At 57.6% G+C, this 57671-nt stretch carries 48 protein-coding genes and 5 pseudogenes (2 of these 53 cut by a window edge); 34 read left to right on the forward strand and 19 right to left on the reverse strand.

Annotation, left to right across the window (positions count from 1 at the left end):
- Both N1037_20950 and N1037_20955 read right to left on the reverse strand, forming a co-directional pair.
- Positions 1 to 296: the 5' portion of a TniB family NTP-binding protein gene (locus N1037_20950; protein UWS81723.1), read on the reverse strand. The gene continues 562 nt to the left of window position 1, outside the view; 296 of the gene's 858 nt are visible here — the first part of the coding sequence; the start codon lies at positions 294 to 296; the stop codon falls past the left edge of the window.
- On the reverse strand, positions 274 to 1902 hold the full coding sequence (locus N1037_20955; protein ID UWS81724.1) for a Mu transposase C-terminal domain-containing protein: 1629 nt from the start codon (positions 1900 to 1902) through the stop codon (positions 274 to 276). The genes N1037_20950 and N1037_20955 overlap by 23 nt, the downstream gene beginning before the upstream one ends.
- Before the next feature lie 302 nt (positions 1903 to 2204).
- On the opposite strand from N1037_20955, the gene N1037_20960 reads away from it, so the two are divergent.
- The 3 genes from N1037_20960 to N1037_20970 are packed head-to-tail and all read left to right on the forward strand — an operon-like array spanning position 2205 to position 7339.
- Positions 2205 to 3743: a Fic family protein gene (locus tag N1037_20960; GenBank protein UWS81725.1), complete on the forward strand. Its 1539-nt coding sequence runs from the start codon at positions 2205 to 2207 to the stop codon at positions 3741 to 3743.
- A 16-nt stretch (positions 3744 to 3759) separates the two neighbouring features.
- Positions 3760 to 5565 carry an AAA family ATPase gene (locus tag N1037_20965; GenBank protein ID UWS81726.1) on the forward strand — a complete coding sequence of 602 codons (1806 nt, stop codon included), beginning with the start codon at positions 3760 to 3762 and terminating at the stop codon, positions 5563 to 5565.
- On the forward strand, positions 5558 to 7339 hold the full coding sequence (locus N1037_20970; protein ID UWS81727.1) for an ATP-dependent helicase: 1782 nt from the start codon (positions 5558 to 5560) through the stop codon (positions 7337 to 7339). Before N1037_20965 ends, N1037_20970 begins: the two co-directional genes overlap by 8 nt.
- 83 nt (positions 7340 to 7422) lie before the next feature.
- Here N1037_20970 and N1037_20975 read toward each other — a convergent pair whose 3' ends face one another.
- Complete coding sequence (locus tag N1037_20975) at positions 7423 to 8034, reverse strand: SMC-Scp complex subunit ScpB (GenBank protein ID UWS81728.1); 612 nt, start codon at positions 8032 to 8034, stop codon at positions 7423 to 7425.
- Between the two features lie 2 nt (positions 8035 to 8036).
- Positions 8037 to 8921 carry a DUF1403 family protein gene (locus N1037_20980; protein UWS81729.1) on the reverse strand — a complete coding sequence of 295 codons (885 nt, stop codon included), beginning with the start codon at positions 8919 to 8921 and terminating at the stop codon, positions 8037 to 8039.
- A gap of 113 nt (positions 8922 to 9034) precedes the next feature.
- Here N1037_20980 and N1037_20985 point away from each other — a divergent pair, with 113 nt between their 5' ends.
- Complete coding sequence (locus tag N1037_20985; GenBank protein UWS81739.1) at positions 9035 to 10162, forward strand: tyrosine-type recombinase/integrase; 1128 nt, start codon at positions 9035 to 9037, stop codon at positions 10160 to 10162.
- A gap of 114 nt (positions 10163 to 10276) precedes the next feature.
- Here the strand turns inward: N1037_20985 and repC (N1037_20990) are convergent, their stop codons facing one another.
- The 6 genes and pseudogenes from repC (N1037_20990) to N1037_21015 all read right to left on the reverse strand — a co-directional run bounded on the left by repC (N1037_20990) (position 10277) and on the right by N1037_21015 (position 14538).
- Positions 10277 to 10630: a replication initiation protein RepC gene (gene repC / locus N1037_20990; GenBank protein UWS81730.1), complete on the reverse strand. Its 354-nt coding sequence runs from the start codon at positions 10628 to 10630 to the stop codon at positions 10277 to 10279.
- Positions 10631 to 10642: 12 nt separating this feature from the next.
- Positions 10643 to 11404 (reverse strand): plasmid replication protein RepC, encoded by a 762-nt coding sequence (repC, locus tag N1037_20995; protein ID UWS81731.1) that lies wholly within the window; start codon positions 11402 to 11404, stop codon positions 10643 to 10645.
- Positions 11405 to 11446: 42 nt separating this feature from the next.
- Positions 11447 to 12334: pseudogene (locus N1037_21000) on the reverse strand (IS3 family transposase).
- A 2-nt stretch (positions 12335 to 12336) separates the two neighbouring features.
- Entirely contained in the window at positions 12337 to 13704 is a 1368-nt protein-coding gene (locus tag N1037_21005; GenBank protein ID UWS81732.1) for an IS110 family transposase, read from the reverse strand.
- Between the two features lie 244 nt (positions 13705 to 13948).
- Positions 13949 to 14188 (reverse strand): annotated as a pseudogene (locus N1037_21010) (transposase).
- Between the two features lie 62 nt (positions 14189 to 14250).
- A pseudogene (locus tag N1037_21015) lies at positions 14251 to 14538 on the reverse strand (hypothetical protein).
- A gap of 346 nt (positions 14539 to 14884) precedes the next feature.
- Here N1037_21015 and N1037_21020 point away from each other — a divergent pair.
- Positions 14885 to 15642, forward strand: a pseudogene (locus tag N1037_21020) (IS5 family transposase).
- Between the two features lie 260 nt (positions 15643 to 15902).
- Here N1037_21020 and repC (N1037_21025) read toward each other — a convergent pair.
- The 3 genes from repC (N1037_21025) to repA all read right to left on the reverse strand — a co-directional run bounded on the left by repC (N1037_21025) (position 15903) and on the right by repA (position 19404).
- Entirely contained in the window at positions 15903 to 16997 is a 1095-nt protein-coding gene (gene repC, locus N1037_21025; GenBank protein ID UWS81733.1) for a plasmid replication protein RepC, read from the reverse strand.
- A 227-nt stretch (positions 16998 to 17224) separates the two neighbouring features.
- Complete coding sequence (gene repB / locus N1037_21030; GenBank protein UWS81734.1) at positions 17225 to 18202, reverse strand: plasmid partitioning protein RepB; 978 nt, start codon at positions 18200 to 18202, stop codon at positions 17225 to 17227.
- Entirely contained in the window at positions 18202 to 19404 is a 1203-nt protein-coding gene (repA, locus tag N1037_21035; protein ID UWS81735.1) for a plasmid partitioning protein RepA, read from the reverse strand. The genes repB and repA overlap by 1 nt, the downstream gene beginning before the upstream one ends.
- Before the next feature lie 713 nt (positions 19405 to 20117).
- Here repA and N1037_21040 point away from each other — a divergent pair.
- From N1037_21040 to N1037_21065, 6 genes and pseudogenes are all read left to right on the forward strand, one after another.
- A protein-coding gene (locus N1037_21040) for an IS5 family transposase (protein ID UWS81736.1) occupies positions 20118 to 20875 on the forward strand; the annotation gives its coding sequence in 2 pieces (ribosomal slippage) (positions 20118 to 20439 and positions 20439 to 20875; 759 coding nt in all).
- Between the two features lie 102 nt (positions 20876 to 20977).
- On the forward strand, positions 20978 to 22006 hold the full coding sequence (locus N1037_21045) for an IS110 family transposase (GenBank protein ID UWS81591.1): 1029 nt from the start codon (positions 20978 to 20980) through the stop codon (positions 22004 to 22006).
- Between the two features lie 683 nt (positions 22007 to 22689).
- A pseudogene (locus N1037_21050) lies at positions 22690 to 23037 on the forward strand (SDR family NAD(P)-dependent oxidoreductase).
- On the forward strand, positions 22970 to 23482 hold the full coding sequence (locus N1037_21055; protein ID UWS81740.1) for an SDR family oxidoreductase: 513 nt from the start codon (positions 22970 to 22972) through the stop codon (positions 23480 to 23482). The pseudogene N1037_21050 and the gene N1037_21055 overlap by 68 nt, the downstream one beginning before the upstream one ends.
- The gene (locus tag N1037_21060; protein ID UWS81592.1) at positions 23479 to 23973 is read left to right on the forward strand and encodes a riboflavin kinase; all 495 of its coding nucleotides are present in this window, start codon (positions 23479 to 23481) and stop codon (positions 23971 to 23973) included. The genes N1037_21055 and N1037_21060 overlap by 4 nt, the downstream gene beginning before the upstream one ends.
- Complete coding sequence (locus N1037_21065; protein UWS81593.1) at positions 23946 to 24416, forward strand: 6,7-dimethyl-8-ribityllumazine synthase; 471 nt, start codon at positions 23946 to 23948, stop codon at positions 24414 to 24416. Before N1037_21060 ends, N1037_21065 begins: the two co-directional genes overlap by 28 nt.
- A 209-nt stretch (positions 24417 to 24625) precedes the next feature.
- On the opposite strand, the gene N1037_21070 is transcribed toward N1037_21065, so the two are convergent.
- Positions 24626 to 25432: an IclR family transcriptional regulator gene (locus tag N1037_21070; GenBank protein ID UWS81594.1), complete on the reverse strand. Its 807-nt coding sequence runs from the start codon at positions 25430 to 25432 to the stop codon at positions 24626 to 24628.
- Positions 25425 to 25832, reverse strand: a complete 408-nt coding sequence (locus N1037_21075) for an acyl-CoA thioesterase (GenBank protein ID UWS81595.1) — start codon at positions 25830 to 25832, stop codon at positions 25425 to 25427. The genes N1037_21070 and N1037_21075 overlap by 8 nt, the downstream gene beginning before the upstream one ends.
- An 88-nt stretch (positions 25833 to 25920) precedes the next feature.
- Between N1037_21075 and N1037_21080 the strand changes: the two genes are divergently transcribed.
- From N1037_21080 to N1037_21150, 15 genes are all read left to right on the forward strand, one after another.
- Positions 25921 to 27063 (forward strand): FAD-dependent monooxygenase, encoded by a 1143-nt coding sequence (locus N1037_21080; protein ID UWS81596.1) that lies wholly within the window; start codon positions 25921 to 25923, stop codon positions 27061 to 27063.
- Positions 27064 to 27153: 90 nt separating this feature from the next.
- On the forward strand, positions 27154 to 28770 hold the full coding sequence (locus N1037_21085) for a benzoate-CoA ligase family protein (protein ID UWS81597.1): 1617 nt from the start codon (positions 27154 to 27156) through the stop codon (positions 28768 to 28770).
- A 28-nt stretch (positions 28771 to 28798) separates the two neighbouring features.
- Positions 28799 to 29767 carry a TAXI family TRAP transporter solute-binding subunit gene (locus N1037_21090; GenBank protein ID UWS81598.1) on the forward strand — a complete coding sequence of 323 codons (969 nt, stop codon included), beginning with the start codon at positions 28799 to 28801 and terminating at the stop codon, positions 29765 to 29767.
- 60 nt (positions 29768 to 29827) lie between these two features.
- A complete protein-coding gene (locus N1037_21095) occupies positions 29828 to 31780 on the forward strand; it encodes a TRAP transporter fused permease subunit (protein UWS81599.1) in 1953 nt (650 codons plus the stop codon).
- A gap of 34 nt (positions 31781 to 31814) precedes the next feature.
- Positions 31815 to 32510, forward strand: coding sequence for a fumarylacetoacetate hydrolase family protein (locus N1037_21100; protein UWS81600.1), 696 nt, complete (start codon positions 31815 to 31817; stop codon positions 32508 to 32510).
- Positions 32464 to 33351, forward strand: a complete 888-nt coding sequence (locus N1037_21105) for a universal stress protein (GenBank protein UWS81601.1) — start codon at positions 32464 to 32466, stop codon at positions 33349 to 33351. Before N1037_21100 ends, N1037_21105 begins: the two co-directional genes overlap by 47 nt.
- A gap of 10 nt (positions 33352 to 33361) precedes the next feature.
- The gene (maiA, locus tag N1037_21110; protein ID UWS81602.1) at positions 33362 to 34009 is read left to right on the forward strand and encodes a maleylacetoacetate isomerase; all 648 of its coding nucleotides are present in this window, start codon (positions 33362 to 33364) and stop codon (positions 34007 to 34009) included.
- A gap of 23 nt (positions 34010 to 34032) precedes the next feature.
- The gene (locus N1037_21115; GenBank protein UWS81603.1) at positions 34033 to 35106 is read left to right on the forward strand and encodes a cupin domain-containing protein; all 1074 of its coding nucleotides are present in this window, start codon (positions 34033 to 34035) and stop codon (positions 35104 to 35106) included.
- Entirely contained in the window at positions 35103 to 35663 is a 561-nt protein-coding gene (locus N1037_21120; protein UWS81604.1) for a maleylpyruvate isomerase N-terminal domain-containing protein, read from the forward strand. Before N1037_21115 ends, N1037_21120 begins: the two co-directional genes overlap by 4 nt.
- Positions 35664 to 35802: 139 nt before the next feature.
- Complete coding sequence (locus N1037_21125; GenBank protein UWS81605.1) at positions 35803 to 37254, forward strand: aldehyde dehydrogenase; 1452 nt, start codon at positions 35803 to 35805, stop codon at positions 37252 to 37254.
- 65 nt (positions 37255 to 37319) lie between these two features.
- Entirely contained in the window at positions 37320 to 39041 is a 1722-nt protein-coding gene (locus tag N1037_21130; protein ID UWS81606.1) for a GMC family oxidoreductase N-terminal domain-containing protein, read from the forward strand.
- A 770-nt stretch (positions 39042 to 39811) separates the two neighbouring features.
- On the forward strand, positions 39812 to 40885 hold the full coding sequence (locus tag N1037_21135; GenBank protein UWS81607.1) for a sugar ABC transporter substrate-binding protein: 1074 nt from the start codon (positions 39812 to 39814) through the stop codon (positions 40883 to 40885).
- 11 nt (positions 40886 to 40896) lie between these two features.
- Positions 40897 to 41952: an ABC transporter permease gene (locus N1037_21140; protein ID UWS81608.1), complete on the forward strand. Its 1056-nt coding sequence runs from the start codon at positions 40897 to 40899 to the stop codon at positions 41950 to 41952.
- Complete coding sequence (locus N1037_21145; GenBank protein UWS81609.1) at positions 41949 to 43466, forward strand: sugar ABC transporter ATP-binding protein; 1518 nt, start codon at positions 41949 to 41951, stop codon at positions 43464 to 43466. The genes N1037_21140 and N1037_21145 overlap by 4 nt, the downstream gene beginning before the upstream one ends.
- 9 nt (positions 43467 to 43475) lie before the next feature.
- Entirely contained in the window at positions 43476 to 44441 is a 966-nt protein-coding gene (locus tag N1037_21150; protein UWS81610.1) for an ABC transporter permease, read from the forward strand.
- Between the two features lie 144 nt (positions 44442 to 44585).
- On the opposite strand, the gene N1037_21155 is transcribed toward N1037_21150, so the two are convergent.
- Positions 44586 to 45746, reverse strand: a complete 1161-nt coding sequence (locus tag N1037_21155) for an acyl-CoA dehydrogenase family protein (protein UWS81611.1) — start codon at positions 45744 to 45746, stop codon at positions 44586 to 44588.
- A gap of 304 nt (positions 45747 to 46050) precedes the next feature.
- Between N1037_21155 and N1037_21160 the strand changes: the two genes are divergently transcribed.
- Positions 46051 to 47118 (forward strand): 2,3-butanediol dehydrogenase, encoded by a 1068-nt coding sequence (locus tag N1037_21160; protein UWS81612.1) that lies wholly within the window; start codon positions 46051 to 46053, stop codon positions 47116 to 47118.
- Positions 47119 to 47249: 131 nt separating this feature from the next.
- Here the strand turns inward: N1037_21160 and pcaF are convergent, their stop codons facing one another.
- Genes pcaF through N1037_21175 form a run of 3 tightly spaced genes read right to left on the reverse strand, consistent with a single transcriptional unit; the run spans position 47250 to position 51981 of the window.
- Positions 47250 to 48455: a 3-oxoadipyl-CoA thiolase gene (gene pcaF / locus N1037_21165; protein UWS81613.1), complete on the reverse strand. Its 1206-nt coding sequence runs from the start codon at positions 48453 to 48455 to the stop codon at positions 47250 to 47252.
- A 10-nt stretch (positions 48456 to 48465) separates the two neighbouring features.
- Positions 48466 to 50523, reverse strand: a complete 2058-nt coding sequence (locus N1037_21170) for an FAD-dependent oxidoreductase (GenBank protein ID UWS81614.1) — start codon at positions 50521 to 50523, stop codon at positions 48466 to 48468.
- Between the two features lie 3 nt (positions 50524 to 50526).
- A complete protein-coding gene (locus N1037_21175; GenBank protein ID UWS81615.1) occupies positions 50527 to 51981 on the reverse strand; it encodes an NAD-dependent succinate-semialdehyde dehydrogenase in 1455 nt (484 codons plus the stop codon).
- Between the two features lie 275 nt (positions 51982 to 52256).
- Here N1037_21175 and N1037_21180 point away from each other — a divergent pair, with 275 nt between their 5' ends.
- The 7 genes from N1037_21180 to N1037_21210 form a co-directional block, all read left to right on the forward strand.
- Positions 52257 to 52784, forward strand: coding sequence for a flavin reductase family protein (locus N1037_21180; protein ID UWS81616.1), 528 nt, complete (start codon positions 52257 to 52259; stop codon positions 52782 to 52784).
- Positions 52785 to 52850: 66 nt separating this feature from the next.
- Positions 52851 to 53939: an LLM class flavin-dependent oxidoreductase gene (locus tag N1037_21185; protein UWS81617.1), complete on the forward strand. Its 1089-nt coding sequence runs from the start codon at positions 52851 to 52853 to the stop codon at positions 53937 to 53939.
- 5 nt (positions 53940 to 53944) lie between these two features.
- Positions 53945 to 54637, forward strand: a complete 693-nt coding sequence (gene ribB / locus N1037_21190; protein ID UWS81618.1) for a 3,4-dihydroxy-2-butanone-4-phosphate synthase — start codon at positions 53945 to 53947, stop codon at positions 54635 to 54637.
- A 54-nt stretch (positions 54638 to 54691) separates the two neighbouring features.
- A complete protein-coding gene (locus N1037_21195) occupies positions 54692 to 55876 on the forward strand; it encodes a CoA transferase (GenBank protein ID UWS81619.1) in 1185 nt (394 codons plus the stop codon).
- A gap of 21 nt (positions 55877 to 55897) precedes the next feature.
- Positions 55898 to 56578: an enoyl-CoA hydratase/isomerase family protein gene (locus tag N1037_21200; protein ID UWS81620.1), complete on the forward strand. Its 681-nt coding sequence runs from the start codon at positions 55898 to 55900 to the stop codon at positions 56576 to 56578.
- A gap of 196 nt (positions 56579 to 56774) precedes the next feature.
- Positions 56775 to 57320: a flavin reductase family protein gene (locus tag N1037_21205; GenBank protein UWS81621.1), complete on the forward strand. Its 546-nt coding sequence runs from the start codon at positions 56775 to 56777 to the stop codon at positions 57318 to 57320.
- 46 nt (positions 57321 to 57366) lie between these two features.
- On the forward strand, positions 57367 to 57671 hold the start of the coding sequence (locus N1037_21210) for a sigma 54-interacting transcriptional regulator (GenBank protein ID UWS81622.1). Its footprint extends 1570 nt past the window's final position; the window shows 305 of its 1875 coding nt (coding positions 1-305); it begins with the start codon at positions 57367 to 57369; its stop codon lies beyond the right edge, outside the window.

Raw genomic sequence — 57671 nt, forward strand, 5'->3', positions numbered from 1 at the left:
GACAGGATGTGTTGATAGAACCGGCGCTCATCCGGCGCGGGCGGCGCCTGAACCAGCAGGATGGGTGTCTTCGTGACGCCCAGTTCGGCATTGTACTGCGTCGGATACTTGCTGGCCATGCGTTTGGCGATCATCGTCTTACCGATGCCGGAGCTACCATAGACCATCAGGCCAGGCATCCGGCTCTGTTGCGGCATTTCCATAAGGGAGGTCAATCGGTTGAGAACAATCGTGGCACGGTCGAACGCGATCCAATGATCGCCGCGGATACGGTCAATTCTTTCTTCTGGGGTCATTAAACTCATCAATCTCATAGGTTGGCAGATCAGGGTTGCCTGTATCAATCGCGAACATTTCGCGCGATGGATCGCGGCGCGGTTGGTGCCGGGGAAGCCGAGCACCTCTTTCGTCTTCCAACCGGGCAGTCCGCGTCTTTTGGCGCGCTGCCTCAGCCAGCCGCCGCTGCGCGTCAATCAATTGGAATAGGACCCGCTCGTTGATCCGGCCACCATGTTTATCATGCCATTCTTTCCGCGCCCGCCGACTTTCCCAAAGCGATATACGCGGGTGGCTGAGATCCCGGTACCGGGCCGAGATCACGCGGCCATCATCGGTGATGACCCAGATCTGCGACAAGTCTCGCGGATCGTATTTCACCTGTACCTTACCCTGCCCGCGTCCGACCAACGACGCGAAGGCATCACTCCAGTAATTGACCCCGAAAAGCGTGATCCCAGTGCGTCCGAGCTGGCGCCACTCGAATGGCAGGAAGCTTGTCCGAAAGGCTTCTATGTCGACGACCTGCCGTCCCGCAGTATCCCCGCCCATGTCCGCCCATGCCGCAAGCGGCGTTCGTCCGAGAGCTTCGTGAACCGTATTGTGGTATCGGCAGATTTCCAGATGAAGCCAATCCTCAAACTCGATCAGTGTCAGGGCCGCATGCTTCTCACTGTCATAGTCGCCCTTCTCGACGATTGAGGAATGCGTAGTCCCGGGCAGCACATGAACGGCACCCATGGTCGTTCCGATCAGCCGTTCGACATGACCGCCATAGTGTTTGCCGCCAAGCGGACGATACTCGACAGTAATGCCCCAATCTTCGCAGGCCATTCTAAAGGCGTCACTGTGGAACTCCTGCGCATTGTCGACGTGGATCGCCTTAGGAATGCCGGCCGTCGGCCAAATCACCTCTTCCAGTGTTCCAGGGACGTGCACCGATTTCCGGCGCACACAGTGATCGAGACACAAGGCGATCGACAAGACAGATGGCTCATCGAAAGTGACATGGACCCCGAGAACGATCCGGCTCGCGACGTCGATGGCCACCGTCAGATAGGGGCGCGCAAGCGGCCGTCGATTGACGTGATCGACCAACGTGATGTCCGAAGTTGTATGATCGATCTGAACGACTTCCAGCGGGGCTGAAACTTCAAGTCGGCCAGGACGCGCGGCAAAGACCTTGTCAGCCGCCTCTGCTCCGCGCCGTTTCCGGAAGACCTCTCGCTTATCCATAGCGTCTAGACGTGCCTTGACCGTTCTCCGGGTCGGGGGCTGAAACCCCTTCGCCTCGCATTCGGCACGGATCTCGCGCCAGATGCGAAGAAAGCTCGAGCGCTCGCGGACCAGATAGTATCTTCGCAGGCTCTCATCGATGATGATTTCGACGTCTTCAGCAATCCGTTTCGATCCCGGTTTCGGCCCGCGACGGTCCAACTCCAACGCCGTGGCACGTGCATCGTTCTCTCTCAGACGTCGGTAGAGCGACCATGTGTGGCTTTTCGCCAAGCCCAGTTCCCAAGCGGCATCTCCGATAGCCGCGCTGATCGGCTCACCTCTCTTCTCAAGCTCCAGGATCGGCCGAAGAACCGCCGCACGGTGTTTCGCAAGACGCTCGTTTACCACGCAAATCCCCCTCCCCAATAGGTCGACACTTATCCACAACTCAGACCGTACGGCAATTAAGGGCACAGTATGCTAATTAACGGTACAATATGAAAATTAAAGGTACAAACCGCCATTGATTTCACGGGGCAATTTCAGGCCGGATTCTGATTAATTAGGGTACAGTGACACCCGGACTGTGTCGTAAGTTTGAACTGTTTTTCATGAATAATGCCTATTCAAGAACATTTTTCATGTGCTAGGAACGGATTTCATGGACGCTATGCTCTGCAGCAAAAATTCACGCCAAGGGAACGGAATTCATGCCATCGGACCAACAGGTACTTTTTTCGGGCCCGAGAACCGTTTTTCAGGAGCGTCGCCTTCCTGAGACCGCCACCTTGGCAGGCTACAGCGCACTGATTGACGCCTACAGATTGTCTGTGCCACTGCCCCGCAAACTTTCGGCAACTGGGAACCATCACCGGGTCGTTGAGGATGAGGTTTGGCGCATCCTGACGCCGCGCCACGCCCCGAGTGCAGACTTAGATGGCCACCTCACCTTCGCTCTCAAATACGAAGGGCTTGATCTTGCTGTCCTCGCGAAGCTGTTTGCGGCCACCGGGCCTGATGGCATTGTTGACATCGTGCGCAAAAAGCCGACCGGCAGCTACGCAAGGCGCATCTGGTTTTTGTTTGAATGGCTAACGGGAAGCCGACTGAATCTGCCAGATGCAGAGGGCGGTCGCTACGTGCCTGTCGTTGATCCCGACCAACAGTTCGCGACGGAAGGGGAAAACGCTCCCCGATATCGCGTTAAAAATAATCTGCCGGGAACCAGAGACTTCTGCCCGCTGGTCTTTCGCACGCAAAAGCTAGACGAGTTCATCGCGATGGACCTGGCCAGTCGAGCCCGCGCGGTCATCGCCGACGTCCCCCGGGACTTGCTCGCTCGGACGGCTGCCTTCCTTCTACTCAAAGACTCACGTTCCAGCTACGAGATCGAAGGCGAGCGTCCGCCACAAGACCGAATTCAGCGTTGGGGCCGTGCGATCGGCGAGGCCGGTCGCCAGCCGCTCGACCGCGATGAGCTGCTACGACTGCAACGGATCGTCATAGGTGATGCCCGGTTCATCAAGCTGGGTTTCCGCGACGAGGGCGGTTTTGTTGGCGAGCATGACCGCGAAACAAGGATGCCGTTGCCTGATCATATAAGTGCCCGGCATGAAGATCTTCCGTCCCTGACTGACGGGATGATCGCTTTTAATCACGGTGCGTCTCGGCACTCTGACCCGATCGTGTCCGCTGCAATCCTCGCATTCGGTTTTGTCTACATACACCCGTTTGAAGACGGTAACGGCCGGCTGCACCGCTACCTGATCCACCATGTTCTGGCGGAACGCGGCTTCAACCCACCAGGGGTGGTCTTTCCGGTGTCCGCCGCGATCCTAGAACGCATAGGTGAGTATAGAACGGTTCTTGAGAGCTATTCAGCACGACTGCTGCCGCTAATCGAGTGGGAGCCGACGGAGAAATTCAACGTTCGGGTCTTGAACGACACAGGCGATTTCTACCGCTTCTTCGACGCGACGCCACACGCAGAATTCCTCTATTCATGCGTCCAAAAGACAATCGAAGAAGACCTGCCGTACGAGACAGCATTCCTTCGAAGTTACGATGCATTCCGCAGCCAGGTCGAAGCCATTGTTGATATGCCTGACCGCACCATCGATCTGTTGTTTCGCTTCCTTCAACAGAACGGAGGCACCCTGTCGCGTCGCGCCCGAACCAATGAGTTCAAGGCATTGACCGACGACGAAACGGCACGAATCGAGCACGTCTTTGCAGAAATTATGGTTTAGATCGAGGTGGCCTTGCATGCACTTATCACGGATTGTGATTGAGAACTTTCGGAATTTTTCAAAACTGGACGTAGCCCTCGATGGAAACGTTGTTGTGGTTGGCGAAAACAAGGTCGGCAAAAGCAACCTGATGCATGCCCTCCGGTTGCTGTTTGATCCCTCTCTGCCCGACAGCGCCCGTGAACTTGGCCTCGCCGATTTCTGGGACGGCCTTGGGGGCCTGAAAGAAGACGACAAGATAGTCATTGGTGTCGAAATCGAAGAATTTGACACTGACCTCGATATCCTTGCTCTACTCACGGACTTCCGCCTCGACGATGACCCCGACACGGTCCGCCTGACCTACGAATGTCGCGCACGACCGGGATTGGGCCGTGCGCCAACATCGGATGACGACCTGGAGTTCATTTGTTTCGGCGGCGAAAGCGAGACGAAACGTTTCGGCCATGACCTCCGCCGCCGCCTGACCATGGACCTGTTGCCAGCTCTTCGTGACGCCGAAGGTGATCTCGCGGCGTGGCGCCGATCGCCTCTACGCCCGCTCATCGAGGAAGCTTTCGCCGACATCGACCAGGCAGATCTTGATGAGATCGGTGAAGCAATCGAGGAAGCTACCGAAAAATTGACGGCGTTCCCGAGTGTCGGGGATCTTGAGAAAGACCTCGGACAACTCTTTGCAGCCATGAGCGGCCCCAAGCAGGATGTCAAACCACGGCTTGGCTTTGGCGCCACCGATGTCACACGCCTTTTTCGCAACATAAGGCTGCTGATCGATGACGGCAGGCGGTCCATCAATGACGCAAGTCTGGGCTCGGCCAACATCATGTTCCTGAGCCTCAAGATGCTGGAACTGAGCAGGCTGATTGCGGAGAACCATCGCGATCATACGCTATTGGCCATCGAAGAACCTGAAGCCCACCTTCACCCGCATTTGCAACGATCAGTTTATCGCCACCTTTTTAAGTCAGTTGATAATCCTGATCAGCAGAAGCAAATGTCAGTGCTACTGACTTCGCACTCGCCGCATATTGCCAGCGTTGCCCCGTTGCGTTCCATTCTCTTGCTCAAAGAGAAAGCTGACGAGGGCACGACCGGCTGCTCTACAGCGTCGATAAGACTGACAGATGATGAGGTCGACGATCTCACGCGGTATCTGGATGTGACGCGTGCTGAGATGCTTTTCGCCCGCGGTATCATTTTGGTCGAAGGCGACGCAGAAAAATTCCTTGTCCCACTCTTCGCTGAGGCTCTTGGCTGTTCGCTCGATATGCTCGGAATTACCGTGTGCTCAGTCGCCGGGACAAATTTCACGCCCTATGCGAAATTTTTGACCTCCCTGGACATTCCCTTCTCGATCATTACAGATTGGGATCCAATGCCGAAGAGCAAATCCTTGGCCGTAAATCGAGGAATCAAACTTGCGGTCGCGATCGAGCGCGCCAGAACAAAAAAAATCCCAAGAGCGCTCGCAAAGGAATTGGAAGACATCGCCGAAAACAAGGATGAAGACGATCTCGCAGATCGCTTCGAAGATTTCGGCATTTATACGAACATCCGCACTCTTGAGACAGATCTGTACGAAGACGGGTTCGCAGCTGACATTCTCGACACGCTCAACGAAGGAAAATGGAGCAAGGCGAGACAAGCGCAGGTCGATGCCTGGATTGCTGATCACGACAGTATCGACCACGACCAGATGCTCAAGCTGATCGATGTGGTTGGGAAAGGGCGCTTTGCACAACGCCTTGCCTCTAAAATCGAAGGACGAAAGCCCCCGCGCTATATCGAAGATGCTATCCGACATGTGGTGAAACGTGTCTGACGCGTCCATCTACCTGAAAGCTGCCGAAGATCTACGGGCCAACCCTGCACAATGGGCAGCCTACGAATCCAAGGGACACTGTGTTGTCCTTGCTGGGCCAGGTAGCGGGAAGACAAAGACCTTGACCGTCAAGTTGGCACGTCTTCTGGCCGAAGATATTCAGGAGCCACGGGGCCTCGCCTGCATCACCTACAACAATGAATGCGCCCGGGAGCTCGAAACCAGACTATCAGCGCTCGGCATTGAGGCCGGAAGAAGAGCGTTTATTGGGACTGTCCACTCCTTCTCCCTTACACAGATCGTCCTACCGTATGCCAAGGCAGCCGACATGGGGCTCCCCGACGAGTTTTGCGTCGCAACCCGCGCGGAGCGGCGTCAAGCATTGGAAACCGCTTATAGGAAGGTGATTGGCGGGCGTGACAACCCACAACAGCTCGATTTCACGATGGGCACCTACCGTCGATCCATTCTGAACAGAAGCAGCGCGGAATGGCGTGAAACTGATCCCGAGATGGCCGCATTGGTTGAGGCCTTTGAGGCCGAACTCAGGGCAATGGGGCGAATTGATTTTGACGATATGCCTCTTCTGGCCGTCAGGGCGCTGCGCGAACATGAATGGCTGCAGCGCGCCATTCTCGCCAAGTACCCCGTTCTTGTTGTCGATGAATATCAAGACCTCGGAAGAGCGCTCCATCGTATGGTCATGGGCTTGTGTTTCAGCACCGGGATGAAGCTTTTCGCAGTCGGAGACGCCGACCAATCCATCTATGAATTCAACGGGGCGAACCCACAGCTTCTTCGCGAACTGGCGGCCCGTGATGACGTCGAATGTGTGCGGTTGCGACTGAACTACCGATCTGGATCGAAGATTGTAGAAGCATCCAATTTTGCGCTTGGCGAAGCGCGAGACTACAAGGCGCTTGACGATGCAGAGGAAGGCACTGTCTATTTTCACCCTCAGCAGGGTAGCTACGAACACCAGGCCGCAGAGGCGTTCAGGACAGTCATTGCTGACATCGCCAAACGACATCCGGATTTGGAGCCCGGAGACATCGCTATCCTCTACCCAGCTGCCTGGCTAGGTGACAAGGTCGCCGAAGTAGCCCAGCAGGTCGGCTTGTCAGTTATCAGAACTGATACGAACGCAATTTATCCTCGCGCGAGCCGCTTGATGCGCTGGCTGGAAAGCTGTGCGAAATGGTGTTCGGGCGGATGGCAAACAGGATCACCGCGTTTCAACCATCTGGTCAACGAAGGCGCACGCCTGTTCGCTGAAGAGATCAACACACCCGAGATGCGCCTCGCCTTCCAACGAGCGCTAATGCAATGCCTCTGGTCGCGGCGCGATGGCACCTTGGTACTGAGAAAATGGCTGTCAGATGTTCGCGCGGCAATCATCAAAGACCTGATGGTTAAGTGCCGCTCAATGAAAGATGAGGGCGAAACACTGGACACCTTCATCGCGCGCACCCAACCAGGCAAAGATTGTGAAGATATGACTGTCAGTCAGTTCGCCGGCCAAAGCGAAGGGAACGACAGCCTGCACCTTTCAACACTTCACAGTGCCAAAGGTCGAGAATTTCCGATCGTCATCATGTTTGGCATGGATCAGGGGAGCATTCCGAGAAACAATTCCACTGCGTCACAGAAGTTGGAAGCTCGACGCCTTTTCTACGTGGGATTTACGAGGGCAAAATCGGAAGTACATATCATGCATTCTATCTCGCGCCCCTCGCCTTTCGTGACCGAACTTGCTGCACGCCTCGATCAATAGCAAAACTGCCTAACGGCGAGAGCGGAAAGAGCTTTTGCTAGAAAGCCGATACCCATGGGCTATACAGTCGACGCGCGGCCATTTTACAGGGTACCCGGCTCAGCTGCACCTACCACGCCTGCGTCCACCAGCTGCTCCCGATCGGGAAGATCGCGCAGGCTTTCCAACCCAAAGGCGACAAGGAACTGCTCGGTGGTGACGAAGGTATAGGGGGCCCCTCGCCGGGGTGACCTTGGCCCGGTCCCGATCAGGTTGCGTGCGTGCAGCCGCCCGATCAGATCGCGACTGATTTCCTTGCCGAAGATGTCCTTGAGTCCGTCGCGGGTTATCGGCTGGTGGTAGGCGATAGCGGCCAGGACCGCGACGTCGAATTCACTCAAGTCCAGCAGTTGGTCGCCGACATCTGCCGCAGCGCGGATCGCGGGCGCGTAGACGGGTCGCGTCCGGAACATCCAGCCGCCGGCGACCTGGGCGATCTCGAAGGCCCGCCCCTCCAGATCGGCGGCGAGGTCCTCGACGAGCAGGTCAACCGAGGCCCCCTGCCCCACGACCCGCGTCAGGTCTTCGCGCGGCACCGGCGATGCAGAGGCAAAGAGCACCGCCTCTATCCGGCGCATCCATTCCCGCCAGCGCAGCTCCGGTGGCAAGTCAGTCAAATCGCGGTCAAGCTCGGCTTCAGGGCCATCCTTTGCCATCGCTACACCCCATAAAGCCGAAAGGTGTCGCGCCCGGTCAGCTCGCGCACCGCGCCGAGGTCGACCAGCCGGTCACAGAGCCGCCGTGCCGCCCGATCCGGCAAAGGCAAGGCCGACGGCGCCACGGCATCGCGGGTCAGGAACATCTCGACCGCGTCGACCGCGCCCTTGGCCCGCAGCTTGGGAGCGACCGCCTTCAGATGCGTCGCCCGACGCGCGAGGTCGGTGGCGAGGCGCACGGCCTCGACCGCCGATGAAATGAGCGCCCGATGACAAGCGATGCGCAAGTCGCCGCCTTGCTTGCGCAGGTCGGCACGTTTCAGGCCCGCGGCCAGCAGCGGCATGAGTTGATCCCAACCGAGGGCTTGGGCGAAGGCCGCATCCGCGAGGATCAACGCTGGCACTTCGGCATGGGGTGCCTCCGTCAGCACTGCCTCCTGCACCATCGCGGCACGGGTCACCGGCATCCCATTCCCTGCATCAAGACGCGCAGCAATCTGGCCGGGGTCGAGGCTCGGCAAAGCCCGACCCAGAGCCTTGATCGATACCGGTCGCTCCACCGCGTGCCGCCAGGCAAGGTAGGTTTCCCCCGCCGGTCCGGGCAGGTCGTCGGGCCTCAGCAGGTGCACGGCGTCGCGCAACTCCCCTAGCCGCTCCGACCGCCCCGAAAACCCCACGCAAGACTCGGCCGCGCGCAGCGCGAGGCGGTCCCGCAACAAGGCTTGGGGCACCGCCTCGTGTCCCAACACAAGATGCAGGTGGTTCAGCGCAGCGCCCGACAAAAACGCAACATCTTCAAGGGTTTCAGCACGCGTGGAGGTGACCCAGGCAGGCATCCGGGGTAAATTTTCGAGGCCGCTGATGTGATCCGGTAGGGCAAATGTCATGCTCAGACCCTACACTTGCGCGGCGCTTTTCGCCAGAAAATAGCGATCTAACCGCCCCTCGTTGCCGTTGCATTCAATGTCCAATAAGTTTGTATTATCGGACATCAATGAATATGCTCGGCGGCATGTCAGAAAACACCGAGAAATCGAGCTCAGAACCACCGATCGGGTCTTCGGCCAACGAGGACAACGAGAGAGATCGTCCTGACGGCGAGGGCTTGAGCCTGCCGTCCTTTGTGGCTGGCTCAGGCGCGCTCGATCGCCTGGTCGACACCGCCCGCAACTATGCGCGCGCGGCGGCGTCGGACAACACGCTGAAGGCTTATGCGAAGGACTGGACGCATTTCGCGCGATGGTGCCGGATGAAGGGCGTCGAGCCGCTGCCTCCGTCACCTGAAATGATCGGGCTTTATCTCGCCGACCTGGCGTCCGGATCAGGCTCCTCCCCTTCGCAGTCGGCGTCCCGACCCCTGTCGGTCAGTACGATAGACCGCCGCCTGTCCGGTCTCGCCTGGAACTACGCGCAGCGCGGCTTCAACCTTGATCGCAAGAACCGCCATATCGCCACCGTGCTCGCAGGGATCAAGCGCAAGCATGCGCGTCCGCCGGTGCAGAAGGAAGCGATCCTGGCCGAAGACATTCTCGCGATGGTGGCCACCCTGCCCTACGACCTGCGCGGGTTGAGGGACCGGGCGATCCTGCTCTTGGGCTATGCCGGCGGCCTCCGGCGCTCGGAAATTGTGAGCCTCGACGTTCACAAGGACGACACGCCGGACTCTGGCGGCTGGATCGAGATCTTCGACAAGGGTGCTCTACTCACCCTCAATGCCAAAACCGGTTGGCGCGAGGTCGAGATCGGCCGCGGCTCCAAGGACCATACCTGCCCCGTGCATGCACTCGAAGAATGGCTGCGCTTCGCCAAGATCGACTTCGGTCCGATCTTTGTCGGCACCTCGCGCGATGGCAAAAGGGCCTCCGAAGCGAGATTGAACGACAAGCATGTCGCTCGGCTGATCAAACGCACGGTTCTGGACGCCGGAATTCGGTCCGAGCTGCCCGAAAAGGACCGGCTCGCGCTGTTTTCCGGTCACTCCTTGCGCGCAGGGCTCGCCAGTTCGGCCGAAGTAGACGAGCGCTACGTGCAAAAGCAACTGGGACACGCCTCAGCCGAAATGACCCGCCGCTATCAACGCCGCCGCGACCGGTTCCGAGTGAACCTGACGCAGGCAGCCGGGTTGTGACCCCCTGCCAAAGAGCATTTCCAGTTACGAACGCATCGGTTTTCGCTGCCTCTGGCCTTTGGCTCGAACGCGAAGAACCGATCCTTATTGGCAATGAAAACTGGGAATGCTGTATCACGCTGCCTGCCCTCTGAGCCTGCCATAGAAGCTGCGCTCGAGATGCAACTCCCCTGCCCCGGCCTTCTCGACCATGCCGCGCAGATAGCCGCCCGGCGACGAAACCTCGCCCGTGCAATGCTTCTCGAAGACAAGCGCCAGCGCCGCTGTCGCCACCTGTTTGCCCAGCCGGTCCTGCGCCACGTTCCAAGCATGCTCGGACACTCCGATCATCGGCCTGAGTTGACCGGCAACACGATGCAGATCGCCCCAATCATTCAGGAACCCGCCCATATTGCGCGCCCAGGACGCGAATTCAGGACAGGCCTGCATCACAGTGGGCAGATCCAGCGCTGCGCGCTTCTTGCGCACCTCTGCCACCCACTATTCCAGCTCCCTATCAACCCGATCTTCGGGTTGCGCATTGGGCACCACGGCCGCGATTTCCTCATTTTCTGAGGAATTACTAGTTCCAGGATTAAGTTGGTTTGTAATTAGTATATGAGGGTCAGAAATGACCTCCCTGGGGTTCATTTCTTGAGTCTTCTCGGAAACTTGCTCCTTGGTTTCAGGCGTATTTTCCACAGGCTGGGTAGCCTCTGTTGCCTTGAGATAGGCCGCCTCGACACGCTTCTGGAGATCCTTGAACCAGCCCAGCAACCGTGCAAGCTGCTCAGAAGCTTCGTGGCGGCGCGGAAGCCGGTCCAATAACTCTTCGAAGAGCCCCGTGAACTGCGCCCAGGGCCCGCGCAGCGCGCTGCTGACGGCCGCCTCGATCCGAGCGCGGATCATACGGCGGGCAACCGTGATCTGGCGCTTCAGGCGCTGACAGAGTTCGCGCTCGGCCTGCAAATCGGCATGGAGCTCCTCGAACTCCTCGACACGCGCCGACAGCGGCGACAAATCAAAGCCATAGGCCTCGACGATGCGCCCCTCGGCGTCCCTGCGGTCCCACCACTTGCCGTTCGGGCTGTCCTGGAAGGAGATCACGCCAATCTCGGCCAGGCGTCGGGCATGGCGCTTGAGCGCGGAGAGCGAGAACCCCGTCTGCTCCATCAGATAGGCGTTCGACGCCCAGACGATAGGGCGTTGCCCCTCCTCCCAGTCTTGGGCCTGCGTAAAGGCCCCGAGCGTGTCGAGGAGCATCCTGTGGACCTGTCACGTTTTCGTGCCGCCCCAGGTGCTCGGTTAAGCCACTTTCCGTTCGAAGGCGACCGGGCTTTTCCAGCCCAATGCTGAGTGCCGTCGACGTGGATTGTAGAAGCCATTGATGTATTCGAAGATTGCCATCTCGGCTTGCCGCCTGGTTGCCCATGACCGCCGCCAGATCAGCTCGGCCTTGATGGTTTTAAAGAACGTCTCGACGGCTGCATTGTCATAACAATTACCTTTGCCGCTCATGGAGACTTTGAAGCCATGCTGGCGCAGGATCTTCTGGTAGTCATGGGAACAGTATTGGCTGCCGCGATCGCTGTGGAAGATGCAGCCTTTGGGTGGCGCTCGGAAAGCGATGGCCATTTTCAAGGCCCGGATTGCAAGGTCACGCTTCATGCGATTGCTGACAGCCCAACCAATGACACGCCGGGAATGCAGATCGAGGATGACGGCCAGATACAGCCAGCCCTCGCGGGTCCAGATATAGCTGATGTCGCCCGCCCATTTCTGGTTCGGCTGATCTGCTTTGAAGTCGCGATCCAGCAGGTTCGGGGCGATGTTGAAGGTATGATCGCGGTCCGTGGTCGCCTTGAACTTGCGCGTTCTTTCAACGGTGATCCCGTTCTCGCGCATCAGGCGGCCCACCCGGCGGTGCCCCACATCGATGCCAACTTCCTTCAGCTCTTCGGTCATTCGGGGCCTGCCGTAGCTGCCCAAGCTCAGACGAGACTGTTCCTTGATGTGGGCCAGGACGACCATATCAGTGCGCTGCCTGCGGCTGGCCGGACGGCTGCGGAAAGCCCGCAAACCGCGCGGGCTGACGTTCATAACTTGACAGAGCCGGTCAATCGGGAAGGCCCCACGCTGTTCTTCAACGAACCGAAACCTCATGGCTTTTGGCTCGCGAAGAACTGGGTGGCTTCCTAAGAAACAGCCATGTCAGCCTCCTGCGGCAATTCTTGCAAATCAAAGCCGAATGACTTTGCTCTGCGCTTGAGATTGCCGAGCACGCGATTGCGGTATCGTTCCTCGTAATGGGACGCGCCGGGGTCCTGATAGGTCATGCCGTGACGAAGGGTGTTGTAGAACAGAACTGCAATTTTGCGCGCCGTCGCAGTGACTGCCTTGGCCTTACCCGCGCGCGCTGCCAGTCGGCGATAAAAAGCGCCCAAGGCGGTGTCACTTCGCCCAATAGTGACGGCTGCCAATCGCAAGAGAGCAGCGGCGCGGCTGGATGATCGCCGTGTTCGGGATGATAACACCTTGCCGCCGGATATCTTGTTGCCCGGTGCCAGACAGAGCCATGACGTGAAGTGTTTAGCGCTTGGCCATGCGCGCAGATCAGTGCCGCATTCGCCAACCAACTTGAGCGACAGGGACGGTCCCATCCCATGGATTTGTGTCAGATCAACGCCGAGGACACCAAACAGCGCGGCCCGCACGTCAAACGAAGGCGTACTGACCTGCTTGGTCTTGGTACGCGCGCGCGGCAACTTGCTGGGATCGTGATCGGTGTCTGCACCTAATCCCGCCAGCGTTGCCTCAAGATGGCGATCACATTCCAGCATCTTGGCCTGATAGAAGTCATAGAGTTCTAGCGACTGGGTCAGCGCAAAGATGTGTTCGGCGCGATCATTCCCATTGAGCGCAGCTTTGATTGTCTCAGTTGAAGCCTTGCAACGCACGTCACGATAGGAGGCCAACACGCCCAAATCCCGTTCGCCGGCGACGATGGCCCGGATGATCTTCATCCCCGTAATACCGGTGATGTCAGACACAACATGATGCAGTTGGAGGTTCATCTCCATCAGTGCTTTCTGCATGTGTTGAATGTGGGCAGCTGCATATTCCACCAACCGTTCACGCTGTCGCAGATATGCACGCAACGTTGCAATCTCGGCCGTTGGTCGAAAGCTGCCACGCAGAAGCCCATATGAATGCAGCTGCCGTAACCAACTGGCGTCACTTACGTCCGTCTTCCGGCCAGGCACGTTCTTGGCGTACCGGGCGTTGACCAGAATGACCTCGAAGCCGTGCTGCTCTAATATCTCGTAAGCTGGGATCCAGTAAACGCCCGTGGATTCCATCGCGACGCTGGTCACACCGTGCGATTTGAACCAGTCAGCGAGATCATGCAGATCATGAGTGAAGGTCCCAAACGCGCGCACCGGTGCGTCTGTCACATCGGGATTAACTGCCGCCATATGTTCACGCGATCCGATATCAACTGCGGCAGCGCCAGTCTTTACGGTCTCAATCGTAGGGCTCTTGTGAGTCTTTTGCTTTGCCATTGTCTATCCTCCTGTTGGCAACAGAAGGGCGTGGGCTATGCAAATCCGTCATCTTCCTAACCGGGATCACTGCCAAAACAGCGTCACCACTCTCAGGTTCGCATCAACCCATGGACCACGTTTTTTAACGGGGTTCACGACAGCGTCGAGACCACCAATAAGCGAACGGCCGCTGCCCTTCATGGCGCGACCGTAGCACAGGCTGTTTCTACCGCGCACAGGCGGACCCCAACCCAGAACGGTTTTTTAATATATCCCTCTCCTCCTTGAGGATTCGGTTCTCGCGACGAAGCCGTTCGTTCTCCCGCGCAAGCTCGCGATCCTCAGGCGAAACCACATCCGTTTCCCGATGCGCCGTCACCCATTTGTTCGAGGTCGAAAGACCAACACCAAGATCGTCAGCAACCTGACGCCGTGTCAGCCCGCTGATCACTGCAATTCGCACCGCATCTTTGCGAAATTCATCCGTTCTTCCTGTGCCCATAGATCGTCTCCTTCGCTGCACATTATGCTATCAAAGGAGCGGCACCAAACGGCGACAGGTCCAATCAGAGGCGTTCCAAGCCGGACAGCCAAGTTGGCGAGCGGGAAGCGTTCAACGGCGGCATAGAGCGACACTGTTGTCAGCCCGAGGTGAAGAATGGTCCCTCCCCTACCGCAGCTGACATAGGCGTTGGGGTTGTTGATCGCCGCCCGCAGATACCCAATATCGCGACTGATTGTTTGGCGTTCCAGCCGACAAGCCTCATCAAGGTCACCAGTTCTTCTAAGCTCTCGATGTCGCCATCACGACTGAGCTTCTGCGCGCAGCACGCGCAATACTTCTGTTTGTATGAGAGGTTCCTTGTCCGGACAAACAGGCCGGAAACCGACCCGGACTCGTCAGGAACAACCCACAAGGGTTCCTTCAGACAGTCCCAAAACAAGAAGGAAACTTTTACTTTAGGATAACACTAGGCTGCATCTGTAATGGCGGACTGCAAAACAACTCAAAACACGAACGAACTGGTTTTCAGGGAACTATTGTGAGAAATAGTACGCATTTTTCAACTAACACATTGATAATTATGTATTTTAATTGAAAACCACGTTTTGGCTACCATCCTAGGGTCAGAACCCATTAACTGATTGAGCTTGTGGCGCTGTCATGATTCACGGCCCCCAGTTTTAGGGGGATATGATGAGCAATCTTTATTGGCTGAACGAAGAACAAATGTAGCAGCTTCGTCCGTAGTTTCCAAAGAGCCGAGGTCGCGCTCGAGTAGATGATCGCCGTGTTTTGAGCGGCATTATTTTCATCAATCGCAATGGTTTACGCTGGTGCGATGCGCCCGCCGCGTATGGTCCGCCCAAGACGTTGTACAACCGCTGGAAGCGCTGGAGTGATATGGGCGTATTCGCGCGGATCATGATGGGGCTGGCCGAGCAGGCCCCCGACAACAAGACCATCTCAATCGACGCCACCTACCTCAAGGCACATCGTACGGCCTCCAGCCTGCGGTTAAAAAAGGGGGGCGAGGACGCCTGATCGGGCAGACCAAGGGCGGTATGAATACCAAACTGCACGCAATCACAGACACCAACGGACGACCAATCCGCTTCTTCATCACAGCAGGACAAGTTAGTGATTATACTGGTGCAGCCGCCTTGATGAATGGTTTGCCTGAGGCCGAATAGCTCCTCGCTGACAGAGGGTACGATGCTGATTGGTTCCGTGAAGCCCTTGTGGACAAGGGCACAAAGCCCTGCATTCCTGGCCGCAAGTCGCGCAAGAAATCCGTCAAATATGACAAGCGCCGCTACAAACGTCGTAATCGCACCGAGAGAATGTTCGGCAAGCTCAAGGATGGGCGGCGCATCGCAACCCGCTACGACAGATCACCAACCGTATTCCTCTCCGCAATCGCCCTCGCAGCAACCGTCATATTCTGGTTATGAGTCCTGACCCAAGAGTGTTGAATTTGGCTCAATGGCGACTGAGTTAGGCAATGGGCCTAAATGGTGCGCGTAATGTGTCGGCAAAGCTTCGTGGTAGATTGTATATAGACCAGTGGGTCCTGCCCCATCTCTTCTGAGCGCAATAAAATCTGTGCAGCTATCGGCCGTAAGACTTAGCACCTCATGGTATCTTTGTGTGGGCGGCCGTTCATTAAAGCCGACGATGCGGCTTTGAAAATTGTCCGCGGACAATTCTGAAATCAAACTGCATATTTTTGCGCCGAAGCCAAACGCCGGATGAGCCTCTCTGGGCTAAAATCTGCGCTCTTTGATCCGGTGGTTATTGATCTAAAATACGCACCAACTACTTTGATTTTGTCATGGAACTGCATGATGGCCCAAACAGTTGCCGCTGCTCTTAACGCACCCAGTCGCTTATGAGCAGCCTCGTAGCTTTGAGGGCTGATCCCTATCATCGGCGCCAGTGTTCGTGCGTGAGCGACGACATCATGAACAGTTTCTATTCTTCTCAGCGAAAACTCGGCTGCTTCCGGACAGGCCGATAGCAATTCTGGTATTGTGATTGGAGCATCTGAAGGCATAGGAGTGGTTTGTTTTTTTTGTGAGATGTTCTCTTTATCAATATGTTCTTTATTTGACTTATGATGGTGCCGGACATTTTGACCGTCACTGGCGGTCAATGTAGTCGTTAAATTAGAAGTTTGATCATCTGGTGACTCTGCTTCAACTTCTTTGATTGGCAGGGTTGAGAGAATTTTCTCACAGTCTTCAAGGGACAATTTCCGACGGAGGACACGAAAGACGTTCAGAGCCATCGCATCGTTTGGGTTATCGATCAGGCTTGCATTGGCTGCCGCGCGGATTTTGGCACGCAGATAGTCAATTTGCTCTCGTTCCCTCATGACCTCAGCCGCCATTGAAGCAATCTCAGGCAGACGATCGAAAAGCGGTGAGAGGTCAAAGCCAAAGCGAAGGGCTTGGCCGGCGTGACTGTTGTGTTTTGTGAACCGTTTTCGATTGGGGCTGTCACGGCGAACGAGCAGGCCAATTTCTTGAAGCGTCGCTGCGTGGCGTCTGATTGTTCTGTCTGAGATGCCATTGCGCCGGAACGTGAGCGTTGAGTTTGATGCAAACACGGTGTGGTGGTTGCGCTTTGGAGCGAGGCACGAAAGCATCGCGTCCAATGTTGAAATCACCGATGCACTGAGACCGAGTCGCGGGGCCGCGTTTCGGAGCGTTGCGACTACGATGTGGCGTTCTGGAATGGAATTGTCCGCGGACAATATTTCACTGGTCCGCAGCCCAGTGGGTGCAGATGCTTGTATAAATGCCATGTTTTTTCACGACAACCTGATGTGAAAGGCTCCGATATCTCTGAAAGTCAGAAAAAAGGCCGCAAATCTTCGGCAACCGAATCGGTTGTTGTTGACTGGCGCGGAGAAGCTGGTAAATCTGAAAGTGCAAAGAACAGATTGGGCTCTCCTAGGGAAACCTTGGGGGGCTCTTTCTTTTTTGGGTTGTTGGTCGTGCTCCTTTTTTAAGTTTTACTGCTCGGTCGACATCAGTCAGGCTTTTGCTCTGACTGCCACGCCTCATAGAGGCGCATAAGCTCAGCTTCTGCGTTGTTACGCATCCACTGGGCAAATTCTGGGGCATCGGACTTCGACAGCTTGAATGTCAAAGCACGGGCCGTTTCTTTTACTTCAGCCAAAGCCGTCCCATCACCAAGTTTGATGGAGAGGGTAGGGGGTACAGCTGGTTTGTTAGTGGCCTTAGATTTTAGCGCCTGAGTAATGGCGTCACTGACCATGCCAAAGCGGTCGTCGGAGCTCTTGGCCGCATTAAACTGAAGCGTTGCGGTGACCTGTTCCAGATCGACGCTATAGCTGCGCGACTGGTCTGCCAGCTCTTCCCACCGCCTCCGTCCAATGCCATGCGCGGAGCCGATTTGCTCAATGACTGACTTTGGAATAGACCGTGCAACTTTGGTCATGCGCGATAGCATTGGCTTGTCCACAGCGAGGGCATCCAGAATGATGGCTTGCTCGTAGCCACTTGTGGCCAGCTCGGTCGCAAATAGGGCTTTTTCAATGAAGCTGGGGTCCAGACGATGGGTGTTCTCTTGCCCCTGAGCGAGAATGGCCTCTTCGTCAGAAAGAGATCTGACAAGAGCCTTCGCGGGGATGCCGAGCGATCGTAAGGCCCGCAGTCTGCGGCGACCATAAACGATCTTGTAGTGTCCGGGTTTGTCCGCGATGGGGCGCACCATAATCGGTACTTGTTGGCCGTGTGCCTTAATGCTCTCAGCTAGCGTCACAACATCAGCATCGGTGAAAGAGAGACGGTCCTTGGGGCCGTTCTCTTCAATGACATCAACGGGGATTTCTCTTACCGCGTTGCTCGCGACATCCTTCAAAGTGGATTTAACGCCGCTCATTGCGCCGGTATTCGGGAATCGCGCCTTTTGTGCTCCGGCTGGTGCCGCATTGCTGGCCGCATCGGGAGGGGGAGGGGGCTGAAATAGGTTTCTACGGGCCATTAGTCAGTTTCCCTTCCCCAAGCTTGCTGGATCGTCTTTTCGAACTCATCCGCGACGCCATTAACAGACTCTAATATGCGTGTTAGTGTCTTCTTTACGACTTGCGAGGGATCCAGCTCATAGATGGTTTGCTGCGTCATCCCAGCGTCTGAGATAGCTGTGGATTTGAGCATCGGGGTGGTCAACACTTGATCCAAGAGAATAGACCTCAAGAAACCCGCCATTTGTGACTGTGGGACGTCGGTTGGTTCATATCGAGCGATCAAGAACTTAAGGAAATTCCAGTCGATGGGCCCTGCCGCCTCCTCGAGAGTTTGGACAGTTTCTCCAGCCATTTCAAGGAATTGCGCCATTGATGCAACATCCAACATGCTGGGAACAACCGTGATTAGTAGGCCGGTAGACGCCAACAAAGCTGTCATTGTTGTGAAGCCAAGTTGAGGCGGGCAATCTATGATGACGAGATCGTAGTCTGCTTCGACCTCGTCGAGAGCGATCGCAAGGCGTTGAGTGAATGGCGGGTCGATCTTGTGCTGAAGCGCATACGCTGTTTCTGTCTCGTACTCGGATAGCAAGAGACCTGCCGGAGCGAGGTCAAGGTTGTGAAAATATGTTTTTCGGATGACTTGGCTCAGCGGCACAGGGTCTTCGTATTTTAGCGCGTCATAAACGGTGCCGCTCTCAGCAAACTCGATCTCAGGACGGTACCCGAACATCGTGGTTAAGCTCGCCTGTGGGTCCATGTCGATCGCAAGTACCCGATAGCCTCGCAACGCATAGCGTTGAGCCAAATGGATGGCGCTGGTTGTTTTGCTGGATCCGCCTTTGAAGTTCACTATAGAAATAACCTGAAGGGCATCGTTCTCGCGCCGTCCGGGAAGGTATGTTTCGCCATTCCGACCGGTCTTTGCCATCACATGGCGAATTTGGTCAATCTCTTGGGCGGTATAGAGCCTGCGACCTCTGGAATCCGTCTCTACATCAGGGAAATCACCTTCCTGATGCCGCGTTCGAAGGTTCGACATACTGATGCCGGTTAGCTCTGATGCTTCCGCAGGATGAAACTTACGTAGCGCTTTTCTACTATCGGGCTGGAAGCTATTGCGCATATGGTTGTTAAGCGCTTCCGACAGACGGGCAGCGTTCGACGCAATGGATGCAGCGATAGAACTGGTTTGCGCGATATTTCCGTCTGAATTCATGCTGCCCTCACGACCTCTTAGTGGGTCATCTGTGTTTCGTCGCTAAACAGCGTGATTTACGTCAGCTTGCGACAATTGAACTCATGACACGCAACTTATCCCCAGGCAACAATTTTTTGGCCCTTTCAGTGATGGGGTTCGTTTGTATTTAGGTATGGATGCCGAAAATTTCCTATTAACCTATTGTAAAAAAACACTTTATCAAAGTTTCCGTGAGTTGCCGCAAGATGTTGTACGATATAGCCACATGATCACAATTGATAGCAATCACGTCTAGGTCTCGAATCGGTTGAATTAAGGAAGCTGTGGAAAGCCGTTGTCGCGGAAAAAAGCCAAGCGGGGTCTCCGCAGACGACGTTTAGTGGGTTTCGGGGGCGCTCCCAATAGAGATCGCAGTCTTACTTTCTTGCACCTTACATGCGGGAAAGTTAGACTTTTGGTCTGCCGCGAGATGAACTCGGCGTACCTTCCGAGCATTACTTTTTCTAAAAGCGTACTACTCAGCCTGGGGGGGGGGCGGCACAATTGTTGGTATTGTTTCTCTGAGTGGGGCAGGTGGTCCGAGCCGTACGTGAAATCAGAAAATAGCCCAGCAAAGCCAGGAGAAAAAGCTCCTTGCCACTGAGAAGTGTCCGGCAGGCTAAAGCTAGGGTCGGGACCCATTGATTTCCCGGTGGCAGCGTGATTCACGGCTCGAAAATCGACCGGTGAACATGTCTGATCTCTTCTGGTTGAGCGACGCGCAGATGGCGCGTCTGGAGCCCTTCTTTCCCAAGTCCCACGGCAGGCCTCGCGTCGATGATCGGCGCGTGTTGAGTGGCATTATTTTCATCAATCGCAATGGTTTACGTTGGCGCGACGCCCCGGCGGAATATGGGCCTCACAAGACACTCTACAACCGTTGGAAACGTTGGAGTGACAAGGGCATCTTTGCGCGGATAATGGTCGGCCTGGCCGCCGATCACGGCGAACGGAAGACCGTTATAATCGACGCAACCTATCTGAAGGCACACCGCACAGCGACCAGCATGGGCGTGAAAAAGGGGGGCGTGGACGCCTGATAGGGCGAACCAAGGGCGGCATAAATACCAAGCTGCATGCCATCTGCGACAGCCAAGGCCGCCCGCTGAGCCTATGCGTGACCGCGGGACAAGTCAGCGACTACATCGGCGCACGGGCTTTGGTGAACAGCCTGCCGAAAGTCGATTGGCTGCTCGGGGATCGCGGTTATGACGCCGATTGGTTCCGAGAAGCATTGAACGACAAGGGGATACGCGCCTGCATCCCGGGCAGAAAACAGCGCAAGAAGACCGTGAAATACGACAAGCGTCGGTACAAAAGGCGCAACAGGATCGAGATCATGTTTGGTAGGCTCAAGGACTGGCGGCGTGTCGCCACGCGTTACGACCGCTGCCCAAAGGTCTTCCTCTCAGCCATCGCCCTCGCGGCAACCGTCAGCTATTGGCTATGAGATGCTGTAACGGGGCCTGCGTCACGCACCGCCGTTGCCACTTGTCAGATCAGCGCTGCGCTGCCGCCATTCCCGTATTGAACCCACATGGAGGACGACGGGATGAAGCTATTTATTGGATTGGATGTGTCGTTGGCGAAGACTGCAGTGTGTGTGGTCAGCGAGCATGGCCAGATCGTCAAAGAGGCGGAGACTGAAAGCGAACCCGAAGGTCTGGCGCGCTGGTTGGACGAACTTGACGGCAGCATCGCAGTGATTGGCCTGGAGGCCGGACCACTGTCGCAATGGCTGCACCGAAGGCTGACCGAAGCTGGCCTGGATGTGGCGCTCATGGAAACGCGCCAGGTGAAAGGAGCGCTGAAGGCGATGCCGATCAAGACGGATCGGCGCGATGCAGAAGGGATTGCACGCCTTCTTCATCTCGGCTGGTTCCGCCCGGTCCACTGTAAATCCGTCTCTGCTCAGGAAACCCGGGCGGTTCTCGGCGCTCGAAAGGCTATCCAGCAGAACATGATCGCTCTGGAAATGTCGTTGCGCGGACTGCTGCGGAACTTTGGCCTCAAGGTCGGTGCGATCTCCCGCGGTAGGTTCGAGACGCGCATTCGGGAATTGGCAGATGGCAATCCGATGCTGGAAACCGCGACTGAACCGATGTTGCGGGCCCGAGCATCCCTACGACAGGAACTGGCCGGTCTCGAAAAGTGCGTGCGCCAGTTGACCTGGGATGATCCGGTTTGCCAACGCCTTATGTCGATGCCTGGAATCGGTGCCGTCGTAGCACTGACATTCCGTGCTGGGGTCGATGATCCGGCCCGCTTTCAGTCTTCAAAGAGAATTGGCCCCTGGGTTGGCCTGACGCCCTCTCGTAGCCAGTCTGGTGAGCGGGACGTGTCCGGCGGCATCACCAAAGCGGGTGACGTCAACCTGAGGCGAGCATTGTGCCAAGCAGCAACCGTCATGATGAACCGCGGCCGATCGACATGGCTGAGAACATGGGGAGCCCAGCTCGCGCAGCGGCGCGGTCGTAAAATCGCGATGGTCGCCCTCGCACGCCGCATCGCTGTCATACTTCACCGGATTTGGGTCGATAACACGACCTTCCAGCCAGATGCCGCGCCGAACCTTGCCTGACCGGATGACCCGTCACCCGTTGCCTGATTGATCGCAGGCTTCCGAGGTCCCGCAGGGACGTGGTTCCGATGATGCCGTGGTCTGGACTGTCGCTGACACAAGTCAAGCACGCCTATGAGATGGGCACATCGGAATTACATCGAACCAGCATCATGTTGGCAGCCGCCGCGCTGACCACGAGCCGAAGCATGTACCCGAAGGACCTCAGCCAATAGCCGCGACAGAAGCCAGGGCGGGCACCAAAAAATTATCAAAGGAACCGCTATGGCGGATCAATTGTTTTGCGCAAAACGGCTTGACTGGGACGCCCCCGTTACCGAAGTCCTGACCCTAGTAATCAACAGTAAGATGGCGAAGGTTCCACAAGATGACTGGCTTCGAATGAAACTAGAGCGGGTAATCTTGGGTCATGCGGACTGAGGCGGGAGGTGGCAGGTGACGGATCAACCCCTGACCATGAAAGAATTTACGTGGCAGGGAGGCACCGCCCCAAAAAAAGATGAAACACTCCGCACGTAGCGCTGCGTCTCAAAGGAACAGTTGCAAGTAAGGCGCCTATCGAAAGAACTACTGCAGAAAAAGGGATCTAAGGATGACCTCTGATGGCGGTTACAATTCTGTGAAAAGTTTGCAATACACACTATTCTCGACGCGGATTTCGGCTGCGTGCTGGAGCGTGTGACATGACACATACGGAGTCCGCTCTCTTTGCCAGCGCTCTGAGCGATCGGACCGCCTTTATAACCGGTGGTGGTAGCGGCATCGGCTTTTGTATTGCCTGCGCGCTTGCAAAGGCCGGGGCGCGCGTCGTGATCGCAAGCCGCAATCAAGAGCACATTGAGACCGCAGTTGCACATATTCGCAATGCTGACGGTCAAGCCATGGCGCAGGTTGTAGATGTCCGTGATGGCGACGCGGTTCAAGCGGCAGTCGATGCAAGCGTGGCCGCCTACGGGGGCTTGGATGTTTTTGTTGCAAACGCCGCGGGGAAGTTCATCGTTCCATTTGAGGAAATGTCGTTCAACGCGTGGCGGACGGTTGTTGACATTGACCTCCACGGCACATTTCATTGCGCCAAGGCCGCTCAGGCCCCCCTTAGCACGCTCGCCTTTTGGCGGGCGGTTCATCGCGATCTCAACCATGCGCGCGTTCGAAGGTTGGCCCGGTTGTGCCCACGCAGCGGCCGCGAAAGCGGGTGTGATGTCTTTGGTGCGGACCTTGGCGATTGAATGGGGTGGGCAGGGCATCCGCTGCAACACCATCGCACCGGGGCCCATTGCGGGCACAGAGGGCGTTCAGCGTTTATATGAGGCGGAAAGCAAAGACAATATTCAATCGCAGATGGCGGGAACTCCGCTGGGCCGTCTTGGCCATACCCATGACATCGCGAATGCGGCACTTTATCTTTGTGCTCAAACAGGGGATTTCATCACCGGAACCGACCTTGTGGTCGACGGAGGGAGGGCAAGACTATGAAACAGACCGCACAGAATGAACAAGTCGAAAATTCAGGCAAAACCACCAACGCCACTTTACCGTTCAAAGTGAGCGGACCGGTTAGACATGGGGACAAGCGGGGGCGCCTTTTGGGCTTTCCAACGGCGAACCTTGTGAGCGCACAAATCGTCGGGCTGGCATATGGTGTTTATGCCTCGACAACGCGAATCACAGGCAGGAGTCCAAAAGAATTTGCCTCCGTCACATCATACGGAACACGGCCAACTTTTGAGGGCGAAGAGGCGCGGGTTGAGACCCATATCTTTGATTTTGATGGCGACATTTATGGCGAAGTTATAGACGTCTGCTTGACAGACTTCGTGCGATGCGAACTCCGGTTCGAGACCGAAGAAGATTTGGTAAAGGCAATGACGCAGGACGTTGTATTCGTTCGCTCTTTGTTCTCCTGCAAAAATGAACACAAATCCGAGGAAACCTGGACATGTCGACCCTCTCTATCGCTTTCATAAAAGCGCGCTGGCACGCAGATATCGTAGATCAGGCTTTAATCGGCTTTACCGCTGAGATGAAGGCGCTTGGGCAAGCCGTCGATATTGTGACCTATGATGTGCCGGGGGCCTTTGAGATGCCATTGCTTGCTAAAAAGCTGGGAAATTCGGGGCGTTTTGACGGAATTGTTGCGGTCGCTCTTGTGGTTGATGGTGGGATTTATCGCCACGACTTTGTCGCACAAACCGTCGTGTCGGGGTTGATGCAGGCTCAATTAGAAACCGGTGTGCCGACCTATTCAGTCAGTCTCACGCCTCATCATTTTCAACCGGTTCCAGATCTCACAGATTTCTATATGGCGCACTTTGTCAAGAAGGGAAGAGAGGCTGCACAGGCCGTACATACCATGGCACAGATCGCGCAAAAAATCCCCGAGGCCTCTTCTCCGGCCCGCACTGACTAAGCTTTCAATACACCTGTTCGCAAACAATATGACCTGTCCTAGACCCCCTAGGCCGTTGGGCGGATTGTGACCAGCCAAAGGAAAACTCATGAAGGTACTGGTACCTGTCAAACAGCGTGATTGACTACTGTACACGTGGGGTGGGGCATTCACACCTCAGTGTCCGATTTTCGGGACGTCTCATACGTGACAACACCTGTAAATCACTTCTATTTTGAAGATTGAGATTCCGTCTCGACACGGATCACTGATTTCGACGTGCAATAAGCAAGAAGGGCCTTTATCTCGGCTGAGTCTGAAACGACGAAGTTCGGGTCAGTTCCGACGATTGTCACGGCCGCTTGCACTTCAGCTTGCCAGTCAAGCACCGGGGCGGCCGCTGCAACGAGGCCTGGAATGTATCGGCCTTCAACGGTAGCATAACCCCGCTCGCGCGTGCGTGAAATCAAGGTATCGACACCAGTCTTTGACGGCTCAAAGTCGAGTATTTGTCCCGTTTGGCGACTAAGGCGCCGAATTTGGTCCTTTCGGACGGGATTGATGGCGCGCGGTGCGCCCCACGTCAGAAAAACGCGTCCGGTTGCGGAATTTAGCAGCGGAAGCGTTGTGCCAAGGCCCATCGAAGTATCCGTCGGCGTTGCGCCTCTCTCCCATCTTACCACTGTGGCCCCTTGATTGGCCCAAACCGACAGCAGAACGGTCATTCCAGTCTGGGCAGAGAGTAATTCCAGACCATCTGCCGCAGAGTTTACGAAGTCGTGTCGGGCAAGTGCCGCAAGACCCAACTGCATCGCGGCTGGACCAAGGTCATATCGGCCGGATCGTTCTTGTTGCTGCACCAACCCTGCATTCACGAAGGAGGCAAGATAACGATGGGCCTTGCTGGGCGGCATGCCGCAGGCGCGCCCAATTTCCGAAAGTGTTTGCGGCCCAGCTCTTGCGGCCATCTGAGCCAGTAAATTCAGCGCAGTGTCTAGTGATTTTAGACCTGATCCATGACCGTTTTCGTCATTCATTCGACGGCTCCAGAAGTTGGCGTAGTTGCTCGATTTCGCCAGCCACAATACCATCTTTCGTTTCCTTGAAAAGGCACCGCACTTCGTGGCCTTTGAACCGTGCGGAGCCATCGACCTCTCCGCCATAGTGAATGGTTAGCGTACGTCGGGACCATTCAAGGTTCGAGATTCGCAGGCTTAGCTGCTCTCCGTCTCGCATAGGCTTTTGAAATTGGGCCGATGCATCAACCAGCCCAACCCCTTGGGAACTTAGTTTTTCGCACAAGTACGCGTGGCCGCCATGCTTGCGCAGAAGCTTGTGAAATGCGGCATCCATCCAGCGGAACGTGTTGGGATAAAAGACAATTCCGGCGGGGTCACAGTCTCCGAACGTGATCTCGTAGGTCAGTAGTTCTGGCACGACAGATTTCCTCATTATGAAATTGATTGCTTAATATGGAAGCATAAGATATCAACGTCCCCAAGTCGAGAGGGTTTGAGGAGAAACCATGTCTAAGCTTTCTACTGTCGAGATTTTGGGTGGCGGCCCAGGGGGTCTGTACACTGCTATCCTGTTGCGTCGTCTGATGCCCCACGTGAAGGTCAGGGTGACCGAGCAAAATCCGAAAGGCGCCACTTGGGGCTTTGGGGTGGTGTTCTCGGATCAAGCGCTTGATTTCCTCAAGCAGGATGACCCCGAAACGCATGATCTGATCGTTCCCCAGATGGAGCGCTGGCAGAACATGACTTTGAATCTGCCCGAGGGCAGCGTCACGCTGGATGGCGTAGGCTTTACCGCCGTGGGTCGTCTGCAACTGATCGAAACCTTGCGCGAAAGAGCAGAAGAGCTGGGCGCGGAGCTGCGGTTTTCTCATACGGTTAATTCGGTGGACGAGCTTGAGGCGGATCTGATCATCGGGGCCGATGGTCTGAATTCGCTCGTCCGGGCAAGTGATCCGAAAGCGTTTGGAGAATCCATTGATCAGCGTACAAATCACTTTGCCTGGTTCGGCGCTGACCGTCCGTTCGACACGCTGACCCAGACATTCGTGAACACCGACAAGGGCGCGCTGAACGCGCACCATTATCGTTTTTCGCCCGATACGTCGACCTTCATCGTCGAATGCACCGATGAGGTTTTCAAGACCTACGGGTTCAGCGACATGGATGAAGATCAGAGCGCGGAAATCTGTGAAGAGATCTTTGCAGACGTTCTGGACGGTGCGAAACTGATCAAGAACAAGTCGGTTTGGCGGCAGTTCCCAAAACTGTGGTGTGATACGTGGTACTCTGGCAACCGTGTGCTGCTGGGGGATTCCGTTCACACGGCCCACTTCTCGATCGGATCCGGTACACGCATCGCCATGGAAGATGCTATTGCCCTGGTCCAATCTCTGGCTTCAGAAGCCGACATTGAAACCGCGCTCGAGCGGTATCAGGCGACGCGCCCACCGATTGCAAAAAAGATCGTAGATGCTGCCACAACGTCAGCTGTCTGGTACGAGTCATTCGAAGAGAAAATGCAGCTCCATCCACTGGAGTTCGCCTACGACTACCTAACCCGTTCGGGTCGTATGTCGGATGAACGTCTGGCCCAGGTTGCGCCGAAATTTGCGGCCGACTACGCGGCGTTCAAATCGGTCAATGCTTGACCGAACAGGTCACTGAAAACCGTCGAATATCTGTCAAACCGTGAGCGGCACCGATCAAAAGGTGTCGCTTCGGTAAAGGGAGGAATAATTATGTCCAATCAAGAGACTGTCATCACCGACCCGCTGGCCGCTGATACCTCAAGCGCGGCCGAAATCGGGTACAAGAAGGAACTGCACGGCAATTGTTCACAAATGCTGTGGCAGAATCTTGATCGCAACCCGGACAGGCAGGCAGTGATGGGCCCGATGGGTACAATGACCTATCGCGAGCTGATCGCCGAAGCAGCGCGTTGGGGAAACGCCTTTGTCAGTGCTGGCCTGAAGCAGGGCGAGCGCATTGCCTTCTTTCTGGATGATACCCCAGTTTATCCTGCGGCCTTTTATGGGGCGGTCCGCGCAGGGTTCGTGCCTGTCCTGCTGAACATCCAGACCAAACCGGACGTTCTGAACTTCTTTTTGCGGGATACCGAAGCGCGTATCGCACTGGTCGAGGGCAATCTGGTCGGGTCATTCGGGGACACGACGCGCGCAGGCACCAAGCTAGAAACACTGGTCATCGCAAACGGAGAGCCAGGCGCGGGCAGCATCAGCACAGATGCCTTCCTTGAGGGTGCGGATGACACGCTGGATGCCGCAGACACCGGCCCCGATGACATGGCGTTCTGGATGTATTCGTCCGGGTCTACGGGGCGGCCCAAGGGGATCGTCCACCTGCACCACGACGTGGCCTATATCGAGGCCAGTTTCGGAACCCATATTCTGAAGCTTCAAGACAGCGACATCTGCTATTCTGTGCCCAAGGCCTATTTCGCCTATGGCTTTGGCAACTCGCTGGTTTTCCCCTTTGCCCGCGGGGCCACATCCCTGTTGGTTCCGGGCCAACCCCGGCCCGATGTCGTGCTGAAATCCATCGAAACCTACCGCCCCACAGTTCTGTTCGGTCTGCCCACGCTTTACACTGCGCTGGCGCGTTCGGCGGATATCGACAAGCGCGACCTGTCTTCGCTTCGCCAATCCATGTCCGCAGCCGAGATCCTGTCCGCAGATGTCTATTCCGCCTGGAAGGACAGGGTTGGCCACGGCCCGACCGAAGGACTGGGCTCGACTGAGATGCTACATGTCTACCTGAGCAACCGGCTGGATGATCACCGCCTTGGGGCAGCGGGGGCGCGGGTTCCGGGCTATGAAATCCGTCTTGAAACGCCGGATGGAACTCCTGCCCAGCCAGGGGAAGAAGGCGTCATGTTTGTACGTGGCCATTCCTCGGCACCGACTTATTGGAACCGCCCCGACAAAACCGCCGACACGATGCGCGGCGATTGGATCTACACGGGGGATCGGTTCATCGAGAAGGACGGCTATTATTATTTCCAAGGGCGCGCAGACGATCTTGTGAAAGTGTCGGGTCAATGGGTTTGGCCTCTGGAAGTTGAACGGTGCCTGAACGAGCATCCGGATGTCCACGAATGCGCCGTGATGGCAGAGCAACTGGACGACAAGCGGACGGCCCTGCGCGCCGTTGTCAGCCTTGTGGCCGATAAGACAGGTGATGACACGCTAACCCGCTCGCTGCGCGATTTCATCAAGGACAGGCTGACACCCTACAAGGCACCGCGTCTGTTTGAATTCCTACCTGAACTTCCGAAGACCGGCACCGGGAAAATTGATCGCCAGGCGCTTCTTCGAACGCTCGAAACCACTGCTTGACGGCTTGCATTAAAAGGGAGGAACCAAAATGCGAACACTAAAGAAAATCATCCTCGCCGGTCTGATGACCGCAGGATTCACGGCTGCTGCACATGCTCAGGTGCTGTCGTTCTCGACCCCGCCGCAGGGATCTGTTTGGAACACGATGGCCTCGGTCATTTCCGGGCAGGCGCGTAACTCTGCGGGCCTGAAAATGGTCGTGCAGCCCTATGGTGGCAACGCCCAGATGATGCAGGCCGTGAACGATGCGCTGGCCGAATACTCGCTGAATGATGTGAATGATGTCATTACAGCAGTGTCGGGAACTGGCGAATACACAACCGCGATGCCTAGCCTGCGAGTCGTCGCACGGGTCAACCCATTTCCTGTTGGTCTTTATGTCAAGGAAAGTTCTGGCATGACCTCAATCGCTGATCTCAAGGGGCGCAGCGTACCCTCGGGGTGGGATGCTTTCCCGATCGCAAGATCGCATATTTCTGCAATCTTGGCCGCCGGTGGTCTGGGCTGGGATGACGTGAAACAGGTGCCGGTCCCGGAACTGATCCGCGGGTCGGACGATATGGCATCGGGCCGTGTTGACAGTGCCTTCTTTGCCGTCGGTGGTCCGAAAGTTGCCGAGATTGACGCATCGGTTGGCGGAGTGCGTTTCCTGAGCGTCGAGGCAAATGATGAGACGCTACAGAAGATCCGCGCCGTTCGTCCGGCATTCTATTTCGCCGAGGTGACGCCAGCCCCGGTGCGCGTCGGGGTTCCCGAGCCAATGATGTTTGTGACATGGGACAACGTTCTGGTCGCCGGCGCACATGTTTCCGATGAGGACGTACAAAAGCTGCTGGCTGTCATCTTTGATGAACGCGAAGCCATTGGTGGTGCCTACCCGCCGCTGCGCGCCTTGAACCTGGAAACGGCATACAAGGCCTATCCCGGTGTCGACTATCACCCCGGTGCGGTCGCTTTCTTTGAAGAACGCGGCGTGGAACTGATCGAAGCGCAATAATTGCGCGCTGTTTGATGGGGCGGCAACGTCGCCCCATTCCACCAACGGAGGGGGTCCCAAGTGGAACAGGTCGAAAAACAACAACCGGATCGCACAGCAAAAAGCTTTGTTGTCGCAGGCTTGGCCGGGTCTTTGACGCTTGCTGCGATAGTACAAGCCGCAAGCCTGCCATCACGTCTTGGCTATTCCTACTACACCGAGCAATTTCTTGCCCTTGTTCTTGGCCTAAGCCTGTCGATCATTTTTCTTGTCTCGGGACGCGGCGAAAAAAGCGAAGATGAAACAGGTCGCTCCAGCGTTCTGGATTGGATTCTGTCTGCGCTTGGGCTGTGTCTTGGGCTGTATATCATGGTGGCCTATCCCAGCCTTGTCTCGCGTGCGATGTCACTGCCTTGGGACGCCCTTATCGTAGGGTCGATCCTATTCCTGCTGGTGCTGGAGGGTTTGCGACGGGCGGTTGGCTGGACACTTGTGATCGTCGTCGTGGTGATCGTTGGCTATGCGATGATCGGCCACCTTGTGCCGGGGGTTTTGCAAACACGCGAAGTCGCACCACATCGGTTGGCCGTATACCTGTCATTCGACCCGAACGGGTTGCTGGGTCTGACGCTGAATGTCGCGTCTACTGTCGTGGTCGCCTTTGTCTTTTTTGGGCAGCTGTTGTTGCGGTCGGGCGGCGCGGATTTCTTCAACGACATCGCAATGTCCACAATGGGACACAAGCGCGGTGGTGCGGCAAAAATCTCGATTGTGGCCTCGGGCCTTTTCGGGTCGATCTCGGGTGTTGTTGTGTCAAACATCGTGGCGACCGGCGTTGTGACCATTCGATTGATGATCCAGTCGGGATTTCGCCGGACAACCGCCGGTGCTGTCGAGGCGGTGGCATCTACAGGCGGCCAGATCGCCCCGCCGGTTATGGGGGCCGTTGCCTTTCTGATGGCCGATATTCTGCAAAAACCCTATTCCGAGATTGTCGTGGCCGCCATCGTGCCGGCGCTTTTGTATTATGTCGCGCTATTCGTGCAGGCCGACTTGCAGGCCGCAAAACAAAACATCAAACCGCTTGAATTGGATGATGTCCCATCGACCCGCACCGTCATGTCGCAAGGCTGGGTGTTCATCCTGCCATTTGCCGCCATCGTGGTTGCGCTGTTCTGGTTCAACCAACCTGCTGAAACCTCGGCTCTGTGGGGTGGGGCGGCTGCCCTGCTGATCGGGTTGACCGTTGGATATGGCAAAACACGGATGGTTTTCAAAGACCTGTGGAGCGCCGCCGTCGAAGCGGGCCGATCCATCACCGAGATCATCATGATTTCGGCGGCGGCAGGGTTCATCATCGGTGTGTTGAATGTGACCGGCCTGGGCTTTGCCGCAACCTTTGCACTGGTCGATCTGGGGCAGGGGAACGTGTTCCTGCTGCTTCTCATCTCTGCGCTGGTCTGTCTGGTTCTGGGCATGGGGATGCCGACCGTGGGGGTCTATCTGCTGTTGGCCGTCTTGATCGCGCCATCGCTTGTGCAGTCCGGGGTAGAGCCAATCGCCGCACATCTGTTCATTTTCTATCTGGGAATGATGTCGATGGTCACACCGCCGATCGGGATCGGGGCCTTCTTTGCGGCAGCCATCGCCAAGGCATCGCCCATGGCAACCGCGTGGGAATCCATGCGCTTTGGTTGGACGGCCTACATCATACCGTTCCTGTTCGTCTTCTCTCCGGCCCTGCTTTTGATCGGAGACCCGGTAGAGATCGTTCTGGCGGTCGTGACGGCTGTCATCGGTGTCTACGCGATTTCCGCCGCCTTTGTCGGATGGCTGCATGGGCCGGTTGGTATGGGGCGTAGAATTCTGATCGCGATGGCGGGTGTGGCCTTGTTGCTACCGCCGGGCATCGGTGGTGACCTTACGCTTTGGGTCAACGGGGCCGGACTGATCGCATTGGCTGGACTGTGGTTTCTCGGGCGAAGCGAACGGGTTTCCTCCGAGGTGATGAACCCGGAAATCGAACAACGTTAAAGCCGTCAACAGACGGACAGGAAAGGACTCTCAATTGACTTACGTCTTCCCCCCCAAGGACCCCGCAACGGTTGCTGTCGACGGCAGTGACGACCGCCTCCCTGTGCGACGCATTTTTTGTGTGGGCCGCAACTACGCCGCCCACGCCCGTGAGATGGGCAAGGACCCGGATCGTGATCCGCCCTTCTTTTTTACCAAACCGGCTGACGCAGTGGTCATGGATGGTGAAACTGTCGCCTATCCCCCCGAGACCGAGAACTTCCACTATGAGGCCGAGCTGGTCGCTGTCATCGGCACCGCAGGCACGAACATCACCGAAGAGGATAGCCTGAACCACGTGTGGGGCTATGCCATTGGCAACGATCTGACCCGGCGCGATTTGCAACTGAAGGCCCGTGAACAGGGGCGTCCGTGGGATTGGGGCAAGGCATTTGACCGTTCGGCAGTCATCGGCCCGGTGCATCCGGTATCCAAGGTTGGCCATCTCGACAAGGGCGCCATCACCCTGACCGTCAACGGCGAGACCAAGCAAAACGCCGATTTGGCCGAGCTGATCTGGTCCGTGCCGGAAATCATTTCGATCCTATCACACTCGATCGCACTGGAGCCGGGCGATCTGATCATGACCGGTACGCCTGCGGGTGTCGGCGCGATGGTCGAAGGCGACATCTGCGTCGTGTCGATTGACGGTCTGGGCAGCATCGAAACGCCCATCGGTCCAAAATCCTAAGCAAGAAGTGGAGAGGCTAATGAGTTTCAAAAACCTTTTACTGGCGTATAGCGGCGAGGCTTCCTTCGCCAGCAGCCTCTCTCATGCGATCAAGTTGGCAGACCGCCATGAGGCTTGGCTGACCGCGGCAATGCGCAACGGGCGGCCATATTTCGAACGCCTTGGTGGTGGTTTGCCGACTGCGTTGCGTGATCAGCTTCGAACAGCAGAACAGCAAGAAGTGTCCTTGGTTCGGGCAAAATTTGAACGGGCCGTTGCGGAAGCCGGGCTTGCCGAACGGTCAGAGTTCATCCTTCCCGAACAGCTTGGTCCAAAGCTGCCAAGTGAATTCGCGCGCCATTATGACCTGATTATCACTGGCTTCCAATCAGACCTGGCCGGAGAAGAGCACCATGCGGTCAATCCGGATCGGATTGCGCTGTATAGTGGTCGGCCGGTGCTGGTTGTCCCGCAAGATTACGACGCCCCGGTGCTTGCTGATCGGGTTCTTGTGGCGTGGGATGGAAAACGATCTGCTGCCCGCGCGCTGGGGGATGCAATGAATGCCATCGAGGGCAAGCGAGAAGTAACGCTGCTGACGGTTGGGTCTCAGGCAGAGGCATCCCTGCATGATGGTGTCATGAAGCACCTGGAAAGACACGGTGTTTCGGCCCGTCACCTGCACAAGATTGGAAGTGGCAGGAATATCGCCAGGATCATCGAAGATGCCGCAGATGAGGTTGGCGCAAGGCTCATTGTGATGGGCGCATATGAACACAGCAAGTTCTCGCAGGATTTGTTTGGTGGGGTCACGCATGACGTGATGCATACCACCCGAGTACCTGTCTTTTTGTCCCATTGAAGGATTTGATATGCCTATGAAGTTGCACAACTTTTTTCGCTCTTCCACGTCAACGCGTCTGCGTGCTGCGTTAAACCTGAAGGGGCTGGAGTATGACTATGTCGCCTATGTACTGCGCGACGGGGAAACGCGCACACCCGCGTATCTGTCCAAGAACCCGCAAGGGTTGGTTCCAACGCTGGAATGCGAAGACGGCAAGTTTCTGACCCAATCCCTGTCGATCATGGAATGGCTTGAGGACAAGCACCCCACTCCCGCCATACTGCCCGCAGATGCGGACGGGCGGGCCCGGGTGCGATCGCTGTCCTACATGATCGCCTGCGAAATACACCCGCTTAACAACCTGCGTGTCCTGTTCCGCCTGCGCGACCAGTTCGGCGCGGACGAAGATGCGCAGAAAGAGTGGTTCACCCATTGGGTTGCCCTGACGTTCGATGCGCTGGAAACCGAATTGGCCAGCTCGGATGAGACTGGCATTTATTGCCACGGCGATACCCCAACGATGGCCGATTGTTGCCTGTATGCACAGGTCTGGAACAACCGCCGCTTTGGCATCCCGCTAGATTGCTGGCCGACCATCGCCCGGATTTATGCCTCGTTGGACGCGCTGGACGCGTTCCAGAAATCCGCGCCGCCCAACCAGCCCGACGCAATCTGAAGAGCATTCAGGAGGAAAGACCCATGGACAACGCCATGCAACCCGAAGACACGCAGGAACTGCGCGCACTTTACAAAGGTTTTGAGGATAATCACCTGAACCCCCTGTGGACGCAGACGGGCGATTTGATGCCGCTTCACCCTAAGTCGAAGGCCGTACCCTATGTGTGGAAATGGGCAGATCTTCTGCCGTTGGCGGAACGATCAGGCGAACTCGTGCCGGTGGGCCGCGGAGGCGAACGCCGTGCCATCGGGTTGGCAAACCCCGGTTTGGGCGGAAACGCCTATGTCAGCCCGACGCTTTGGTGCGCGATTCAGTATTTGTGCCCGGGCGAAAACGCGCCGGAACACCGCCACTCGCAGAATGCTTTCCGCTTTGTCGTCGAGGGCGAAGGCGTCTGGACTGTGGTCAATGGTGATCCCGTGCGGATGTCGCGCGGCGACTTGCTGTTGACGCCGGGCTGGAATTTCCACGGCCACCATAACGTGGCAACCGAACCGATGGCCTGGATTGACGGGCTTGATATTCCTTTCAGCCAGCAGATGGATGTCGGGTTCTTTGAATTTGGTGCGGAACGTGTCACCGACAACGCGACCCCCAATTTCAGCCAGGGTGAACGGCTGTGGTGTCATCCCGGGCTGCGCCCGCTTTCCCAATTGAAGAACACGGTATCATCGCCGATCGGCGCCTATCGCTGGGAACATACCGACCAGGCGCTGACACAGCAACTGCTGCTGGAGGACGAGGGCAACCCTGCAACCTTCCAACAGGGGCACGCTGCGATCCGCTACGTAAACCCGACAACAGGCGGGGACGTCATGCCGACGATCCGGTGCGAATTCCACCGCCTGCGTCCAGGCGTGGAAACCGCAGCGCGGCAAGAAGTCGGATCGAGCGTGTTCCAAGTCTTTGAAGGGTCGGGGGCGGTCGTCCTGGGTGGCGAGACGAAGAAGTTGGAAAAGGGCGATTTGTTCGTGGTGCCGTCCTGGGTGTCCTGGTCGCTTCAGGCTGACAGCCAGTTCGATCTCTTCCGCTTCTCGGATGCGCCGATCATGGAACAATTGCATTTCATGCGCACACAGGTCACCGGAACATGAGCAGCGAAACGGATGCGGCGCGTGCAGCGCTTCGTCAACGCCAGGGCAAAGGGGCACGTTTTGATACGGCCTCTGCGCCGCACGATGATCTCTTGCTTGCAAGGCGAGGAACAGCGTTCTTTGCAAGGAAGCTTTTGGAGCTGAGCGACACTGACCTATACCAACCTTCTGCATTCCAAGGCCGTTCGCGCGCCTGGGTGGTGGTTGATGTCAGTTTCGCTGCTCGTCGTCAGGCCGTGATGCTTGAATCGCTGTTCCGCGGCAGGCCAACGGATCTCCCGCCAGATCTTGAACATCAGTTTTCAGATCTCGATTTGGCCGAAACATTGCCGCCTCAGGCTATTCGACATTTGTTTCGGCACTCAGAAGTACACCTGAACGTATGTTGGCGCGATCTATCAGACACACAGTGGGATCTGGAGTTTGCAATGCCGAATGGATCCGTTGCGACGCCCCGGCTCTTGCCTCGGCTTCGTGCCGTCCAAGTTTGGCACGCAGCTTTGGGTTTGGGCAACGGCGCAAGCACCCGAGATTTGCCGGTGGAATTGGAAGATTAACTTCTACGCCCCCAAAAATATTTACGTATTGGGGAAATAATTGCACAATATTAAAAGAATCAGCACCTGTTCCCCCACATGGAGGAAGGGTTCGGGTTGCTGCAAGCCTAGCGAGAACAGGTTCCAAAGGGAGGAAAATATGGAAACTCAACTTTTGATTGATAACGAACGCGTCTCTGCCGAAAGCGGGGCGACGTTTGACAGAGTCGCGCCAACAAGTGGCCAGACCGTGACCCGCAGCGCGGCTGCTGGCGTGAAAGACAGCATTGCTGCGGTCGAGTCGGCGCATCGTGCCTTTCAAAGCTGGTCCAAGACGGGACCCGGCGAACGTCGTGCCCTGTTGTTGAAAGCAGCCGATGAAATCGACGCTCGCGTCGGAGATTTTATTGCGGCCATGCAGGCTGAAGTCGGAGCAAACGAGCTCTGGGCCGGTTTCAACGTCATGCTTGCGTCGAACCTGTTTCGCGAAGCAGCCGGTCTTGCCACCCAAATTCAGGGTGAAACCATTCCGACCGATAAACCCGGAACCTTGTCGATGACAGTCCGCCAGCCGGTGGGGGTTATCCTTAGTATCGTTCCTTGGAATGGGCCGGTGGTTCTGGCGGCACGCGCGATTGCCTATCCGCTGGTCTGCGGCAATACGGTCGTATTCCGCGCATCGGAAACCAGCCCCCGAACCCACGAACTGATGGCCGAAGCTGTCGCTGCAGCGGGTTTTCCGGCGGGTGTGCTGAATTTCATTACGCATGATCTGTCCACAGCGCCTGAAGCTGTTGAAACGCTCATCGCGCATCCAGCGGTTCGGCGTATCAACTTTACCGGATCAACTGCGGTTGGTCGTATTATCGGTGAAAAGGCCGGCAAGCATCTGAAACGCTGTATTCTTGAACTTGGGGACAAGTCGCCTTTGGTCGTGCTGGATGACGCCAATGTCGATGACGCCGTGAATGCTGGGGTCTTTGGGGCTTTCTTGTATCAAGGCCAGATTTGCATGACGACAGAGCGGATCATCGTCGATGACGCCATTGCGGATGAATACGTGCAAAAGTTTGCGGAACGCGCGAAAACCCTTCCGCTGGGCGACCCGGCGGCTCAGTCCGCCTGTGTGCTGGGACCGGTCATCAGTTTGAATGCAGCAGACCGATTGAAAGCCTTGCTGGATGACGCCGTGTCCAAAGGGGCACGGATCGTTGCAGGCGGGCCAGGCGATGGCGCGATGATGCCCGCAACGGTGTTGGACGGGGTAACGCCTGACATGCGCATCTATGGCGAAGAAACGTTCGGCCCCATTGTTTCGATCATTCGCGCCAAAGATACCGAGGATGCAGTGCGTATTGCCAACGATACGGAATTCGGCCTGTCGGCAGGGGTATTTGGGCGCGATGTGACGCGTGCCATCGACGTCGCACAGCGCATTGATACCGGATCTGTTCATATCAACGGTTCGACAGTCGCAAACGAGGCCCAAGCGCCCTATGGCGGCACGAAGTCCAGTGGTTTTGGACGGTTTGACGGACGCGCGGTTGTCGATGAATTCACAGAACTGAAGTGGATCACGATCGAACAAAGCGGCCAGAAATACCCATTCTGACGCCTGGAATGCGTCAAGAAAACCTCGTCGGGCAAATGCCCGGCGGGACATTTAGGGAGGAAATCATGAACAAATATATGGACCAAGCGCTAGAGCGGCTCGAACATTCGGTGATCTCTGGCAAGATGTCGCGGCGGGCCTTTATAACGACGGCGCTGGCTACGGGCGTGATCGGTGGCACGCCCTTGCGTGCGCTTGCCGACGAGCTGGACAATATCCGACAGGTGCAGGCGGACCGCGTTGCGAACCTTGGACAGAGCTATGACTATATTGTCGTCGGTTCCGGTAGTGCGGGATGTGCATTGGTTGGAACGCTGGCGGCTAAGACCGATGGCAATATCCTGCTGATCGAAGCAGGGGATTGGGACACGGCACCATCAATCAGTGACCCGCGCATTTGGTTTACGAACCTTGGTACAGAACGCGACTGGGGCGATGTCGCTATACCAAGCGCAGGTGTGAACAATCGTGCGATCCCCGAACACACGGGACGTGTTGTTGGCGGCGGATCCAGCATCAACGCGACAATCTGGGCGCGCCCGACCAAGGCCGACATGGATCACTGGGCCGATGTCACAGGCGATGCATCCTGGAATTATGAGGCCAGTCGTGAAATCTATAAGCGTATGGAAAACTGGCAGGGTGCGCCCAATCCGGAATTCCGCGGAACCGACGGTCCGGTATGGGTGCAACCCGCCCAAGGGCTACTGCCGCTGGTCGACGCGACCCTCGATGCCGTCGCCGAAGTTGGATTGCCCGTAACCGAAGACCTGAATACGGACCGGGAAATTACAGGCAACGGCTTTGGCTTAATGAATCAGATCATCAAGGATGGACGGCGCAATTCTATGGCGCGCGCATTTCTATACCCTGCCTTGGCACGGGATAACGTCACACTTCTGGTCAATACGACCGTGAACCGGGTGATCGTCGAAGGGGGTGTCGCCGTCGGCGTTGAATGTGTGCGGGACGGTGAAACTGTGGTTTTCCGTGCAGATCGAGAGATCGTCCTGTCGGCGGGTGGTTTCAACACACCGAAATTGCTGATGTTGAGCGGTATCGGCGACGAAGAAGATCTAAAGGCGGTCAATATCGAGACGGTTCTTCATGCACCCGAAGTCGGCCAGAATGTGCAGGATCATATCCTGCATGGGGGCTGTTTGTTTGAATCGCCCGACCCGGTCGAACATCGCAACAGCGCAGCGAACATGTCGGGCTACCTAAAGACTGATTCATCCCTTGATCTGCCGGATGTCAGCATTGTTCAGATCGAAATTCCTTACGCAAGCGAGGTTATTGCCAAGGAATATGCGATCGAGAATCCAGGGAATACCTGGGCACTGTGTGGCGGTTTGGTTGCCCCAAAAAGCCGTGGGACGGTAACTTTGGCCTCGGATAATCCTGACGACCGTCCGGTGGTGGATATGCAGTTCCTGAGCCATCCCGATGACGTGACCTATCTGGAACGTGCGATCGGCGTTGCGCGTGAAATCGCCCATGCACCGGCATTGAAGGATCATGTGGTCAAAGAGGTCGCGCCAGGAAAGGATCTACAAGGCGAAGAGCTTGCCAATTTCGTTCGCAATGGCGCCACGACCTACTTCCATTCCGCAGGCGCCTGCCGGATGGGGGCCGATGATCAGGCTGTGGTTGATGCGCAGCTACGTGTGAACGGCATTCGCAATCTACGGGTCGCTGACAGCACGATCATGCCAAGGATCGTCTCTGTGCCCACGATGCCGGCCTGTGCGATGATCGGCATGAAGATGGCCGATATGCTGTCCTAGGTCTCAGCACGCGACAATCGACGCCGGGCGGTATGTATCCGCCCGGCGTTTCCCACGTCTACGCGCCGCAGCGAGACCGTCGAATTTTTGCCTGCAAGCGTCGGGGGAATCCTACAAATCGACGCCAATGGGCGTTTTCCGTTCGTCAAAGGCGACGCGCAGGAAAACATCGCCCGCCGCCTTCCTAGGTCTCAAACCCGACAAAGCGCCTCTCGCCGATCATATGGTTGAGGGGCTTGAATTGGTTGGCAGGATGCATTGCGACACGCTGAACCTGTTTCTGGGCAGCGCTCTACAATGAAGACACGGGGCACCAGAACACCACCAGATAGAGACATACGGATCAGCCATTGCAAAAGAAACAGAATACAGCCTGTCCCATTGGCTGCTTGTCATAAATCCCGCAAAGCCACTGAGCATATGGAGTGAAACGCAGGGGTGTGATGTAAGTATCTGTAATTATTATATTATAATGAAGCGCCCCTCGAAATAGGCAAGCGTCGCGTCTGAGACATTTCGCGCCTATTTGGGTGCCGCTTCTGAACCAGTAGCCAAGAACAATGTCTTAAAGCAGCATCCACACAGTGAAACACTGGTGTTTCGCCCAAGACGGCAAAAGCAGAAGCGGCTGCCTTGGGTCAAGAGTCACCAGCGAGACAACAAAGTTTTACGTGTGCTGACATCGAACAAACGCAGGCGAGACGGTGGACGCTCGTCGGTCGTCGGTACACGTCTATCAGAACGTCCACCGACATATGGGAGGAATAAAAATGAAATTTTGGTCTCTTGCCGGTCTTGGTATGGCCTCGGCGTTGCTGTGTGCGACGACCACCGGGGCGGTCGCCCAAGACGACGCTGCGAAAAAACTGTTTCTGGGCGTGGGGAACACCAGCTCGGAATATTGGCAGCAGATGATCTGGGGCGCCACGACGATGATGGAATCGGTCGATGGCACCGTTGAAATCATCAGCAACGATTTCGACCCGCAGAAATCCATGCAGAACATGAGCGCCCTGGTCGCCGCCGGCTGCGAAGGCTGCATGTTCACCTGGTTCCCGGATTCGCCCTCGATCACAAAGGTTCTGGTTAACCGGGTTGAACAGGCGGGCGGCGTGATCACCACGCTGTGGAACCGTCCCGAAGAACTGCACCCCTGGGATACCGCGCCGGACACATGGATCGCCAACATCTCTTTTGACGGTGTGTTCGCGGGCCATGAAAACGGCAAAGCCCTGTGTGCCGCCTTGGGCGGGACGGGTGAAATCGTGGTGCTGCGCGGCACGCCCGACAACGCGCCCGCAAAACAGCGGAACATGGGTCTGGACAAAGCCCTGGAAGAATGTCCCGGCATGACCATTCTGGACGAACAGGTCGCGGACTGGCAGCAGTCGAAGGCGCAGGATGTCATGCGCACCTGGCTGGTCAAATACGGTGATCGGATCAAGGGCGTCTATGGCGCAAACGATGCCATGGCCCTGGGCGCTGTCGCTGCCCTGCGCGAAGTTGGCCTGAATGGCAAAGTGCCGGTATCGGGCACTGACGGATCCAGCGACGTGGTCAAACTGATCCAGACGGGTGAAATGCTGTCCACCGTGGCGGGCTTGTCCGAATACCAGGGCGCCGTGGCTGCCGCGATGCTGTATGCGGTCCGCGTTGGCGATCTGAGCCCCGAAGATATGGCCGAAGCACAGCGGGATTTCTTTATCGAGCAGGTCCTGGTGACCAAGGAAAACGCAGACGCATTCCTGGAAACGGTAAAAGACCCGGCTGACTATTCCTATGAAAAGATCAAGGCGGATTTTTGGGCCAAGTCTGCCGGCCAAATTCCTCCTGGTGTGAACTGAGGACTTTGAAAATGCAGGACGGATTCAAAACGTCCGGCGCTCGCGATCTAGAGCTCTCCTCCCGCAAGGGGGGAGAGTTGCCTTCCGGCCCCAAGGCCGATTGGTGGAAGCAAGCGTCGAACATCCTTCAGAAACACGGGCCTCTGGTGGCCTTGGTTGGGCTTTGTATACTGTTTTCGCTCGCGGCGCCGAACTTTGCCAGCTTGGGCAATTTCGTGGCCGTACTGGAAGCAGCCGCCGTACCGGCGATTGTCGCCATTGGCCTGACCTTTGTCTTAATGCAGGCGTCGATTGACCTGTCGGTCGAGGGTGTGTCCTCTTTGGGCAATATCATCGTGTCGATCATGGTTGCCAATACGGTGACGGGCACGGATATCGGCCTGTGGGCACTGCCGCTGGTCATCGCCACCGGCGCGGCCATCGGCCTGCTGAACGGGGTTATTTCGATCTACGCCCGGATGCCGTCGCTGATCGTGACGCTGGGGTCCTGGCTGATCGCCTTGGGGCTGGCATCGCTATTGTTTCCAAACAGGCAGCCGCAGATTCTGGATACGCGGATCACTTCTTTGGCGATCGACAAACATTTCGGGGTCAGCAGCTTGGTCTATCTGGCCGTAGCGATCGCCCTTCTGGCCATACTGGTCGAGAAAAATACGGTCTTTGGCAGGATGAGCCGCGCCATCGGCGAAAACGAACCCGTTCTCCGGATGTCGGGTATCCGGGTGAACCGCTATAAGATGGCGGCCTTTACCGTGGCGGGCGCCTGTTTCGCTATTGCGGGCCTGTTTATCGCCGCGCGGATCGGTGTCGGTAATCCCCGGTCGGGGATCGGCCTGCTGTTTCCCAGCATCGCGGCCTGCGTTGTCGGCGGCACCCTTCTTTCGGGGGGGCATGGCGGTATCCGTCAGTCGATGATCGGGGTTCTGATCCTCGTGACACTGCGCAATGGCCTTATTCAGATCGGCGTCGACCCCCTGCTTCAAAGTGCAGTGGAGGGGGCTGTCATCATCACCGCGGTTGCCGCATCCACCTGGCATCTGCGAAGCAAGATCAGGATCATCAAATGACAATTGCGCTCTCTCTTCACGGCGTGGAAAAGCGCTTTGGCGACGTTGTCGCATTGGACAATGTCAACGTGTCTTTGCATGAAGGCGAAGTCCTGGGGCTTATCGGGCAGAATGGTTCGGGAAAGTCCTCTCTTATGAAAATCATGTCGGGGCTGTACCGTCCCGACGGTGGCGAGGTGCGTGTCGGCGGAAAGGTGGTGCAGCTACGCTCGCCGCTGGATGCAGGCCGGGCCGGGATCGGGCTGGTGCATCAGGAACAATCCCTGATCGGCAGCCTAAGCGTGGCCGAAAACCTGTTCCTGGACAAACCGGCGGCCTATGCGCGCTGGGGCAGTTATCGCTGGACGGCAATGAAGGACGAGGCCAGACGGCAACTGGAAAAGGTTGAGCTGGATATCGACCCGTTCACCCCGCTGGGCGATCTGTCCTTTGGTGAACGCCAGATGGTGGAACTGGCCAAGGTTCTGACCCTGGAAGAACTGGTCGATGGGCATCTGGTGATCTTGTTCGACGAACCGACCGCCGTCTTGAACCCGCCCGAGATCGAGGCACTGTTTTCGCAGATCAGGCGGATCAAGCATCGCTCCTCTGTGGTGTTCGTGTCGCACCGGATGGACGAAATCCTGGATATTTCCGACCGGGTCCTGGTCATGAGCGACGGTCGCAACGTGGCCGAGCGCGAAAAAGACAAGGTCAATGTGGACGAACTGTACGAACTGATGGTCGGTAAGCAACGGATCGACCGTGTCGCCCGTCGCCCGCGTGACGCGCATCTGGGCAGCAGCAGGGTGCTGGAGGTTGAAAACATGTCGGTCCCCGGCGAGGTTCACGACGTGAGTTTCAGTATGGCGCCGGGTGAAATCCTTGGCGTGATCGGGGTGCAGGGATCGGGCGCGGAATCGGTTTTGCGCACGATTTTTGGCATGGCAGACCGCTGGAGCGGTAGCATTCGTTTCGACGGGAAACCGCTTGAAATCGACGCGCCTTCGGCGGCTGTAGCGCGGGGCATCGGCTATCTGCCGGCGGAACGCAAAACCGAAGGCATGGTGCGCAACACCAGCGTGTCGGAAAACGCCGCGATCACCTTTGGTTGGCAGCACGCTGCCGGACCGGGGATGGTGTCGCGTCGCCGAGAAAAGGCGCCGATCAAGGACTGGGTCGCCAAGCTGGCGATCAAGACCCCGTCGATCGAACACCAGATCGACCTGCTGTCTGGCGGAAACCAGCAAAAGGTGGTGCTTAGCAAATGGCTGTTGGGCAATTCGCTGAAGCTGCTGATGCTGGACCATCCGACGCGTGGGCTTGATCCGGGTGCCCGGGCCGATCTCTTTGCAGCGATCCGCGAGCTGGCCGACAAGGGCCTGGCGATCCTGCTTGTTGGCGATACGCTTGATGAGGTTCTTAGCCTTTCTGACGAGATCATCGTCATGAAGGACGGCATGATCAGCGCACATATCGCCCAGGTTCAACAAAGCCCGCCTTCGGAAGAAGAGCTTGTCCGGGCCATGGTTTGAGGAAAAGAAGTGTCTAGTCTTTCAATACTTTCGTCCCCGATCTCGCGCGAGCGGCTACGCCGGTTCGTTCCCTTTTTCGTCCTGGTGGTCACGCTGATCGTCCTGTTTAACGCGGCGCCCGGGCTGATGCGCTGGCGGGCCATCAACTCTTTGATGATGGATAACGCGCCGATGCTGTTGCTGATTATCGGATCGACACTGCCGATCCTGATCGGGTGTTTGGATTTGTCCGTCGCGGCGATGGCATCGCTGGCGGCAGTCAGCGGCGCACTGCTGTCTCCTATGCTGGGGTCTTTTGCCGGGTTGGCCGTGGTCGCAGGCGCGTCGCTGATTGGCGCCTTGCAAGGGTATCTGATCGGCAGGATGCAAATCCCGTCCTTCGTGATGACCCTTGGCGCCTTGGGTATTTTCAACGGCGCGGCCTTGGCGTTGACCGGGGCCAATATGGTGGGCATCGGTTCCGGCATGTGGCTGTTCGACAGTCTGGCGGGGCGCAATTTCGGGATCTCGAACATGTTCCTTTTGGTGCTGGCCGTGGTGATCTGCCTGCAGGTGATGCTGCGGTTCACCAGGATGGGCCGGAATATCTATGCGTTCGGATCCAGTGAACTGGCTGTGTATGTGTCGGGTATCCGGCGCGATCTGGTGCGCAGCGTGGCCTTTGGTATTTCGGCGGGCTGCGGGGCGCTGGCGGGGCTGATGATGCTGTCGCAGACGCAGTTTGCCAATGCCACGATCGCCGACGGGATGCTGTTGCCCGCGCTTGTGGGCGTGGTGGTTGGCGGCACCGCCATCTCCGGCGGTGTCGGAAGTGTGGTGGCCAGCTTGATCGGAGGCATCATCGCCGTCCTGTTGCGTGTCGGTGTCACGATTTCCAGTATGCCCCCATCCAGCCAGGATATCGTTTTCGGCGTTGTCATCCTGGTCGCGGTTGCCTTGACCACAGACCGTCAAAAAATCGGGGTGGTCAAGTAGGCGATACGCCAACAAATGACTCCGAACAGAAAACCCCGCCGGTTCCAAACCGGCGGGGTTTTTCAATTTCGTGAAACCTGCGCGACGTAAAGGGCAGGTGGCCTGCAACACGGGCGCCATATCAGGCGCCCGTGTTGGTGTTAGTTAGGCAGACGCCTGGCGGATCATGCCACGGGCAATGACAAGCTGTTGAATCTGGGTCGTTCCTTCGTAGATGCGGAACAGCCGCACGTCGCGGAAAAACCGTTCGACCCCGTAATCCGCGATATAACCCGCACCGCCAAGAATCTGCACTGCGCGGTCCGCGACGCGACCAACCATTTCGCTGGCGTACATTTTACAGCAGGCCGCGTCGATCGAGACATTCTGCCCGGCATCCTTACGGCGGGCGGTTTCCTCGATCATGCAGCGGGCCGCGAATGCCTCGGTGCGGCTGTCGGCCAGCATGGCTTGGACCAGTTGCTTTTCGGCAATCGGTTCGCCGAATTGTTTACGGTCCATCGCATATTCCAGGCTGTCGCGGATCAACCGCTCGGCGTTGCCGGTGCAAACGGCTGAGATATGCAGGCGGCCCCGGTCCAGCACTTTCATCGCGGTCTTAAATCCCTGCCCCAGACGGTCAGGGCCGCCGATGATCGCGCTTTCGTGTACGCGGCAGCCGTCCAGGATGACGTCGCAGGTATGGGAACCCTTCTGACCCATTTTCCGGTCGATCGGCCCCAGCGACAGGCCGGGCGTGTCCGCCTCGACCAGGAAGGCCGTGACTCCGGCCGAGGTTTTCGAACTGGGATCGGTGCGGGCAAACACGGTGAACAGTCCGGCGCGTGGAGCGTTGGTAATGAACCGTTTCGTACCGCTCAGAGTATAGTGATCGCCATCCTTGCGCGCCGAGGTCCGCAGCGACCCTGCGTCCGATCCTGCCTCGGGTTCGGTCAGTGCGAACGAGGCGACCATCTCTCCGGTGGCCAGTTGGGGCAGGTATGTCTCTTTTTGCTGAGGGGTGCCATCGATGATCAGGCCCTGGCTGCCGATACCGTTGTTGGTGCCCACCAGGGACCGAAACGCGGGCGAGGTCTGCCCCAATACGAAGGCGGCCTGAACCTCTTCGTGCATGGTCAGGCCCAGACCGCCGTATTCCTCGGGGATCGACAGGCCGAATAGGCCCATGTCGCGGATTTCCTGAACCAGATCGTCGGGGATGGCATCGTCGTCGGCCACCCGTTCTTCGTTTGGTACGAGCCGTTCGCGCACAAAGCGATCAAGCATATCAAGGAACTGCGAGAGGGTTTCGGGGTCGAGTGACATGAGGCGGCGCCTCCTTTGCGGAAGTTTCTGGAAAATCGGGCCGTCGCGTGCGGCGCAAACGCCGCAATCCGTTCGCCCTTGTGTTGTCAGTCCTACCAAGGCGGCTTTGACCTTTCCAATGGGGCGATTGCGTCAGGGTGTTATCCGCGGCCTGTCGCAGGAGAGACAGTTGTTGGATGCCCCATTCCGGCCTCTACTGGCGTCAGTACCGCCGGCACCCGGTCGTTGCGGGTGGGCGTTCCTGTCCTCCGACACAGCCGGAAAACAGTGGTACGCCTTTTAAACATTAGGGGAGGATACCCAAATGAGAGCACTGCGCTTTCACGCTGCGAAGGACCTGCGGGTCGAGGATATTGCACTGCCGACGGACCCGGCCGAGGACGAAGTCGTCATCGAAAACCGTTTCGTCGGGATTTGTGGCACGGATTTGCACGAATACGCTTATGGCCCGATTTTCGTTCCGCAGGACGAGGACGGCAAAACCGCCGCGCCCCAGGTTCTGGGCCATGAATATGGCGGCACGGTTACCAAGGTCGGCAAGGGGGTGACCCATGTGAAAGTGGGCGACCGCGTGTCGGTACAGCCCTTCATCACGCCCCGCAGCGGCGATTATTATGTCGACCGCGGTGAATTCAACCTGTCGGACGCGATGCAGCTGGCCGGTCTGAGCTGGATCGGTGGCGGCATGGCACAAGAGAGCCTGCTAAAGGGCTATAACGTCTACAAAGTGCCTGAAGACATGACGGACGAAGACGCCGCCCTGGTCGAACCGACCGCCGTGGCTGTCTATGGCGTTGATCGCGGTGGGGTCAACGCGGGCGATTCCGTTCTGGTCACCGGCGCGGGCCCGATCGGGCTGTTGACGCTGCTGGCGGCACGGGCTGCTGGTGCGGTGCAGATGTTCGTTTCGGATCCTAACGCCACCCGCCTGAAAATCGCAAAGGAGATTATTCCTGATGTGATCACGATCAACCCGACCGAAGAAAACGTCGGCGACGTGATCCGGGCGGCTACCGAAGGTGGCGTCGGCTGCGACGTTGCGCTGGAATGTGTGGGGAATACCTTGGCGTTGCAGGCTTGTGTCGATGCGGTTCGTAAACGCGGCGTCGTCGTCCAAATTGGCCTGCACCCAGGTGAGGCCCCGGTCAATTGGTTCGACGTTGTTTACAAGGACATCGATTTGCGGGGGTCCTGGGCCTATACCGCGCAAATGTGGCCCCGCGTGATGCGCCTGATTGCTTCGGGTCAAATCCCGGCCCGCAAAGTTGTGACCAAAACCGTGACGCTTGATACCGTGATCAAGGACGGGTTTGACGCGTTGTTGGATCCGGCGGGCACACAACTGAAGATCCTAATCGATCTGAATGGCTGACGTCAGAGGGTTCCTCCCGCCCTTTGAGCGCAACGTCGGCACGTCGGAAGGCCAAGGCACGCAAGTGCCTTGGCCTTTTGCCTTGCGCCACGTGGGAACGGGAGTTCGCAGCGCAAAGCAAGGGGCAGGGGTCAGACGCGTTCAAGCAGAAGGGCGACGCCCTGACCGACCCCAACACACATCGACACAATGGCGCGCCGCGCGGTGCCCTGCGAAAGCTGAATAGCGGCACTACCGGCAATTCGGGCACCGGACATGCCCAACGGATGCCCAAGGGCGATCGCCCCACCATTGGGATTCACGCGCGGATCGTTGTCAGGGATGCCCAGCCCGCGCAGACAGGCCAGCACTTGCGCCGCAAAGGCCTCGTTCATTTCGAAGAGATCGATGTCTTCGGTGGTCAGGCCGTGCTGAGTCAGCAGTTTCTGCACCGCTGGCACCGGCCCGTAGCCCATTAACCGCGGCGGCACCCCGGCAGACGCGCCACCAACCACCCGTGCGAGAGGCCGCAACCCATGGCGTTGTACCGCCGCCCCCGAAGCCAGTATCAGCGCCGCCGCCCCGTCATTCACTCCCGAAGCATTGCCAGCGGTCACAGATCCGTCCGTCCGAGTGATCGGGCGCAGCCGTGCCAGATCGGCCAGTTGGGTGTCGGGTCGGGGGTGTTCGTCTGCGGCTATGACCTTGGTTTTGCCACGGCCGGCTGGCACCTCGACCGGGATGATTTCAGGGGTGAAACGTCCTGCGGTTTGGGCCTGTCCCGTTTTACGCTGCGAGTCGGCGGCAAAAGCGTCCTGGTCTGCGCGGCTGATGTCCATTTCATCCGCCAGGTTCTGCGCCGTCTGAGGCATCGAATCTGTCCCATAGGCAGCCTGCATCTTGGGGTTAATGAAACGCCAGCCGATGGTGGTGTCCTCCATCGCGACGGCGCGTGAAAAGGCGCGATCAGATTTCAGCAGGACAAAGGGTGCGCGGCTCATGCTTTCGGCGCCACCGGCGATGGCCAGGTGCATTTCCCCGGCCTTGATCGTGCGAGCGGTGGTCAGAACGGCCTCTAGCCCGGAACCGCACAGGCGGTTTACCGTGACCCCCGGCACCTGTTCAGGTAATCCAGCCAGCAAACTGGACATGCGGGCAATGTTGCGGTTGTCCTCTCCTGCCTGATTGGCGCACCCCAGCCAGACCTCCTCGACTTCGGACGGGTCCATCCCCGGATTCCGGCGCAGTAATTCGGCCAGTGGAATGGCCGCTAGATCATCAGGGCGCAGGCCGGACAGGCCGCCGCCATGACGCCCGATGGGCGTGCGGATGTAATCGCAAAGGAAGACGTCGTTCATGGGGTACCTCTTAGGTATTCAGGCTGTTCAGGGTACGGTTCGCTGCGGCCAGATCAGTCAGAAGGCCGGGAACGGACCAGGATAAAGGGTCGTTTTCGCAAAGCGCGTTCAGTTGGTCGATCAACATGGGCACGCCGATCCGGTCGGCCTGATACATAAGCCCTCCGCGCCAGCGAGGGAACCCGTAGCCATGGATCAGAATCAGATCGATATCGGCGGGCCGGGCGGCGATGCCTTCTGTCAGGATGTCACAGGCCTCGGCGATCATGGCCAGCAGTAAGCGGGCAGAAATCACCTGGGGCGGGATCGGTTCGCGGGGGATTTTCGCCTGGGCGCTGGTGGCAACAATACAGTCCAACACGATCTGCGAGGGCTGCGGTGTGCCGTCGGCATCATAATCGTACCAGCCGGCATTGGTTTTCCGCCCCAGCCTTTTCAGGTCTTCGACCAGGCGGTCCGCGATCGGCACATAGCGCCGGTCCTGGCGGTCCCCGGGGGCCTGACGTTTGCGGTTGGCATAGGCGATGTCCAGACCAGACAGATCTTGCGCCTGATAGGGGCCCATGGCCATGCCAAAGGCGCGCATCGCGGCATCAATGCTGTCCGGGGTGGCCCCCTGCAACAGCAAAGTATCCGCCGCATGGCGATACCGGGTCAGGATGCGATTCCCGATAAATCCGTCGCATACCCCCGACAGAACCGGCATTTTCCCAAGCCGCCGTGCCAGGGCAAAGGCCACACCCAGCGTCGCGTCGGATGTTTTCTCACCGCGCACGATTTCCAGCAGCTTCATGATATGCGCGGGGGCGAAAAAATGCAGACCCAGGAACCGTTCGGGGGTGTCGATTCCCAGGGCCAGTGCGTTCACATTCAGATAAGAGGTGTTCGTGGCTAGCACCGCGTCGCGGGGCAGGGCGGCCTGAAGCGCGGCAAATATGGTGCGTTTGACGCTCATGTCCTCGAATGCGGCCTCGATGGCCAGGCCTGCGGGGGGCAACCCTTCGTATCCGTATTGAACAGACAAGCGAACCTGCAACACGGCCGGATCCAGCCCGGTGCGGGCCGCACCTTGGGTAATCAGTCGGGCGATATTGTCCTTAGCGCGGCTCACCGCATTGGCGTCGGTTTCGACCACGGTCACCTCTAGCCCAGCGGTGGCCAGCGCATAGGCGATCGAGGCCCCCATGTTGCCGCCACCGACGACGACCGCGCGGCTGAGTTCGGTTTTCGGCGCGGCAAAGGCCTTGCCCTGGGACAGGGCGGCGCGTTCGGCGAAAAACACATGGCGCAGGGCATGAGCCTGTTGTGACTGGCGCAGGTCCAGGAAGGTGCGCCTTTCGCGCAGCATGGTCTGCTCCAGTGTTTCGGACGCGGCTGCGGCGACCAGATCAATTGCGAGATGCGGTGCGATCTGTCCCGCGGCCCGCCGGTCGGCCTGGGCATGCGCATCGTCAACCGCCTGGGTGTCCAGGTCCGGTGCGGGACGCTGATCCGGTATCAGCGCACGGTGCAGTACCTGTTTGCCCACACTGTGGGCGGCGGCGACGGGGTCGGCGGCGATCTGGTCGACCAGCCCCATATCCAGCCCCTTTTCTGCCGACACGCTGCGCCCCCGGGCGATCATGTCCAGCGCGGCGGCCATCGGTATCAGGCGCGACAACCTTTGCGTGCCGCCGGCCCCGGGGACGATACCCAGCGTGACCTCTGGCAGGCCCAGCGTGGCCCCCGGCGCCGCGATGCGATACCGGCAAGCCAGCGCGATTTCCAAGCCGCCCCCCAAGGCCGTCCCGTTGATGGCCGCGATGGTCGGAAACGGCAGGTCGGTCAGTTGGGCCAGCACGTCGTTCAAATGCGGCGGCAGCGGTTTGCCGTCAAATTCGCGCGCATCCGCACCAGCGACAAAGGCGCGCCCGGCCCCCGTCAGAATCAGGCGTGACGGACGGTCCTGTGCGGCACGCTGGATCGCGTCCAACAATTCAGCCCTCATGTCGCGGCCAAACACGTTCAGCGGCGGGTTGTCAAAGGTGACCACGGCCACCTTGTTTTCCAGACGGTAGTGTACGGTCATCGGTCAGGCCACCGGGTTTGACATGCGGCTGATGAATTTCGTGTTCAGGTAGCCTTCGAAGCTTTCGATGCCGCCTTCGCTGCCATAGCCGCTGTCGTTAATCCCGCCAAATGGCGTTTCGGGCAGGGCCAGTCCAAAATGGTTGATCGACACCATCCCTGCCGCCAAAGAGGCCGACGCCTGATCGGCGCGTTGCAGCGAATTGGTAAAGACATAAGAGGCCAGACCAAAGGGCAGGCGATTTGCGCGGCGCAGGGCCTCGTCACTGTCGCGGAATCGCGACACCACCGCGACCGGGCCAAAGGGTTCGTCATTCATCAGCGCGATGTCGTCGCCGTCAGTGGCAACGACGGTCGGGCTGTAGAAATGTCCGACATTGCCGATGCGCGCGCCGCCGGTGGCAATGGTGGCGCCGTTTGCGCGGGCATCGGCGACCAGCGCGTCCATCGCATCCACCCGGCCGGAATTGACCAACGGGCCCATTTTGGTGGCTGGGTCCAACCCGTTGCCAACGTTTACTTTTTCAAACGCATCGACCAAAGCGGGCAAGAAGCTGTCATAGACGCCATCCTGCACATAGAACCGCGTCGGAGAGATACAGACCTGCCCGGAATTGCGCAGCTTATTGGCGGTCAGCGCGCGGGCCACGGCCTGGGGGTCGACATCGTCGTAAATCAGAACGGGGGCATGGCCTCCCAATTCCATCGTGACACGTTTCATGTACCGTCCGGCCAGCTCTGCCAGATGTTTGCCAACTGGAACCGAGCCGGTGAAGCTAAGTTTTTTCACCACGGGATGCGCCAGCAAGGTGTTGGCAATCAGCGATGGGTCCCCCCAGATGATGTTCAGGCACCCCGCGGGCAGGCCGGCCTCTTCCAGGGCGTTGGCAATGGCCATGATCGCCGAGGGGGTTTCAGATGCGCCTTTCAGCAGCAGCGTACAGCCCGAGGCCAGGGCATTGGCCACCTTTCGGATCGACTGGCTCAGTGGAAAGTTCCACGGCGCGATTGCCAGACAGACCCCGACAGGTTCTTTGACCATGATTTGCTGCACCCCAGCCACCCGCGCGGGAATGATGCGGCCATAGACGCGGCGGCCTTCCTCGGCGTGCCAGTCCACATAATCGGCGGCCGAACGCACCTCGGCCAGGGCCTCGGCCAGGGGTTTGCCCATGTCCAGCGTGATGTTGCGCGCAATCTGGGATTCGTCGCGGCGCAGAATGTCGGCAAAGCGCCGCAGAATCCGGCTGCGCTCCAGGGCTGACACGCCCTGCCAGGAGTCAAAGGCGGTTTGCGCTGTTTGTACCGCCTGGTCCAGTTCCTGGGCGGTGATCATCGGCATTTCGGCCAGTGTTTCCTCTGTGGCGGGGTTGGTGATCGCCCGCGTGGAACGGCCTTCGGGGCCGATCCTTTTGCCGTTCAGGATGATTTCAATTCGAGGGTAAGTTGCATCGGTCATCGCCGGTCCTTTCGATCAGCGCCCGAACGCTACCCGCCCAGCAATTATTCCCAGGGGTGGTTCGACGCGAAAAAAACATTGGATAGGCTCACATGTCTGACGCAGGGGCAATTGTCGCAACTGTCAATTCTGAGACAAGCCGGACGTTCCGGCTTAGCGCAACTGGGCCAGTGGGCATTTCGGGTTGAATTGACAATTCTCAGGGCAAGCTTGGGTGCCTCGCTGCGATCTGCGGGGCGCTCCTTACATTCACTTAGCGGCGGAGAACCGTTCCGATGACGGCACAGGACCTGACCATGACCTCACTGACCGAGGACTTCCGAACGAGTTTACGGTTGTGTGCGGCCAGCATTTCTCTGGTGACCGCGTGTGACGAAACAGGCGGCTGGCACGGCATGGCTGTTACCAGTTCGGGATCGCTCTCGATGGAACCCCCGTCGATGATGGTGGCTATTAATCACACGGCCTCGATCCATCCGGTTATCCTGCGCACCGGACGGTTCGCCCTTAACCTGATGGGAGAAGACCGCCTTGACCTGTTAGAGCGGTTCTCCCGCAGCGACATGCGCGACCAGCGGTTCGTACCGGGTGAATGGACCGATGTGGTCGGGGGCGTGCCTGCACTGAAGGACGCCCTGTCAACGCATATTTGCAGTGTGGTCGAACGCCATGATTTTGGCACCCACACAGTTTTCTTTGGTGCGGTCGAGGATGTCATCCTGCCCCGCACGGATCAGGCCACGGCGCCAATTCTGTGGCTGAACGGCGCGCGCGCTTCTGTTGCGACGCCACTCACCGACTGACTTGGGCAGGTGCCTGAGCAGAAACCAACGCCCGTATGGGCACTTAACGAACCTTGGGAGGATTCAATGGATCTCGGACTTTTCCACATGCCCCTGCACCCGGCTGACCGGCCGCTTGTTGATGTGTTGGCAGAGAACACGGAAAAAATCATTTACGCTGACCAGCTAGGTTTCAAGGAAACCTGGATCGGCGAACATTATTCGGCCTCGACCGAGCCAATCACCGCGCCGATGATGTTCCTGGCGTCGCTGATCCCCCAGACCAAGCAAATCCGCTTTGGTACGGGTGTGATTTGTCTGCCAAACCACCACCCGGCGCAGGTTGCCGGTCAGGCGGCGCAGTTTGATCACATGACTGAGGGCCGTTTCAACATGGGTATCGGGCCGGGCGGTCTGGCCTCTGATATGGAACTGTTCGACGTTCTGGACGGCACTGAACGCGCCGAAAAGTTCGCTGAATCTATCGGTATGATCAAGCAGATCTGGTCGCAGGACCCGCCCTATGACATCAAGGGCAAACACTGGAATATCAAGATCACCGACAATATCATTCCCAAACTCGGCGTGGGCTATATGTCCAAGCCCTTTACCAAACCGCATCCCCCGATCTCGCTGTCGTCGATGTCGCCGGATGGTAATTCGGTCGCCCATGCGGTGAAACAGGGCTGGCGCCCGATCTCGGCCAACTTTGCGCCCGAAAGCACCATCATCAACCACTGGCACAAGTATGTCGAAGGTTGCGAAGCTATCGGCAAGAAGGCCGACGGCAAAGACTGGTCGGTTGTTCGCAACATCCTGATCGCCGAAAGCGACGCCCAGGCAGAAGACTGGCTGCTGGATCCCAAAGGGTCGGATTTCTACTACTTCGACTACCTGTGGGAAGTGCTGAAAGTCGCTGACTATACCGCGGTTATCAAGCCGAATCCGGAAATGTCAGATGACGAGGTCACGGTCGAATCGATCGTTAAGTCCTCGGTGATCTATGGCTCGCCCAAGACCGTGATTGATAAGATCATGAGCCTGCGTGAGCGTTCGGGTCCGTTCGGCACTTTGCTGAAGGCGGCGATGGACGGTTCTGGCCATAACCGCGAACGCGAGCGGCTGACGATGCGTCGTCTGGCTGAAGACGTTCTGCCGGTCATTAACGCAGGCTGAGCGGGATGTTGTTTCTGCGAGAACTGGAAATTAAAGGGGACAGCGTTGCTGTCCCCTCGATATCCACCGACGCGCCGTCCGCTGCGGCTTTGCGCCGGGTCGCCCTGGCGATTGACATCATCGCCTCTGGCGGGATGGTTATCGCTGTCGATGATGACATGCGCGAAAACGAAGGCGACCTGATCGCTTCGGCCGCAACGATTACGCCGGATATGGTGGCCTTTATGGTTAATCATTCCACCGGTATCCTGTGCGCAGCAATGAGCGGCGCAAAGGCGGATGCCTTGGATCTGCCGCCAATGGTGGCGCGCAACGACGATCCTCAGGCGACGGCCTTTACCGTCACATGCGATGCGAATGGCTGTAGTACGGGCGTTTCTGCAAACGACCGCGCCCTGACATTCCAAGTGTTGTCTGCCAACACACCGGACCCGTCCGCGATCAGACGGCCCGGCCATGTGTTCCCCCTGCGTGCCCGCGAGGGTGGTGTTCTGGTGCGGGATGGCCACACCGAGGCGACCTATGACTTGGTGCGTCTAGCCGGGCATGAGCCTGTGGGTGTGTTGTGCGAGCTGGTGAACCCCGATGGCTCGATGATGTGTGGTCAGCGGCTTGACGATTTTGCCGCGCAGCATGGCCTGTTGAAAATCACCATCGCCGATCTGATGGACTGGCGCCGCGCGCATAACGACCTGTAAGGCCCGGCCCCCGGAGGATCGGGGCCGGGCCCGCGCTAAACTGAGGAGAAGCAAGTGAGCAAAAGCGTGAACGGGTCTTTGACCGGGACATTAGTTCTGGATGCCTCGCGTGTGTTGGCGGGTCCGTTTGCCGGACAATTGCTGGGCGATCATGGCGCAGAAGTCATCAAGGTCGAGGCCTTCGCCGGCGACGATACGCGTGGGTACGGCCCACCATTTGTCGATGGCACTGCGCCCTATTTTCTGGGTTTGAATCGCAATAAGAAAGATCTGGCACTGGATCTATCCAAGCCAGAGGGCATTGACCTGCTGTTCGAGATGCTGGAACAGGCCGATGTTTTTATCGAAAACTTCAAGGCCAGCACTTGGGCGAAATGGGGTGTCTCGGATCTGTCGGAAATCACTCGGCGGTTTCCGCATCTGGTGCATTGCCGTGTGTCGGGGTTCGGGGAAACCGGACAACTGGGTGGTTTGCCCGGCTATGACGCTGCGGTGCAGGCGATTTCGGGGCTGATGGCGGTGAACGGGCCGCCCGATATTGATGCCTGTCGGATCGGTATTCCCATCGTTGACAGCTGCACCGGCATGTATGGCTGCATGGGTATTCTGATGGCGCTGCTGGAACGCAACAGGTCCGGTTTGGGCCAGATGGTCGAGGTGACATTGTACGATACCGCGATTGCAATGTTGCACCCTCATGCCTCGAACGTTCTGAATGGCGGGCGGGCCTTGCGGACCGGCAACGGTCATCCGAATATCGTCCCCTATGACCTGTTTCCGACCAGCACCGTGCCGCTGTTTCTGGCCGTGGGAAATGACCGGCAATTCCGTACGCTATGCGCCGAGCTGGGTGTGCCCGAGCTGGGCACCGACGTGCTGTACCGCACAAACCGCGACCGGGTGACGAACCGCGACAGTCTGCGGGCCACACTGAGTCCGCTGCTGGAACAACGGGACGGTATGGCCCTGTTCACGCATCTGATGGATCTGGGGGTACCCTGCGCGCCGGTTCTGACCGTCGAAGAGGTGCTCGAACTTGATCATACGCGGACCAGAGAGATGGTACAGGAAGTCGATGGCTATCGCGGGCCCGGTATCGCCGTGAAACTGGACCGGACGCCAGGTTCTGTGCGTCTTCCGCCGCCAATTATCGGGGCACATAGTCGGGACGTACTGACGCGGTTTGGTTTTGACGGCGAGAGGGTGTCACTCCTTTTTTCCCGGAATGTCGTCACATAGTTACAAATATGCGAGGCGGGGATGATATCCATCAATAAGCACGCTGCTATGGCCACCGTGACATTCGCCCCTGTGCAAGGCCATGTATCGCTGAGCGGCGAACAGATGCAGCATCTCACAAGGGTCGCTTTGGATTTCCATGACGACTTCTCCACCACATCCGTCGTACTCAGAACATCCCACATGACCAGCTGTGAAGCTGACGAGGCGGTATGTTACTCGGTTGACGCACAATCGTCCGAGGCGAAACTCATTTCAATGCATTACGAGCACATGTGCAGCGCATGGCGGGCTATGCCTCAAGTGACGATTGCCGCCATTGAGGGGGGTGTTGTCGGGGCCGCGGCCGCGTTGACTTTGTCTTGCGACTGGCGAGTAATGGCAGAAAGTGCCTACTTGCAAATGTCCGGGAAAATCGGGGAAGTGCTGTTCGACGCATCAGTTGTTTCGGACTTAGTCAGTATGGTTGGCCACGCGAAAACTCTGCAATATTTGATTCTTGGTGATCGTGTGGCTCCCGAATGCGCTTTGAAGGCTAGTCTGGTTGAATGGATTGCCCCAGACGGCCTTGCCGCAGCCATGGCTGCGGATCTCGCACAGAGAGTGGCTGCACGGCCCGTGGATGAAGTGCTAAGGCAAAAGCGGGCAGTGTCGAGCTGCAAAGAGGCTTTGTTCCAAGCTGCGGGCCTGACGGCCTATTGAGTTGTCCGGCACCTTAGAGCGGTCGGACCATACGGCGGCAAATAAGGATGCAAGGCAACAAGTGTCTCAGATGAGACACTTGTTATGATAAGATGTGTCCGACTGGAGCGTGTGTTCAATAGCTACAACGCGGTAACATGTGGCTATAATTGGACGGAGGGCACTGCGATCTTACAGGCGCACGGGAGGATATGATATGAATAAGCACCCCGATTTCGATCGAGAAGGTGAATGCGATTTCTCAAAGAACCTGAGACAAGCGCTCAGGGGGACGGTGGTCAATGTTGCGCTTCTGACAACGCGCGATCATTCTGGAGGCTTTCACGGCCTCGCTGTTACGACCGCTGTTCCGTTCTCCACTCATCGCCCCGCGATAATCGTTGCAGTCAACAACCGTGCCTCGGCCTTTCCGGCGATCCGGGACAGTGGTTACTTTTGCCTGAACCAGATCACCACAAACGACATCGACCTATTGGATCGATTTTGCCGAAGCGACAAGCGTGCCTCTCGCTTCACCTCCGACAGATGGGTGGAGGGGATGCATGGGCTACCATATCTGGCAGGGGCTACGACATGTTTCTTTTGCGATGTTCAACAAGCGTATGCACATGACGATCAGATGGTTTTTATTGGGAAAATCGACGGTGTCCGTTTGGGTCATAGATGCCCAGAGACTCCGGAGGACCCCCTTATCTGGCTTAACGGAGGAGCAGCAAAGCTGGCCAGACGGGAAATAGCCTAGCGCTGTAAAATCGGCGCTTGATAGAAGTTGTCTTGGGAGGGGCATAATGTCAGACACAAGGGCGGGAACCGCCACAGAATTGAATGATCCGTTGGCAATAGAAATCGCCAATATTCGCAAATCTCGCGGGCTGAATGGCGCACTTGACCTGCCAGATCTCGTGTCCGAGTCTTGGAAAAGATGTCTTTCAGACTATAATCTTCTTCCCGACAGTATTCCGCGTGCTGAGGTCCTGTCACATTCTGAATTGCGCCCGATCCTGGAGGAGCGCGAAGATTTTCTACGTATCGCTGAACCCGAAATCGAGCGCCTGTTCCAACGGCTCGTCGATAGTGAGTATCTGGTGTCACT

Origin of the sequence: Phaeobacter sp. G2 (genome assembly GCA_025163595.1) — a bacterium.
GTDB lineage: Bacteria > Pseudomonadota > Alphaproteobacteria > Rhodobacterales > Rhodobacteraceae > Pseudophaeobacter.

Bases quoted from the DNA above. Each gene is read 5' to 3' on its own strand.
- N1037_20960 (UWS81725.1), top strand. From the start codon at position 2,205: ATGCCATCGGACCAACAGGTACTTTTTTCGGGCCCGAGAACCGTTTTT.
- N1037_20965 (UWS81726.1), top strand. From the start codon at position 3,760: ATGCACTTATCACGGATTGTGATTGAGAACTTTCGGAATTTTTCAAAA.
- N1037_20975 (UWS81728.1), bottom strand. From the start codon at position 8,034: ATGGCAAAGGATGGCCCTGAAGCCGAGCTTGACCGCGATTTGACTGAC.
- N1037_20980 (UWS81729.1), bottom strand. From the start codon at position 8,921: ATGACATTTGCCCTACCGGATCACATCAGCGGCCTCGAAAATTTACCC.
- N1037_20985 (UWS81739.1), top strand. From the start codon at position 9,035: ATGCTCGGCGGCATGTCAGAAAACACCGAGAAATCGAGCTCAGAACCA.
- repC (UWS81731.1), bottom strand. From the start codon at position 11,404: ATGCTCCTCGACACGCTCGGGGCCTTTACGCAGGCCCAAGACTGGGAG.
- N1037_21005 (UWS81732.1), bottom strand. From the start codon at position 13,704: ATGGCAAAGCAAAAGACTCACAAGAGCCCTACGATTGAGACCGTAAAG.
- repC (UWS81733.1), bottom strand. From the start codon at position 16,997: ATGGCATTTATACAAGCATCTGCACCCACTGGGCTGCGGACCAGTGAA.
- repB (UWS81734.1), bottom strand. From the start codon at position 18,202: ATGGCCCGTAGAAACCTATTTCAGCCCCCTCCCCCTCCCGATGCGGCC.
- repA (UWS81735.1), bottom strand. From the start codon at position 19,404: ATGAATTCAGACGGAAATATCGCGCAAACCAGTTCTATCGCTGCATCC.
- N1037_21045 (UWS81591.1), top strand. From the start codon at position 20,978: ATGAAGCTATTTATTGGATTGGATGTGTCGTTGGCGAAGACTGCAGTG.
- N1037_21055 (UWS81740.1), top strand. From the start codon at position 22,970: ATGTTTTTGTTGCAAACGCCGCGGGGAAGTTCATCGTTCCATTTGAGG.
- N1037_21060 (UWS81592.1), top strand. From the start codon at position 23,479: ATGAAACAGACCGCACAGAATGAACAAGTCGAAAATTCAGGCAAAACC.
- N1037_21065 (UWS81593.1), top strand. From the start codon at position 23,946: ATGTCGACCCTCTCTATCGCTTTCATAAAAGCGCGCTGGCACGCAGAT.
- N1037_21070 (UWS81594.1), bottom strand. From the start codon at position 25,432: ATGAATGACGAAAACGGTCATGGATCAGGTCTAAAATCACTAGACACT.
- N1037_21080 (UWS81596.1), top strand. From the start codon at position 25,921: ATGTCTAAGCTTTCTACTGTCGAGATTTTGGGTGGCGGCCCAGGGGGT.
- N1037_21085 (UWS81597.1), top strand. From the start codon at position 27,154: ATGTCCAATCAAGAGACTGTCATCACCGACCCGCTGGCCGCTGATACC.
- N1037_21090 (UWS81598.1), top strand. From the start codon at position 28,799: ATGCGAACACTAAAGAAAATCATCCTCGCCGGTCTGATGACCGCAGGA.
- maiA (UWS81602.1), top strand. From the start codon at position 33,362: ATGCCTATGAAGTTGCACAACTTTTTTCGCTCTTCCACGTCAACGCGT.
- N1037_21115 (UWS81603.1), top strand. From the start codon at position 34,033: ATGGACAACGCCATGCAACCCGAAGACACGCAGGAACTGCGCGCACTT.
- N1037_21120 (UWS81604.1), top strand. From the start codon at position 35,103: ATGAGCAGCGAAACGGATGCGGCGCGTGCAGCGCTTCGTCAACGCCAG.
- N1037_21125 (UWS81605.1), top strand. From the start codon at position 35,803: ATGGAAACTCAACTTTTGATTGATAACGAACGCGTCTCTGCCGAAAGC.
- N1037_21130 (UWS81606.1), top strand. From the start codon at position 37,320: ATGAACAAATATATGGACCAAGCGCTAGAGCGGCTCGAACATTCGGTG.
- N1037_21135 (UWS81607.1), top strand. From the start codon at position 39,812: ATGAAATTTTGGTCTCTTGCCGGTCTTGGTATGGCCTCGGCGTTGCTG.
- N1037_21140 (UWS81608.1), top strand. From the start codon at position 40,897: ATGCAGGACGGATTCAAAACGTCCGGCGCTCGCGATCTAGAGCTCTCC.
- N1037_21145 (UWS81609.1), top strand. From the start codon at position 41,949: ATGACAATTGCGCTCTCTCTTCACGGCGTGGAAAAGCGCTTTGGCGAC.
- N1037_21155 (UWS81611.1), bottom strand. From the start codon at position 45,746: ATGTCACTCGACCCCGAAACCCTCTCGCAGTTCCTTGATATGCTTGAT.
- N1037_21160 (UWS81612.1), top strand. From the start codon at position 46,051: ATGAGAGCACTGCGCTTTCACGCTGCGAAGGACCTGCGGGTCGAGGAT.
- pcaF (UWS81613.1), bottom strand. From the start codon at position 48,455: ATGAACGACGTCTTCCTTTGCGATTACATCCGCACGCCCATCGGGCGT.
- N1037_21170 (UWS81614.1), bottom strand. From the start codon at position 50,523: ATGACCGTACACTACCGTCTGGAAAACAAGGTGGCCGTGGTCACCTTT.
- N1037_21175 (UWS81615.1), bottom strand. From the start codon at position 51,981: ATGACCGATGCAACTTACCCTCGAATTGAAATCATCCTGAACGGCAAA.
- N1037_21180 (UWS81616.1), top strand. From the start codon at position 52,257: ATGACGGCACAGGACCTGACCATGACCTCACTGACCGAGGACTTCCGA.
- N1037_21185 (UWS81617.1), top strand. From the start codon at position 52,851: ATGGATCTCGGACTTTTCCACATGCCCCTGCACCCGGCTGACCGGCCG.
- ribB (UWS81618.1), top strand. From the start codon at position 53,945: ATGTTGTTTCTGCGAGAACTGGAAATTAAAGGGGACAGCGTTGCTGTC.
- N1037_21200 (UWS81620.1), top strand. From the start codon at position 55,898: ATGATATCCATCAATAAGCACGCTGCTATGGCCACCGTGACATTCGCC.
- N1037_21205 (UWS81621.1), top strand. From the start codon at position 56,775: ATGAATAAGCACCCCGATTTCGATCGAGAAGGTGAATGCGATTTCTCA.